Source organism: Comamonas sp. B21-038, from assembly GCF_022387135.1.
Classification (GTDB): Bacteria; Pseudomonadota; Gammaproteobacteria; order Burkholderiales; family Burkholderiaceae_C; genus Comamonas; species Comamonas sediminis.
This window is the reverse complement of record NZ_CP092462.1, coordinates 4,276,732-4,334,402: the sequence shown is the minus strand read 5'-3', so window position 1 is coordinate 4,334,402 and position 57,671 is coordinate 4,276,732. Positions and strand designations below refer to the sequence as shown.

At 62.8% G+C, this 57,671-nt stretch carries 48 protein-coding genes and 1 pseudogene (2 of these 49 only partly in view); 41 read left to right on the top strand and 8 right to left on the bottom strand.

Translation table 11 applies throughout. The annotated features are described in order from the left end of the window. Window positions 1–1,681, bottom strand: partial view of an LPS-assembly protein LptD gene (locus MJ205_RS19675; RefSeq protein WP_239809999.1) — the 5' portion only. The gene continues 785 nt to the left of window position 1, outside the view; 1,681 of the gene's 2,466 nt are visible here — the first part of the coding sequence; it begins with the start codon at window positions 1,679–1,681; the stop codon falls past the left edge of the window. Between the two features lie 123 nt (window positions 1,682–1,804). Between MJ205_RS19675 and MJ205_RS19670 the strand changes: the two genes are divergently transcribed. The 15 genes from MJ205_RS19670 to MJ205_RS19600 all read left to right on the top strand — a co-directional run bounded on the left by MJ205_RS19670 (window position 1,805) and on the right by MJ205_RS19600 (window position 16,094). After that, window positions 1,805–2,950 carry an aminoglycoside phosphotransferase family protein gene (locus MJ205_RS19670; protein ID WP_239809998.1) on the top strand — a complete coding sequence of 382 codons (1,146 nt, stop codon included), beginning with the start codon at window positions 1,805–1,807 and terminating at the stop codon, window positions 2,948–2,950. Window positions 2,951–3,004: 54 nt separating this feature from the next. Beyond that, window positions 3,005–3,739 (top strand): 16S rRNA (uracil(1498)-N(3))-methyltransferase, encoded by a 735-nt coding sequence (locus MJ205_RS19665; RefSeq protein ID WP_239809997.1) that lies wholly within the window; start codon window positions 3,005–3,007, stop codon window positions 3,737–3,739. A gap of 330 nt (window positions 3,740–4,069) precedes the next feature. Continuing rightward, window positions 4,070–4,849, top strand: coding sequence for an IclR family transcriptional regulator (locus MJ205_RS19660; RefSeq protein WP_239809996.1), 780 nt, complete (start codon window positions 4,070–4,072; stop codon window positions 4,847–4,849). Window positions 4,850–4,894: 45 nt separating this feature from the next. Next, entirely contained in the window at window positions 4,895–5,635 is a 741-nt protein-coding gene (locus MJ205_RS19655) for a transporter substrate-binding domain-containing protein (protein ID WP_239809995.1), read from the top strand. Window positions 5,636–5,698: 63 nt separating this feature from the next. Continuing rightward, a complete protein-coding gene (locus tag MJ205_RS19650; protein WP_239809994.1) occupies window positions 5,699–6,367 on the top strand; it encodes an amino acid ABC transporter permease in 669 nt (222 codons plus the stop codon). Window positions 6,368–6,393: 26 nt separating this feature from the next. After that, complete coding sequence (locus MJ205_RS19645; protein ID WP_239812803.1) at window positions 6,394–7,140, top strand: amino acid ABC transporter ATP-binding protein; 747 nt, start codon at window positions 6,394–6,396, stop codon at window positions 7,138–7,140. A 10-nt stretch (window positions 7,141–7,150) separates the two neighbouring features. After that, window positions 7,151–7,747, top strand: a complete 597-nt coding sequence (locus MJ205_RS19640) for a HutD/Ves family protein (protein WP_239809993.1) — start codon at window positions 7,151–7,153, stop codon at window positions 7,745–7,747. A 1-nt stretch (window position 7,748) separates the two neighbouring features. Next, window positions 7,749–9,146: a formimidoylglutamate deiminase gene (locus MJ205_RS19635; RefSeq protein WP_239809992.1), complete on the top strand. Its 1,398-nt coding sequence runs from the start codon at window positions 7,749–7,751 to the stop codon at window positions 9,144–9,146. Window positions 9,147–9,149: 3 nt separating this feature from the next. Further along, window positions 9,150–9,977, top strand: a complete 828-nt coding sequence (gene hutG, locus MJ205_RS19630; RefSeq protein WP_239809991.1) for an N-formylglutamate deformylase — start codon at window positions 9,150–9,152, stop codon at window positions 9,975–9,977. Between the two features lie 135 nt (window positions 9,978–10,112). Next, window positions 10,113–11,540 (top strand): FAD-binding oxidoreductase, encoded by a 1,428-nt coding sequence (locus MJ205_RS19625; RefSeq protein WP_239809990.1) that lies wholly within the window; start codon window positions 10,113–10,115, stop codon window positions 11,538–11,540. Window positions 11,541–11,779: 239 nt separating this feature from the next. After that, a complete protein-coding gene (locus tag MJ205_RS19620; protein WP_239809989.1) occupies window positions 11,780–13,012 on the top strand; it encodes an ammonium transporter in 1,233 nt (410 codons plus the stop codon). Between the two features lie 108 nt (window positions 13,013–13,120). After that, window positions 13,121–13,435 carry a hypothetical protein gene (locus MJ205_RS19615; protein WP_239809988.1) on the top strand — a complete coding sequence of 105 codons (315 nt, stop codon included), beginning with the start codon at window positions 13,121–13,123 and terminating at the stop codon, window positions 13,433–13,435. A 158-nt stretch (window positions 13,436–13,593) separates the two neighbouring features. Further along, on the top strand, window positions 13,594–14,934 hold the full coding sequence (locus MJ205_RS19610; RefSeq protein WP_239809987.1) for an aspartate aminotransferase family protein: 1,341 nt from the start codon (window positions 13,594–13,596) through the stop codon (window positions 14,932–14,934). 34 nt (window positions 14,935–14,968) lie between these two features. Further along, window positions 14,969–15,538, top strand: a complete 570-nt coding sequence (locus MJ205_RS19605) for a carboxymuconolactone decarboxylase family protein (protein WP_239809986.1) — start codon at window positions 14,969–14,971, stop codon at window positions 15,536–15,538. Window positions 15,539–15,566: 28 nt separating this feature from the next. Beyond that, on the top strand, window positions 15,567–16,094 hold the full coding sequence (locus MJ205_RS19600; RefSeq protein WP_239809985.1) for a GNAT family N-acetyltransferase: 528 nt from the start codon (window positions 15,567–15,569) through the stop codon (window positions 16,092–16,094). A gap of 66 nt (window positions 16,095–16,160) precedes the next feature. Here the strand turns inward: MJ205_RS19600 and MJ205_RS19595 are convergent, their stop codons facing one another. Beyond that, window positions 16,161–16,679, bottom strand: a complete 519-nt coding sequence (locus MJ205_RS19595; protein ID WP_239809984.1) for a PepSY domain-containing protein — start codon at window positions 16,677–16,679, stop codon at window positions 16,161–16,163. A 218-nt stretch (window positions 16,680–16,897) separates the two neighbouring features. Between MJ205_RS19595 and tkt the strand changes: the two genes are divergently transcribed. Next, entirely contained in the window at window positions 16,898–18,937 is a 2,040-nt protein-coding gene (tkt, locus tag MJ205_RS19590; RefSeq protein ID WP_239809983.1) for a transketolase, read from the top strand. A 118-nt stretch (window positions 18,938–19,055) separates the two neighbouring features. On the opposite strand, the gene MJ205_RS19585 is transcribed toward tkt, so the two are convergent. Next, entirely contained in the window at window positions 19,056–20,051 is a 996-nt protein-coding gene (locus MJ205_RS19585) for a glycosyltransferase family 2 protein (RefSeq protein ID WP_239809982.1), read from the bottom strand. Window positions 20,052–20,417: 366 nt separating this feature from the next. Between MJ205_RS19585 and gap the strand changes: the two genes are divergently transcribed. After that, window positions 20,418–21,419 (top strand): type I glyceraldehyde-3-phosphate dehydrogenase, encoded by a 1,002-nt coding sequence (gene gap / locus MJ205_RS19580; RefSeq protein ID WP_239809981.1) that lies wholly within the window; start codon window positions 20,418–20,420, stop codon window positions 21,417–21,419. Window positions 21,420–21,572: 153 nt separating this feature from the next. After that, a complete protein-coding gene (locus MJ205_RS19575) occupies window positions 21,573–21,980 on the top strand; it encodes an OsmC family protein (RefSeq protein WP_239809980.1) in 408 nt (135 codons plus the stop codon). A 162-nt stretch (window positions 21,981–22,142) separates the two neighbouring features. Here the strand turns inward: MJ205_RS19575 and MJ205_RS19570 are convergent, their stop codons facing one another. Next, window positions 22,143–22,385, bottom strand: a complete 243-nt coding sequence (locus MJ205_RS19570) for a hypothetical protein (RefSeq protein ID WP_239809979.1) — start codon at window positions 22,383–22,385, stop codon at window positions 22,143–22,145. Between the two features lie 312 nt (window positions 22,386–22,697). On the opposite strand from MJ205_RS19570, the gene MJ205_RS19565 reads away from it, so the two are divergent. Further along, window positions 22,698–23,609 (top strand): pirin family protein, encoded by a 912-nt coding sequence (locus tag MJ205_RS19565; protein WP_239809978.1) that lies wholly within the window; start codon window positions 22,698–22,700, stop codon window positions 23,607–23,609. On the opposite strand, the gene dinG is transcribed toward MJ205_RS19565, so the two are convergent. After that, window positions 23,606–25,786, bottom strand: coding sequence for an ATP-dependent DNA helicase DinG (gene dinG / locus MJ205_RS19560; protein WP_239809977.1), 2,181 nt, complete (start codon window positions 25,784–25,786; stop codon window positions 23,606–23,608). The two genes, MJ205_RS19565 and dinG, sit on opposite strands and share 4 nt — an antisense overlap. A 305-nt stretch (window positions 25,787–26,091) precedes the next feature. Between dinG and MJ205_RS19555 the strand changes: the two genes are divergently transcribed. From MJ205_RS19555 to MJ205_RS19510, 9 genes and pseudogenes are all read left to right on the top strand, one after another. Next, window positions 26,092–26,445, top strand: a complete 354-nt coding sequence (locus MJ205_RS19555; RefSeq protein ID WP_239809976.1) for a DUF2304 domain-containing protein — start codon at window positions 26,092–26,094, stop codon at window positions 26,443–26,445. A gap of 39 nt (window positions 26,446–26,484) precedes the next feature. Next, the gene (locus MJ205_RS19550; protein ID WP_239809975.1) at window positions 26,485–27,945 is read left to right on the top strand and encodes a mannose-1-phosphate guanylyltransferase/mannose-6-phosphate isomerase; all 1,461 of its coding nucleotides are present in this window, start codon (window positions 26,485–26,487) and stop codon (window positions 27,943–27,945) included. Continuing rightward, window positions 27,942–28,750, top strand: a pseudogene (locus MJ205_RS23800) (ABC transporter permease). Before MJ205_RS19550 ends, MJ205_RS23800 begins: the two are co-directional and overlap by 4 nt. Beyond that, complete coding sequence (locus MJ205_RS19535) at window positions 28,747–29,964, top strand: ABC transporter ATP-binding protein (protein WP_239809973.1); 1,218 nt, start codon at window positions 28,747–28,749, stop codon at window positions 29,962–29,964. The pseudogene MJ205_RS23800 and the gene MJ205_RS19535 overlap by 4 nt, the downstream one beginning before the upstream one ends. Then, window positions 29,961–31,238 carry a class I SAM-dependent methyltransferase gene (locus MJ205_RS19530; protein ID WP_239809972.1) on the top strand — a complete coding sequence of 426 codons (1,278 nt, stop codon included), beginning with the start codon at window positions 29,961–29,963 and terminating at the stop codon, window positions 31,236–31,238. The genes MJ205_RS19535 and MJ205_RS19530 overlap by 4 nt, the downstream gene beginning before the upstream one ends. Window positions 31,239–31,242: 4 nt before the next feature. Continuing rightward, a complete protein-coding gene (locus MJ205_RS19525) occupies window positions 31,243–33,735 on the top strand; it encodes a glycosyltransferase family 4 protein (protein WP_239809971.1) in 2,493 nt (830 codons plus the stop codon). Between the two features lie 193 nt (window positions 33,736–33,928). After that, window positions 33,929–34,963: a GDP-mannose 4,6-dehydratase gene (gmd, locus tag MJ205_RS19520; protein WP_239809970.1), complete on the top strand. Its 1,035-nt coding sequence runs from the start codon at window positions 33,929–33,931 to the stop codon at window positions 34,961–34,963. Next, window positions 34,963–35,910 (top strand): NAD-dependent epimerase/dehydratase family protein, encoded by a 948-nt coding sequence (locus MJ205_RS19515; protein WP_239809969.1) that lies wholly within the window; start codon window positions 34,963–34,965, stop codon window positions 35,908–35,910. Before gmd ends, MJ205_RS19515 begins: the two co-directional genes overlap by 1 nt. An 8-nt stretch (window positions 35,911–35,918) precedes the next feature. Further along, a complete protein-coding gene (locus tag MJ205_RS19510; RefSeq protein WP_239809968.1) occupies window positions 35,919–37,115 on the top strand; it encodes a glycosyltransferase family 4 protein in 1,197 nt (398 codons plus the stop codon). A gap of 33 nt (window positions 37,116–37,148) precedes the next feature. Here the strand turns inward: MJ205_RS19510 and zigA are convergent, their stop codons facing one another. Further along, a complete protein-coding gene (gene zigA, locus MJ205_RS19505) occupies window positions 37,149–38,390 on the bottom strand; it encodes a zinc metallochaperone GTPase ZigA (protein ID WP_239809967.1) in 1,242 nt (413 codons plus the stop codon). 175 nt (window positions 38,391–38,565) lie between these two features. Between zigA and MJ205_RS19500 the strand changes: the two genes are divergently transcribed. From MJ205_RS19500 to MJ205_RS19445, 12 genes are all read left to right on the top strand, one after another. Beyond that, entirely contained in the window at window positions 38,566–38,808 is a 243-nt protein-coding gene (locus MJ205_RS19500) for a hypothetical protein (RefSeq protein WP_239809966.1), read from the top strand. 39 nt (window positions 38,809–38,847) lie between these two features. Beyond that, window positions 38,848–39,276, top strand: coding sequence for a Fur family transcriptional regulator (locus tag MJ205_RS19495; protein ID WP_239809965.1), 429 nt, complete (start codon window positions 38,848–38,850; stop codon window positions 39,274–39,276). Window positions 39,277–39,477: 201 nt separating this feature from the next. Further along, window positions 39,478–39,606 carry a hypothetical protein gene (locus MJ205_RS23705; RefSeq protein ID WP_256460943.1) on the top strand — a complete coding sequence of 43 codons (129 nt, stop codon included), beginning with the start codon at window positions 39,478–39,480 and terminating at the stop codon, window positions 39,604–39,606. Continuing rightward, entirely contained in the window at window positions 39,606–40,337 is a 732-nt protein-coding gene (locus MJ205_RS19490; protein WP_239809964.1) for a metal ABC transporter ATP-binding protein, read from the top strand. The genes MJ205_RS23705 and MJ205_RS19490 overlap by 1 nt, the downstream gene beginning before the upstream one ends. Continuing rightward, the gene (locus MJ205_RS19485; protein WP_239809963.1) at window positions 40,337–41,227 is read left to right on the top strand and encodes a metal ABC transporter permease; all 891 of its coding nucleotides are present in this window, start codon (window positions 40,337–40,339) and stop codon (window positions 41,225–41,227) included. Before MJ205_RS19490 ends, MJ205_RS19485 begins: the two co-directional genes overlap by 1 nt. Beyond that, window positions 41,224–42,216 carry a metal ABC transporter substrate-binding protein gene (locus MJ205_RS19480; protein ID WP_239809962.1) on the top strand — a complete coding sequence of 331 codons (993 nt, stop codon included), beginning with the start codon at window positions 41,224–41,226 and terminating at the stop codon, window positions 42,214–42,216. Before MJ205_RS19485 ends, MJ205_RS19480 begins: the two co-directional genes overlap by 4 nt. 672 nt (window positions 42,217–42,888) lie before the next feature. Continuing rightward, window positions 42,889–43,383, top strand: a complete 495-nt coding sequence (locus MJ205_RS19470) for a type IV pilin protein (RefSeq protein WP_305852701.1) — start codon at window positions 42,889–42,891, stop codon at window positions 43,381–43,383. Continuing rightward, window positions 43,383–43,883, top strand: coding sequence for a GspH/FimT family pseudopilin (locus tag MJ205_RS19465; protein WP_239809961.1), 501 nt, complete (start codon window positions 43,383–43,385; stop codon window positions 43,881–43,883). The genes MJ205_RS19470 and MJ205_RS19465 overlap by 1 nt, the downstream gene beginning before the upstream one ends. Before the next feature lie 8 nt (window positions 43,884–43,891). Further along, the gene (locus tag MJ205_RS19460; protein ID WP_239809960.1) at window positions 43,892–44,401 is read left to right on the top strand and encodes a hypothetical protein; all 510 of its coding nucleotides are present in this window, start codon (window positions 43,892–43,894) and stop codon (window positions 44,399–44,401) included. Window positions 44,402–44,606: 205 nt separating this feature from the next. Continuing rightward, complete coding sequence (locus MJ205_RS19455; RefSeq protein WP_239809959.1) at window positions 44,607–45,602, top strand: PilW family protein; 996 nt, start codon at window positions 44,607–44,609, stop codon at window positions 45,600–45,602. After that, window positions 45,599–46,183 (top strand): pilus assembly PilX family protein, encoded by a 585-nt coding sequence (locus MJ205_RS19450; RefSeq protein WP_239809958.1) that lies wholly within the window; start codon window positions 45,599–45,601, stop codon window positions 46,181–46,183. The genes MJ205_RS19455 and MJ205_RS19450 overlap by 4 nt, the downstream gene beginning before the upstream one ends. An 81-nt stretch (window positions 46,184–46,264) precedes the next feature. Further along, window positions 46,265–52,141: a PilC/PilY family type IV pilus protein gene (locus tag MJ205_RS19445; RefSeq protein WP_239809957.1), complete on the top strand. Its 5,877-nt coding sequence runs from the start codon at window positions 46,265–46,267 to the stop codon at window positions 52,139–52,141. A 125-nt stretch (window positions 52,142–52,266) separates the two neighbouring features. On the opposite strand, the gene MJ205_RS19440 is transcribed toward MJ205_RS19445, so the two are convergent. Both MJ205_RS19440 and MJ205_RS19435 read right to left on the bottom strand, forming a co-directional pair. Continuing rightward, window positions 52,267–54,192 carry a sensor histidine kinase gene (locus tag MJ205_RS19440; protein ID WP_239809956.1) on the bottom strand — a complete coding sequence of 642 codons (1,926 nt, stop codon included), beginning with the start codon at window positions 54,190–54,192 and terminating at the stop codon, window positions 52,267–52,269. A gap of 86 nt (window positions 54,193–54,278) precedes the next feature. Then, on the bottom strand, window positions 54,279–54,989 hold the full coding sequence (locus MJ205_RS19435) for a response regulator (protein WP_239809955.1): 711 nt from the start codon (window positions 54,987–54,989) through the stop codon (window positions 54,279–54,281). A gap of 600 nt (window positions 54,990–55,589) precedes the next feature. Here MJ205_RS19435 and MJ205_RS19430 point away from each other — a divergent pair. Continuing rightward, window positions 55,590–57,671: the beginning of a putative Ig domain-containing protein gene (locus MJ205_RS19430; protein ID WP_239809954.1), read on the top strand. 8,370 nt of this gene lie beyond the right edge of the window; the window shows 2,082 of its 10,452 coding nt (coding positions 1–2,082); the start codon lies at window positions 55,590–55,592; the stop codon falls past the right edge of the window.

Sequence of the window (57,671 nt, the reverse complement as noted above, 5' to 3'; positions counted from 1 at the left end):
GGATCATGCTCTGATCGCGGTAGGGCGTGTAGGTGTAGAAGGCGCGCGGCTCCAGCGTCTGGATCAGGTTGCGGCCAAACAGCCGCGTGCTGCGCTCAAAGGTCAGGCCGCTGTCCAGGCTCACGGTGGGCACCGTGATGCTGGCGCTGCTGAAGGTGGCCAGGCCCGAGTTGTCAAAGTTGTAGTGCCGGGTATTGAGCATCAGCTTGGGCGTGATGTAGCCCTGCGGCGCAATGAAGGGGCGGCTCAGCTCGGCCTGCACATAGCCCCGGTCGGCATTGGGCTGGTTGAGCAGGCTGGTGTCGGCACGGAAGCGCGTGGCGTCGGCCTCGATCGAGCCTTCCAGACCCAGCGGCAGGTTTTGCGGCGTGTAGCGGTACTGCAGCTGGGGCATGCGGTCATACGGCGGCACGATCGGCGAGAGCGGGTCCTGCAAGGTCTGCCACTTTTGTGCACGCAGCAGCAGGCTGTGGTCGTCACGCGACCAGCTGGCCGACGCTTCGCTGTTGAGCAGGCGCTCGTTGAGCTTGTAGCTGTTGCCCTGGAAGTCGCGCCAGTAGTCGGAGTCGCTGACGCGTTTGGCGTTGATGTTCAGACCCACGCCGCCGATCGGCGTGTCGATGCTGCCGATGTGCTGCCACAGCCAGGACCAGCGGTCGCGGTCGCGCAGGCGGTCGCCGGGCATGTACAGGCCCGCCAGCGTGCCGTAGTAGGTGGGCTCGAGGTAGCGGAACTCGCCGCCCAGCGCCAGGCCGCGTTTGACCATCGCCGTCGGCGTGATCGTCGCGTCGCGGTTGGGGGCGATGTTCCAGTAATAGGGCTGGGCGTAGGTGAAGCCGCTGTCGCTGTCGAGCGACATCGTCGGCGGCAGCAGGCCCGATTTGCGCTTTTCCGACAGGGGAAAGCTCATCTTGGGGATGGGGATGATCGGCACGCCCTTGAATTCGAGCACGCCGTTCTCGGCAACACCGACTTCTTCGAGGTTGTCGATGCTGATTTTTTCAGCACGGATGATCCAGTCCGGCTGCCAGCTGGCTTCATCGTTGCGCTGGCAGGTGGTATAGGTGCCTTCATGCACGACCGAGCGTTCGCGGTCGATGAAATCCACACGCGAGGCCACGCCATAGCCGTTGTTGGGCAGCAGGCGGTAGTTGGCATCCTTGAAGAAGCCTTCGTTGGAATCGAGCTGCATCTGCAGCTCGGTGCCGTCAAACACGCTGCCTGCACGGTTGATGTGCACATTGCCATCGGCATAGGCGGTATTGCTGGGCTCGTAAAAGCGCAGACGGTCGGCGCGGATCATCGTGTCGGCGCGGCGCAGGCTGGCATTGCCGGTGACGGTGGTCATGTCCGCCGTCTGACCGGTGAGTTCATCGCCTTCGAGGTAGACCGGCATCTTGCCGCGCTGCTCGGAGCTCAGGTTCTCCTGCAGGCGCGGGCTGGCGCGCAGCACCAGGCCGGCCTCGTCGCTGTCAGCGGACGTCTGGGCCAGAACCAGCGCCGGCGAGGCCCAGAGCATAGCCATGCACAAGCCGGCAATGGCGGTCGGAGAAAAGCGGGGTGCGGAGAGGGACAAGGTGCGGGGCGATGGAGGCTTGCCTGCGCGCGCGCGCAGCCCTGCGGCGGCGCCAGCAGGGCGGGGCGAGGCTGGCGCCACATCGGTGAAAGCGTGAATATCCATGGGAAATAGCCACTGGCCTGTGCATCTGCGGTGCATACATGCACACGGATCGGGATCTGGGCCCCAGCCGGGCGGCAGGGCTTTGTAGAATCTGCATTATCCATGAGCCAATCTATTTCCCCCATGTCTGACCCTATTGCTGCACCTTCTGTAGCACCCCAGCCTGACAGCACCGTGCAATCTTTACAGGGCGTTACCCCAGTGGTTTGGGCAGACGCTGCCCGCGCCGCACAGTTTGGCCAGTGGCTTGCTGCGGTATCGGCCAGCCATGGTCTGCGCGCCGAGAGCGTTCGTCTGGCATCGGCGGATGCGAGCTTTCGCCGTTATCTGCGGGTGGACGACCGGCAGGGTGGCACGCGCATCATCATGGATGCGCCGCCGGACAAGGAGAACAGCGAACCTTTTGTGAAGGTGCAGGCCTTGCTGGCCCAGGCAGGGCTCAACGCCCCCGAGGTGCTGGACTGGGATGCCGCCCATGGTTTCATGCTGCTGTCCGATCTGGGCACGCAGACGGTGATCGAGAAGCTGCAGCCGCCCGATTCCCAGGCCGCCTACCAGTGGTACATGCAGGCGGTGGATATTCTGGTCGACTGGCAGAAGGCATCGCGCGAAGGCGTGCTGCCGGTCTATGACGAGGCCATTCTGCGCCGCGAGCTGCAGCTGTTCCCCGATTGGTACATCGCCCAGCACCGCCAGGTGCAGCTGAGCGACAAGCAGCAGGCGGTGCTCAACAACGCCTTTGACGCGATCGTTGCCCAGAACCTGTCGGTGCCTCGGGTGTTCGTGCACCGCGACTTCATGATGCGCAACCTGATGGTGCCGCCCACCGCCGGCGCGCCGCTGGGCGTGCTGGATTTCCAGGATGCCCTCTACGGCCCCATCACCTATGACATCGCCAGCCTGATGCGCGATGCCTTCATCAGCTGGGAAGAGGATTTTGTCGTCGATATCACGATCCGCTACTGGGAAAAGGCGCGCAAGGCGGGCCTGCTGGGCGCTGGCAGCCCGTCGGGCTTTGGCGCGGATTTTGGGGACTTCTACCGCGCGGTGGAATGGATGGGCATCCAGCGCCACCTCAAGGTGGCCGGCATCTTTGCCCGCCTGACCCTGCGCGACGGCAAGCCGCGCTACCTGGCCGATGCGCCCCGCTTTCTCCACTACATCCGCGCGACGGCATCGCGCTACCGCGAACTGGTGCCGCTGATGCGCCTGGTCCATGAGATTGAAGGCATCGAGGAGCAAGGCGGCTGGATGATGGGCCGGGGCTGAGCCTCTGACCTGACCCTCCTGCCCCCTTACCTCCGTCCACTTTGACCGATCCCCATGCCCCGTTTTTATTGCCCCGTTGAGCTGCGCGCCGGCGCCACCCTGGATCTGCCGCCTGAGGCTGCGCGCCATGTGCAGGTGTTTCGCATGCAGCCCGGCGAGCACATCACCTTGTTCAACGGCGAGGCGGGCAGCCCGGCGGGCGAGTACGACGCCAGCATCGTGCAAATGGGCCGCAGCCATGTGACCGTGCAGATAGAGGGCCACACGGCCATCGAGCGCGAAGCGGCCCGTGCCGTACACCTGCTCGCCGGCATTACCGCTGGCGAGCGCATGGAATGGCTGGTGGAGAAGGCGACCGAGCTGGGCGTGGCCAGCATCACGCCGCTGGAGGCCGAGCGCTCGGTCACCCGCCTCAAGGGCGACCGCGCCACCAAGCGCCAGGAGCGCTGGCAGGCGATTGCCGCCAGCGCCTGCGAGCAATGTGGCCGCAACCAGGTGCCACGCATCCATGCGCCGGTGGACTTGGCGCAATGGATCAAGGCCGGGAGCCTGGCCGATGCGCAGCGCCTGGTGCTGTCGCTGGCCGAGGGCACGCAGCCGCTGGCCCAGGCGGTGCAGCAAGCAGGCACGCAGCCCCTTGTCTTTCTGTCCGGCCCCGAAGGCGGCCTGTCGCCTGCTGAAGAAGCACTGGCACGCGGCCACGGCTTTGCGCCCGTCACGCTGGGCCCGCGTGTGCTGCGCGCCGAGACGGCGCCGCTGGCGGCTTTGGGTTATCTGGCGGCCCTTTGACCGCAGTCTGGGCGCTGGCCAGGTGCTGATCAAGCGCTGATCGAACGGCGGCCCTGCCACAGGCCTGCCACCCACTCCCCCACTCCCCCACTCCCCCGTTCCCCCAGTCCACCGCCCTGCAAGGCAGCGGTCGCGTTCGCCAGCGCGTCCAGCGCCGCACCATGCTGGGGCTTTTTACATCTCAAATTCCCATTAAATGGGAATTGAATTCTCCATTCAATTCCGACCTAGGGTTTGCGCTAGGTATTTATTCAGAGAGCAATTCGACAATTCTGGCATTGATCTTGCAAGATCATCTGTGTCACTAGTCCCGAGGAATGGGAATTGCAAATGGATGCTTCAGAGTTGTTGGTTGGCGAGCGTACGGCAGCGGATGCCCCGGGTTCCGAGGTGTCGGCGGCCGACCGTGTGCTGCAGGTGCTGGCGGTTCTGGCTTGCGCCGGGCGGCCGCTGTCGGCCAACGAGCTGATGCAGGGCACGGGTTTGCCCCGCAGCAGCCTGTACCGGCAGCTCGCGCGCCTCAAGCGCTTTGGCTTTGTGGCCGACAGCGGTGCGCTGTATGCGCCCGGGCCGCTGGGCCTGCAGCTGGCGCGTGGCTTCGATGACGGCTCCCATTTGGTGCATGTGGCCCGCCCTGTACTGGTGCAGCTGTCGCAGCAGACCCAGGAAAGCGCAGGTTTGCTGGTTGCCGCCAATGGCCAGGCCGTGTGCCTGGACATGGTGGAAAGCCCGCTGTCGCTGCGCTGCTCCTTCGACAAGGGCAGCAGCGTGCCGCTGAAGGTCGGGGCGTCTGCCAAATGCGTGCTGGCCTATCTGCCCGCCGTGCAACGCGAAGCGCTGCTGAACCAGCACTATGGCGAAGGCACCCCCGCCCGCGCCGAAGCTGCTGCCGAGCTGCAGGAGTTGCGCACGCAGGGCTACATCACCACGGTGGGCCAGGTCGATGCCGGTGTCTGGGGCTGCAGCGTGCCGGTATTTGCCAGCGGCCGCCGCGCCGTGGCGGCGCTCAGCCTGATGGCGCCCCACCAGCGTGTGCAGCACCAGCAGGCCCAGCTGGTGCAGGCCACGTTGGCCGCAGCGGCCCGCATCTCCCGCAGTCTGGCTGGATGACATTGAGATTTTTGCTTGGTACTTGAATTGAAAAAGGACTCTCCCATGAACTTCCGCCGCCTGGTCTTGAAGACCTCTTTGATCGCCCTGGCCTGTGGTGCAGGCGCTGCCTTTGCCCAGAACAATGTGCTGCGCGTGGCCACCGATGCCACCTTCCCGCCGATGGAATTTGTTGAAAACGGTAAGAAGACCGGCTTCGACGTCGAACTCGTCGAGGCCGTTGCGGCCAAGATGGGCAAGAAGGTCGAATGGATCGATATCGATTTCAAGGGCCTGGTACCCGGTCTGATCGCCCGCCGCTACGACATGGCCGTCTCGGCCATCTACATCACCGATGAGCGCAAGAAGGTGGTGGACTTCACCCAGCCTTACTACGCCGGTGGCCTGGTGGCGATGGTCAAGGAAGGCAGCCCCATCACCAAGCTGAGCGATCTGGACGGCAAGAAGGTGTCCGTGCAGGTGGGCACCAAGTCCGTGGGTTACCTGACCGAACACTTCCCCAAGGTGCAGCGCGTCGAGGTGGAAAAAAACCAGGAAATGTTCAACCTGGTGGATATCGGGCGCGCCGATGCCGCCGTGACCGGCAAGCCTGCTGCGTTCCAGTACAACCGCACCCGTGGCGGCATGAAGGTGCTGGCCGAGCAGATCACCACCGAGGAATACGGCATGGCCATCCGCAAGGACACGCCCGAGCTGACCGCCGCGGTGAACAGGGCGCTCGAGCAGCTCAAGGCTGATGGCGGCTACAAGGCCATCGTGGACAAGTGGTTCCCCGGCAGCAAGTAACCGGCATGGGTGCCGCAGCGCGCTGCCCGGGCAGTGCGCTGATCTGAGACGACAGGATTGACTATGGATTTGGATTTTTCGCCCGTCTGGGCAGGGTGGCCCGATCTGCTGCGCGGTGCAGCGGTGACGGTGGAGATCACGGCCGCAGCGCTGGTGCTGGGTTGCGTGATGGGTCTGCTGATCGGCATTGGCCGGCTCAACCCCAAAAACAGGATCATCTACAGCATCTGCACAGCCTATGTGGCCGTGATCCGGGGCACGCCGCTCCTGGTGCAGCTGTTCATCCTGTTCTTTGGTCTGCCGCAGTTCAACATCATGCTGCCGGCCTTTGCCTGCGGCGTGCTGGGCCTGGGCATCTACTCGGGTGCCTATGTGTCCGAAGTGGTGCGTGGCGCCATCCAGTCCATCGACCGCGGCCAGATGGAGGCAGCGCGCTCCATCGGCATGTCGTCCGGCCAGGCCATGCTGTCGGTGATCCTGCCCCAGGCCATCGTGCGGATGATTCCGCCGCTGGGCAACGAGTTCATTGCACTGATCAAGAACTCGGCGCTGGTCTCGCTGCTGACCATCCACGATGTGATGCACCAGGGCCAGAAGATCATCAGCGTGTCCTACCGCTCGCTGGAAGTGTATTTGGCGATTGCCGTGATTTATTTTGTGTTGACCGGCGTGACCACCCTGGCACTGCGCCATTTTGAGAAGCGCATGCGCGCTGGAGGCATGGTGCAATGACCGCAGCTCCGTTGAATTCCGAATCCATGATCCGCATCCGTGGCCTGCGCAAGGCCTATGGCTCGCATGTGGTGCTCGACGGCATCGACTTCGATGTCAAGCCCAAACAAGTGGTGGTCGTCATCGGCCCCAGCGGCTCGGGCAAGAGCACCTTTCTGCGCTGCTGCAATGGGCTGGAGGCGCCGCAAGGCGGCCGCATCGACATCTGTGGCCGCACGCTGGTGCAGGACGGCCAGATGCTGCCCGAGAAAGCCCTCAACGCGCTGCGCGAAGAGGTCGGCATGGTGTTCCAGTCCTTCAACCTGTTCCCGCACCTGTCGGTGCTGGACAACGTGACCCTGGGCCCGCGCAAGCTCCATGGCCTCAGCCGCAAGGATGCCGATGCGCTGGCGCATGACCTGCTGCAAAAGGTGGGCCTGGCCCACAAGGCCGATGCGATGCCCGGCAGCCTCTCGGGGGGGCAAAAGCAGCGCGTGGCGATTGCCCGTGCGCTGGCGATGCGCCCCAAGGTGATGCTGTTTGACGAGCCCACCTCGGCGCTCGACCCCGAACTGGTGGGCGAGGTGCTGCAGGTGATGAAGATGCTGGCCGCAGAAGGCATGACGATGATGGTGGTGACCCATGAAATGGGCTTTGCCAAGGAAGTGGCCGATGTGGTTGTCGTCATGGATGGCGGCGGCATCATCGAAGCCGGCGATCCGCAGACCATCTTCAGCAACCCGACCAAAGAGCGCACGCGCAGCTTTTTGCAGGCCGTGTTGACCAAGCAATAAACGGGTAGCTATGAGCATGCAATTTTTCAGCAGCAGCGCGCTGCCCGCTACGCCATGGAAGAACGGCGGCGGCACCACCCAGGAGGTGCTGTGCTGGCCGCCTGGCGCAAGTATCGACAGTTTTGCCTGGCGCATCAGCATTGCGCAAATTGCCAGCAGCGGGCCGTTCTCGGCCTTTGCCGGCGTCGACCGCATCATCACCTTGCTGGAAGGTGACGGCGTGCATTTGCAAGCAGCCGATGGCAGCGTGGACCACCTGCTGCAGCACTGCCTGCAGCCTTTTGCGTTTTCGGGCGATGTGGCGCTGGACTGCCAGCTGCTGGGCGGCGCCTCGCAGGATCTGAATGTGATGACCCGGCGTGGCCGGGTGCAGGCGCAGGTCACCATCCACCGGGGTGGCAGCCTGGCACTGACCAGTGCCCAGGGCCTGCTGCTGGCGCGGGCGGGCAGCTGGCGCTTGCCTGCGCAGTCGGCCGCCTTGACGGCCGGTGGCGAAGACGGCCTGTACTGGACCGCCGCGCTGGGCCAGCCATTGCAGCTGGAGGCGAGCAGCCACGATGCCTGGTTGATCGCCGTCGCGCTGCAGGAGGTAGCTGCCGGTGTCTGATGTGAATACCCATAACCAACTGTTTGCCGCCCAGGCCTTGCTGCCCCGCGGCTGGGCCCAGAACGTGCTGCTGCGCTGGGATGCACAGGGGCGTCTGACGTCGGTCGAGCCCGGCGTGGATGCCAGCTGCTGCAGCGGCGTGACGCAGGCCGCCGGCCCCTTGCTGCCGGGCATGCCCAACTTGCATTCGCATGCCTTCCAGCGCGGCTTTGCCGGGCTCTCGGAGTTCCGGGGCCAGGCGCAGGACAGCTTTTGGAGCTGGCGCAACCTGATGTACCGCTTTGCGGCCCGGCTGGGGCCCCAGCACCTGGAGGCGATTGCCACCTGGCTGTACATCGAGATGCTCGAAGCGGGCTACACCAGCGTCTGCGAGTTCCACTACCTGCACCACCGCCCCAATGGCCAGGCCTATGCGCCCGATGGCGAGTTGAGTCTGGCGCTGCTGCGGGCGGCGCAGACGGCGGGCATCGGCATCACCTTGCTGCCGGTGCTGTACCAGAACAGCGGTTTTGGCGGCCAGGCGCCCAATGAGGGACAAAAGCGCTTCATCCGCAGCACCGACAACATGCTGCGCCTGCTGGAAACCTTGGCACCGGCCTGCAGCGCCCAAGGCGCAGCGCTGGGCCTGGCACCGCATTCGCTGCGCGCCGTGGCACCCCAGGCCTTGCAGGAGGCCGTGCAAGGCCTGCATGCACTGAGCGCCCAGGCGCCGGTGCATATCCACATTGCCGAGCAGATGGCCGAGGTCAACGCCTGCGTCGCCTGGAGCGGCCAGCGCCCGGTGGCCTGGCTGCTGGACCATATGCCGGTGGACGCGCGCTGGTGCCTGGTGCATGCGACACACATGGACGAGGCTGAATACGCCGCCGCCGCTGCCTCGCAGGCGGTGGCCGGCCTGTGCCCGCTGACCGAAGCCAACCTGGGCGATGGCATCTTCGACCTGCCGCGCTGGCAGGCCGGCGCGGGCCGCTGGGGCATTGGCTCGGACAGCCATATCGGCGTGAACGCCGCCGAAGAGCTGATGATGCTGGAGTACAGCCAGCGCCTGCAATCGCAGCAGCGCAATGTGGCGGCCAGTGCGCAGCAGCCGCATGTGGGCAGCCATATGCTGCTGGCGGCCGTGCAGGGCGGCGCGCAGGCCAGCGGCCGCGCGGTGGCTGGCCTGGCCGTGGGCCAGCAGGCCGATTGGGTGGTGCTCGATGACCAGCACCTGGCGCTGGCCGGCTTGCCGGCGGCCGAGCAGCTCGATGCCCATGTGTTTGCCAGCAGCCGCAGCAGTGCGGTGGCCAGTGTCTGGGTGGGCGGCCAGTGCCGCGTGGCTGACGGCCGCCACCCGCTGCACCAGAGCGCGCAGCGCAGCTTTGTCGCCGCGCGTACCGAACTTCTTCAGGAGCCATGATCCATGCATTTTGAAACCGACCGCGCCGCCTTCGAGTTCCGCCAAGGCACGGCGCCGCTGCTGATCTCCTTCCCCCATGTGGGCATCTATGTGCCGCCGGCGCTGGCCGAGCGCTTTACGCCCGAGGCGCGCGAGGTCCATGACACCGACTGGCACCTGCCGCTGCTCTACGCCTTTGCGCAGGAGATCGGCGCCTCGACCCTGGTGGCCACGCATTCGCGCCTGGTCGTGGACATGAACCGTCCCCCCGATGGCGCCAGCCTCTACCCCGGCCAGAGCGTCACCGGCCTGTGCCCGGTGGACACCTTTGCCGACACCCCCGTCTACCAAAGCGCCGCGCTGCAGCCCGATGATGCCGAGATTGCCCAGCGCCGTGACCAGGTCTGGAAGCCCTACCACGACCAGCTGGCCGCCGAGCTGGCCCGCATCCAGGCCCAGCATGGCGCTGCGGGCCTGTGGGATGCGCATTCGATCCAGTCGGTACTGCCGCGCTTTTTTGAGGGCAAGCTGCCCGATCTGAACCTGGGCACCAACAAGGGCGCCAGCTGCGGCGAAGGCCTGGGCGAGGCGCTGCTGGCCGAGGCGCGCAAAGGCGAGGCCGACGGCTTCACCAGCGTGCTCAATGGCCGCTTCCAGGGCGGCTACATCACGCGCCACTATGGCCAGCCGGCACAGAACGTGCATGCCATCCAGCTGGAGATGACGCAGAGCAGCTATATGCAGGAGCACATGCCGTTTGACTACCTGCCGGCCGTAGCCGCCAAGGTGCAGCCCCATGTGCGCCGCATGGTGGAGACCTTGCTGGCCTACGTGCAGCAATCGGCACGCTGATCCCGGCGCCTCCAAAAGCGGTATCCAGCGCTTGCACGGCAGGCCAGGGATGCCGCTTTTTTGCTCTACCGGCCCAGCAGGTTTTGCTGCTGGCAGCGCGCGGCTGCCGGGCAAACCGCCCGACAATAGCGGGCTATGACTACCTCTCGCACCGACAACGCGGCAGCCGCTCCTGCGGCGGCTTTCTGGACCGACCTTGAGCAAGCGCTGGGCCCCAACGGCTTTTCGCGCGGCGCAGACGCCATTGCGCAGAAGTACTGGACCGACTGGAGCGGCACGCCGCCGGTGCCACCACTGGCGCTGCTGCGCCCGCGCAGCACCGAAGAGGTCAGCGCCTTGCTGCGCATCTGCCATGCCCACCGGGTGCCGGTGGTGCCGCAGGGCGGCCTGACCGGGTTGGCCGGCGCGGCGGTGCCAGTGGCCCATGGCGTGGCGGTGGCGATGGACCGCATGCAGCAGATCGAGGACGTGAATGCGCGCACCGGCCTGATGACCGTGCAGGCAGGGGTGAGCCTGCAGACGGTGCAGGAAGCGGCCGTGGCGGCCGGCTGGGTGTTTGGTGTGGACCTGGGCGCACGTGGCAGCTGCCAGATTGGCGGCAATGTCTCCACCAATGCGGGCGGCAATGGCGTGCTGCAAAACGGCATGATGCGCGAGCAGGTGCTGGGGCTGGAGGTGGTGCTGGCCGATGGAACGGTGCTGCCGATGCTGCGTCCGATGCTGAAGAACAACACCGGCTACGACCTCAAGCAGTTCTTTATCGGTGCCGAGGGGACCCTGGGCATCATCACCCGCGTGCTGCTGCGCCTGCGGCCCGCTCCGCAGGCCAAGGCCACCTGCATGGTGGCCCTGCCGGGCTTTGACGAGGCGCTGGCGGTGCTGGCGCGCATGCAAGGCCGCTTTGGCAACAGCGTGGCCGCGTTCGAGCTGATGTGGAGCGACTTTGTGCAGACCTCCATGCAGTGGCAAAAGCTCCAGCCCGCGTTTGCCCAGCAGCATCCGCTGCAGGCGCTGATCGATGTGGACGGCAAGGACGAGGCCGCGTTGCGCGCTGCGGTGGAAGAGGCCTTGGGCGAGGCCATGGAGGCCGGCGAGGTGGTGGACGCGGTGATTGCGCAATCGGGCGAGCAGGCCAGGAGCCTGTGGAAGCTGCGTGAGGCGCCGGCCGAGATGACGGCGCACATGCACCCGCCGGTGAACTTCGACGTCAGCCTGCCCCAGGTGGATATTGGCCGCTTTGCCGCTGCCTGCCGCGCTGCCTTTGATGCGCGCTGGCCCGGCCACCACAGCCTGTTCTTTGGCCATGTGGGCGACGGCAACCTGCACGTGACCACCGACAGCCAAACCATCAACGGCGAGGACGAGGCGCTGGAAGCCGTGCTGTACGGCCTGGTGCAGCAGTTCCAGGGCAGTGTCTCTGCCGAGCATGGCATTGGCCTGCACAAGATGCCCTACCTGGGCTTTAGCCGCACCCCGCAGGAGCTGGCTGCGATGCGCGCGATCAAGCAGGCGCTCGATCCGCTGGGGCTGATGAACCCGGGCAAGGTGTTCGCGGCGGACTGAATCCCGTTTTCGCCCCTGTTTTGGAGACCGGCGCCTGCAGCGATGCATGCGCCGGTTTTGTTTTGGGCGGCCGATGGCCCAGGGCACCGATGTGGTGCGATCTGGCCCCGGCCTCATGCGTTGCCATCGCTGCGCATGCCTGAAGACCCCGTATCCAGGGGCCTTACCGGCCCATGGCATAAAAACTGCTACCTTTTGAAACAAACCCGCAATGGATGACAACGTACAAAGGGGATGGCATGCAAATGGTGCAGATGGCTGCGATTGACAAGGCCGATACGGCCTGGCTCTTGGTCTCTACGGTGCTGGTGTTGCTGATGACACTGCCGGGCATTGCGCTCTTCTATGCCGGGCTGGTGCGGCGCAAGAACGTGGTCAATACCATGGTGGCGGTGTTTGCGGTGGCGGCCATGGTGGCGCTGACCTGGTTTGCGCTGGGCTATTCGCTGGCATTCAGCAAGTCGTCGGCCTGGCTGGGCGGGCTGGAGAGGGCCTGGTTCTCGCCCATGCGCCTGGATGCGGCGGCCGGCACCGTGTCCGTCAGCCACCTGGCGCCGCACCTGCCCGAATCGCTGTATGCGCTGTTCCAGATGGCGTTTGCCGTCATCACCACCACCTTGATCATTGGCGCCGTGGTCGAGCGCATGCGCTTTTCGGCACTGCTGCTGTTCTCTGCGCTGTGGAGTGTGCTGGTCTATGCACCGGTGGCCCATTGGGTGTGGGAGAGCGATGGCTGGCTCAACAAGCTGGGCGCGCTGGACTTTGCCGGCGGCGCGGTGGTGCACGTCAATGCGGGGGTGTCAGCGCTCGTCTGCGCGGCCATGCTGGGCCGTCGCCAGGGCTATGGCCGCCAGGCCTTTGAGCCGCACAGCCTGGGCTGGACCGCGATGGGCGCAGCACTGCTGCTGATTGGCTGGTTCGGCTTCAATGCCGGCTCGGCCCTGTCGGCCGATGGCCGGGCCGCGCTGGCCATGCTGGTGACCATGGTGGCCGCTGCGGCTGGTGCGCTGTCCTGGATGCTGGTCGAGTGGTGGGTGCGCGGCGCTCCGACCTTGCTGGGTGTGCTCTCGGGCCTGATTGGTGGCCTGGTGGCCATCACACCGGCTGCCGGTTTTGTGCAGGCAGGCGGTGCGGTCGCCATTGGCCTGATCGCGGGCGTGGCCTGCTTTTGGGGCGCCACCTGGCTCAAGCGCCGCCTGGGTGTGGATGACTCGCTCGATGTGTTTGGTGTGCATGGCGTGGGCGGCATTGCCGGCTCGCTGCTCACCGCGGTGTTTGCTGATCGCGCCATTGCCGGGGTGGATGCCACGGTGCTGAACCAGCTGGTGGCCGTGGCGGCGGTGGCCCTCTACAGCGCGGTGGGCAGCGCCATTTTGCTGACCTTGATTCGTGTGGTTCTGCCTTTGCGGGTGACGGCGCAGCAGGAGCTCGATGGGCTGGATGTCAGCCTGCACCAGGAAAGCCAAAACTGAGTTGAGTTGAATTGAGATGTGCGGCGCTGCGCTGCGCCGCCGCGCCACCGGGTTGCACCGCCTTGGGCGTGCAGCCTGCCCATCAGGTTCTGCCACGGAGGAGCTTGTATGAACGACAGTGAACGCCTGGCCATCGCCGCGCATTTGCATGTGGCGCTGCGCCGCAAGACGGGCCGGGTGACCGATACCGAGTGGATGGCCAGCGATACCGCCTATGGCCAGGCGATGGCCCAGTTTGCGCTGAACCATGCCCGCAGCCACCAGGATGCGGAGCTCGAGCGGCTGGCGCTGCGTTTTGCCGCCAGCTTGCCGGGCGCGCCCGCACCGGCGGCAGCCACCATGGGCACTGCGGGGGCGGCAGCGGATGCCGCTGAGCCGGGCCTGGTGGCGAGCGCCAAGCGCTATGTAGGCGGCTTGCGTTGAAGGGATAGCGAGAGGGAGGGAAGGGGAGGCCTGGGACCAGAAATACATCGATATGGAACAAATGATCCATTAATGTATTGAAAAAATACAAATGATCCTTATACTATGCGTATCGCTGCCGGCGCAGGGCTGGTGACGCATTGTGAAGGAGTGCTCGCATGAGCCATGTCATCCATCGTTCTCTGGCCCATGTGCCTCTTGTCGCAGTGGGCGGCAAAGGCGTGGAATTGTTTGACCAGGCCGGCAAGGCCTACCTGGATGCCAGCGGCGGGGCGGCGGTGTCCTGCCTGGGCCATGCGCACCCGGATGTGCTGGCGGCGATGCACCGCCAGCTCGACCAGCTGGCCTATGCCCACACCAGCTTTTTCACCACCGAGGCGCAAGAGGCGCTGGCCGACCACCTGGTCGCGCATGCCCCCGCAGGCATGACCGGTGTCTACTTTGTCTCCGGCGGATCCGAGGCGGTGGAAGCGGCGCTGAAAATGGCGCGCCAGTATTTTGTCGAGATCGGCCAGCCCCAGCGCACGCACTTTGTTGCGCGCCGCCAAAGCTACCACGGCAACACCTTGGGTGCCTTGGCCGTCGGCGGCAACGAATGGCGCCGCAAGCAGTTTGCCCCCATCCTGATGGACGTGGGCCGCGTGGCCCCGGCCTATGAGTACCGCGACCGCCTGGACGGCGAGAGCCAGCCCGCCTATGTGGCGCGGTTGCTGGCCGAGATCGATGCCAAGTTCCAGGCGCTGGGCCCGGACAACGTGATCGCCTTTGTGGCCGAGCCGGTGGTGGGCGCAACCCTGGGCGCGGTGGCGGCGCCACCGGGTTACTGGCAGGGACTGCGCGCGCTCTGCGACCGCTATGGCATCTTGCTGATTGCCGATGAAGTGATGTGCGGCATGGGCCGCACCGGTACCCTGCATGCGGTGGAGCAGGAGGGCATCAGCCCCGATCTGATGACCATTGCCAAGGGCCTGGGGGGCGGCTATCAGCCGATTGGCGCGGTGCTGGCACAGCGCAAGATCGTCGAAGCCATGCGCAGCGGCAGCGGCATGTTCCAGCATGGCCATACCTATATTGGCCATGCGATGGCGGCGGCGGCCGCACTGGCGGTGCAGCAGGTGATCCAGCGCGACCAGTTGCTGCCCCAGGTACTGGCGCGCGGCGCCTACCTGCAAAAACAGCTACATGCCCGCTTTGACGCGCACCCCCATGTCGGCGATATCCGGGGCCGGGGCCTGTTTTGGGGCGTGGAGCTGGTGCAGGACCGCAGCAACAAGTCCACGTTTGACCCGGCGTTCAAGCTGCATGCCAAGGTCAAGGCCCAGGCCATGGCCCATGGCTTGCTGTGCTACCCCATGGGTGGCACGATTGACGGTCTGCATGGCGACCATGTGCTGCTGGCACCGCCCTTCATCAGCAGCGAGGCGGAGCTCGACCAGGTGGTCGAGCGCCTAGGCGATGCCATTGACACCGTGCTAGCCACGCAAGCCATTGCTGCCTGAACCCCTTGCATTTCTCGATCGGAAAGACCTGCCCATGACGCCCTCCCAGGACCGCATGCCGCCCTTGCCCCCGGAGGCCTGGAGCGAAGAACAGCGCCGCTATGCCCAGCCCATCATTGATGGCCCGCGCGGCGCACTGATATCGCCCTTTGTGCCCTTGCTGCGCAGCCCCGAGCTGATGGACCACACCCAGCGCCTGGGCGAGTACCTGCGCTACCGCAGCGCCATCGGTGTGCGCCTGACGGAGCTGGCGATCCTGGTGACTGCCCGCCAGTGGACGCAGCAGGTGGAGTGGGCCATCCATGCGCCGATTGCGCTGCGCGAAGGAGTGAGCCAGGCGACCGTGGACGCCGTGGCCCAAGGCCGCCGCCCCGATGCGATGCCCGAAGACGAGGCCGTTGTGCATGACTTTTGCATTGAGCTGCACCAGCAGCGCCAGGTGAGCGACGCCACCTGGGCACGGGCCCAGCAGCGGTTTGGCGACAAGGGCGTGATGGACCTGATCGGCATCAATGGCTACTACAGCCTGCTGTCGATGGTGATGAATGCCGCGCGCACCACGGTGCCGGCATCTACGTCGCAGCCGCTGGCGCCTTTGGGCTGATCGCTGCGGCATCGCCGACAATCGGGCGATGCGTTTTTCTTCCCCCGACCAGCCCCGCTGGTCTCTTGAACCCCTGACCGCGCAGCACTTGGATGGCCTGATGCAGGTGCAACTGGCCTGCTATGGCGCGGACTTCATGGAGAGCGCCGCGCTGTATGCCGAGCGCTTGGCCAGCCCTGGGCAGTGCTCGCTGGTGATCGTGCAGGGCCGTGAAGTGCTGGCCTATCTGGCCGCCTACCGGTCCGTGCTGGGCAAGGTGACGCCGCTGCATGGCGGCTTTGCCTGTGCCTCCCCCGCCGATACCTTGTACCTGCATGACATGGCCGTGGCCCCTGCGCGCGCGGGCGAAGGCCTGGCCTCTGCGCTGCTGCAGGCCTTGCTGCAACAGGCGCAGGGCGATGGGCTGCGCTACTCGGCGCTGGTCTCTGTGATGGGCTCGCAGCCCTATTGGCAGCGCAAGGGCTATGCGCCGCTGCTGCCCTGGTTGGCCCAAGAGCGGGATGCGCTGTACAGCTATGGCGACGATGCGCAGTACATGGCGCAAACATTGGGCTGAGACCGGTCATCGGGCACAAAAAAGGCCAGCGCTGGGCTGGCCTTGGCGGCTTGCTGCTCGGCCCAATTACTGGTGGATGTTGCCGTTGATGGCATGCACGCGCACTTCCACCTCGGTGTTGGCCGCATTGATGATCTTCACGTCATAGGTCAGCACGCCCAGGTGGTCGTCCAGGTCCACCTCGATGGCCTTGCCGGGGGTGTGCTTCAAGGCGGTGGCGATGGCGTCGCTGATGCTGATCTTGGCAGCGGCCAGACGGTCGCTGTCCTTTTTCTCGGCGGCGCCGTCGTCCTTGTTTTCCAGCACCTGGGCGGCGTCCAGCGCGCTGAACTTGAGCTTGATCTCACGGCCTTGTGCGTTGATGCCGCTGACTTCGTAGATGGGCTGCTTTTTCTTGGTGTCGATCTCGGCTTGCAAGACCTGAAGGCCATGCTGGCTCTGTGCGCTTTGGATGGCCTGCGTCAGATCGAAACGGGCCGCTTGCACGGCGGCGATCTTTTCTGCAGTGCTGGCAAAGGCGCTGCCGCTCAGCGACGCCAGCGCGAGCGTCAAGGCCAGGGCGGTGGTGGACAGGGTGCGTTGCATGGTCAATCCTTTCAAGCTGGAATTCATTAACGATAGTATGTATTAATAATATTAATAGATTTTTAAAGGCAATAGCTTACGCATTGTCAGTGTTTGCGCCAGCTGTTGCAGTAGGTGGAGGCCCTGCACCGCCGTAGGCCAAGACTGCCATGCCGGGCGCCTGAAGCGGCAGCCCGCTAAAATGCGGCCTTTGTCGCTTTTTTTCCCCCTCCACTCCCATGGTCAACAATCAGAATATGGCGAATGCGATCCGCGCACTCGCAATGGATGCCGTTCAACAAGCCAATTCGGGCCATCCCGGCGCCCCCATGGGCATGGCCGATATGGCAGTGGCCTTGTGGAGCAAGCACCTCAAGCACAACCCGCTCAACCCCCAGTGGATCAACCGCGACCGCTTCATTCTGTCGAATGGCCACGGCTCCATGCTGATCTATGCGCTGCTGCACCTGACCGGCTACGACCTGCCGATCAGCGAGCTGAAGAACTTCCGCCAGCTGCACAGCAAGACCCCCGGCCACCCCGAAGTGGACATCACCCCCGGCATCGAGACGACCACCGGCCCGCTGGGCCAGGGCATCACCAATGCGGTGGGCTTTGCGCTGGCAGAAAAGCTGCTGGCGGCTGAATTCAACCGCCCCGGCCACGATGTGGTGGACCACCACACCTATGTGTTCCTGGGCGATGGCTGCCTGATGGAAGGCATCAGCCACGAAGCCTGCGCGCTGGCTGGCGCCTGGAAGCTGAACAAGCTGATCGCGCTGTACGACGACAACGGCATCTCGATCGACGGCAAGGTGCAGCCCTGGTTTGTGGACAACAGCGCCCAGCGTTTCGAAGCCTACGGCTGGAACGTGATCGGCCCGATCGACGGCCACGACCCCAAGGCCGTGAGCGATGCGATTGCCAAGGCCAAGAAGGTTGCGGACAAGCCGACTTTCATCATCTGCAAGACCTCCATCGGCAAGGGCAGCCCCAACCGCCAGGACACCAGCAAGGCCCACGGCGAGCCGCTGGGTGCCGAAGAAATCGGCCTGACCCGCGCTGCGCTGGGCTGGAGCTCGGCCCCGTTCGAAATCCCTGCCGATGTCTACGAAGCCTGGGACCACAAGACCTTTGGCGCCAAGGCCGAATCCACCTGGGATGCGCAGTTTGCTGAATACGCGAAGGCCTTCCCCGAGCTGGCCGCTGAGCTGAAGCGCCGCATGGCCGGTGACCTGCCCAAGCAGTTCGCCCAAGTGGCCGTGGAAGCCGTGGCCCAGGCCCACACCAAGGGCGAGACCGTGGCCAGCCGCAAGGCCAGCCAGCTGGCGCTGGAAGACTTCACCGCTGCGCTGCCAGAGCTACTGGGCGGCTCGGCCGACCTGACCGGCTCCAACCTGACCAACACCAAGTCGACCCCCGCCTTCCGCGTGGACGACAGCGGCGCTGTGGTCAAGACCGAAGACGGCAAGATCGGCCGCCACATCAACTACGGTGTGCGCGAGTTCGGCATGGCCGCCATCATGAACGGTGTGGCGCTGCATGGCGGCTTCATCCCCTACGGCGGCACCTTCCTGACCTTCAGCGACTACAGCCGCAATGCCATCCGCATGGCTGCGCTGATGAAGCGCCGCGTGGTGCATGTGTTCACCCATGACTCCATCGGTCTGGGCGAAGACGGCCCCACCCACCAGTCGATCGAGCACGCTGCCAGCCTGCGCCTGATCCCCAACCTGGATGTGTGGCGCCCTGCCGATACCGCCGAAACCACCGTGGCCTGGAGCGTGGCACTGAGCAACCGCAACAAGCCTACGGCGCTGCTGCTGTCGCGCCAGAACCTGCCTTACGCGCCCAAGAATGGTGATGCCATCGGCAACATCAGCCGTGGTGCCTATGTGCTGTCCGAGCCATCGGACATCGGCCTGAACAAGAAGGCGCAAGCGGTGATCATCGCCACCGGCTCTGAAGTGCAGCTGGCCTTGAAGGCCCAGCGCCTGTTGGCCGAGCGCAAGATTGCCGTGCGCGTGGTCTCCATGCCCAGCACGACCACGTTCGACCGCGAAGACGTGGCCTACAAGCGCAGCGTGCTGCCCGCTGGCCTGCCGCGCGTGGCCGTCGAGATGGGTGTGACCGACTTCTGGTGGAAGTATGGCTGCGCTGCGGTCGTGGGTATCGATACCTTTGGCGAATCGGCCCCCGCCGGCGTGCTGTTCGAGCACTTTGGCTTTACCGCCGACAACGTGGCCAACACGGTGCAAGTGGCGTTGCAAAAGGCGTAAACGCGCACTGCCTCAGCCACCCATAACGCAGGGATGCGGGCCGCAGGGCCTGCACCCTGCGTTTTTTCATGGGCGCCTGTGAGGTGTGGGTGGGTGGGTGCCGGTGACGGGACAGCGCCTATCGAGGCAGACCCTCGCCGTCATGGCGGTGCGATTGTGTGGGCTCGGAGGCCACATCGAACGCGATAAAGGCCAGCACCAGCTGCACGCCCAGGATGATGGGCAGCGCGCTGACCATGACGGTACCGGCCGTGGTGGCGACGTTGGAGACGATGGACTGCACCCAGTGGAACAGGCCAAACACGGTGCCCCAGCTGATCAGCGCCAGGCCCAGTGGCAGCTCCAGCGAGGCCACCGACATGCCGCGCAGATAGTAGTTGTAGAAAATGCGCTTGCAGAAATTGCGCAGGTGACCGGCCATGAATTCGGTCAGCACCTTGTGGATCTTGAGGTTGCTGACCTCGTCCTCGTAGCGCGAATCGATGGGGATGTCCAGGACCACTGCGCGCACCGTGTTCAGCCGGAACAGCATGTCGGTCTCGAAAAAATAGCGCTGGCTGATCTTGTGCAGCGGCAACTGTGCGGCCGTGCTGGCGGCAATGGCGGTAAAGCCATTGGTGGGGTCAAAGCTGCTCCAGTAGCCGGTGGAGAACTTGGTCATGAACGACAGCACCGCATTGCCAAAGATGCGGATGCGCGGCATGCGGGTGATCTTTTCCAGGTTGAAAAACCGGTTGCCCTTGGTGTAGTCGGCGCGGCCGCTGGCAATCGGGGCGACAAAGCGCGGCACCAGGGTCGGGTCCATCTGCCCGTCGCCATCGATCTTGACGAGCACGCCATAGCCGTCGGCAATCGCTGCGCGGTAGCCCGCCATCACCGCGCCGCCCACGCCCAGGTTGACCTCGTTGAACAGCACGCGCACGCGGGGGTCCTGGCAGTGTTCCTGCACAAAGCGGCCGCTGCCGTCGGGGCAGCAGTCGTCGACGATGTAGATGCCATCGACCTCCGGGCCAATCTCGGCAACCACCGCCAGGATGTGGCGCGTGACCTTGTAGCAGGGAATGATGACTGCCGTGCGCAGGCTGGAGGGCGAAGAGGGGTGCGACAGACTCATGGCGTTTGTGAGGCGGCCCACCATCTGGGGCGGTGTTGCTGCAGGCTATGGATGACGGTGACGGGAGGCCCCCGTGCTGCCCAGGATTGTTGCACAGCCTGAGCCATGGGCTGCCCACGGCTGCTGCGCGCTGGCAGTCACGCCGGCGATAGCTGGCCGGGGGCGGGCAATGGCCCACTATTCCATGGCCCAGCCAGTGTTCTCTACAATACGCGGCAAAATCAGACCGCCCCGTCCCTGCACCGCCATCCTGGGTGCCCGGGGCCGCGGGCTTGCGGGTCTGGCCAGTCCGGTAAAGCGGCGCTTGCGGCAGCAAGCGTGACCCAGGCCGGAGGGCATGCGGCATTTCATTACTTGGAGATCACTATGGCAATCAAGGTAGGCATCAACGGCTTTGGCCGTATCGGCCGCAATGTGCTGCGCTCTGCGGTGCAGAATTTTTCCGATATCGAGATCGTTGCGATCAACGACCTGCTCGAGCCTGACTACCTGGCCTACATGCTGCAATACGACAGCGTGCACGGCCGCTTCCAGGGCACGATTGCTGTCGAAGGCAACACCTTGATCGTCAACGGCAAGAAGATCCGCCTGACGCAAGAGCGCGACCCTGCCAACCTGAAGTGGAACGAAGTCGGCGCCGATGTGGTGATCGAGTCCACCGGTCTGTTCCTGACCAAGGAAACGGCACAAAAGCACATCGATGCGGGCGCCAAGAAGGTGATTCTGTCGGCCCCATCGAAGGACGACACCCCCATGTTCGTGTTTGGCGTGAACTGCAAGACCTATGCCGGTCAAGCCATCATCTCCAACGCATCCTGCACCACCAACTGCCTGGCACCTGTGGCCAAGGTGCTGAACGACAAGTGGGGCATCAAGCGCGGCCTGATGACCACGGTGCACGCAGCGACTGCGACGCAAAAGACCGTGGACGGCCCGTCGAACAAGGACTGGCGCGGCGGCCGTGGCATTCTGGAAAACATCATCCCCTCGAGCACCGGCGCTGCCAAGGCCGTGGGCGTGGTCATTCCCGAGCTGAACAAGAAGCTGACCGGCATGTCCTTCCGCGTGCCCACCTCGGACGTGTCCGTGGTCGACCTGACCGTGGAGCTGAACAGCGAAGCGACCTACGAAGAGATCTGCGCCGAGATGAAGGCCCAGTCGCAAGGCGCGCTCAAGGGCGTGCTGGGTTACACCGAAGACAAGGTGGTGGCCACCGACTTCCGTGGCGAGACCTGCACCTCGGTGTTCGACGCCGAAGCCGGTATTGCACTGGACAAAACCTTTGTGAAGGTCGTCTCCTGGTACGACAACGAGTGGGGCTATTCGAACAAGTGCCTGGAGATGGTGCGCGTCGTTACCTCCAAGTAAGCGCTTTGCGCGGTCTGTGCCCGGGCCGTGGCCCAGGGCATGCGACACACAGAACCAGCACCGGCAACGGCGCTGGTTTTTTTGTGCCCGTTTGCAACCGTGGTTTGGCAGAAAAGCCTATATTGCCGTATCGAACCAAGGAGATATAGCGATATGGCGCAGCAGGCACAAGCCCAGGCACAGAGCACGACCAGCAACTACCGCGTGGATCTGCACAACCCCCAAGGCCATGCATGGCATGGTGATGAGCCGCAGGCCGTTGGCGGCGGGGATACGGCGCCCAGCCCCATGCAGCTGCTGCTGTCGGCCCTGGGTGCCTGCACCACGATCACGGTGCAGATGTATGCACAGCGCAAGGCCTGGCCGCTGACGGGCGTGAAGGTGGAGCTGGCGCTGAACCCCGATGGCAGTGCCGCTTTGGGCAACGACATCGTGCGCAGCATTCAGCTGGAAGGTGATTTGAGCGAGGAGCAGCGCAGCCGGCTCAAGCAGATTGCAGAAGCCTGCCCGGTGCACAAGTTGCTGGTGGGGGAGGTGAGGGTGGTCACGGCGCTGGCTTGAGCGTGCCAATGCATGCGCGGGCGGGCCGGACACCCGGAATAAAGCAGGCCCTTGCAGGCATGCGGGGAACGCACTTCACAGTGCCATGACAGCCGTCAACCGTTGAAACGGCGCATGGCTCCAACAGGAGGCGTGGCGGCGTGTCAACAGCGTCAAGGCGGTTTACTGCACCACAATGTTGCGGTGGTCCACGTGGTAGTCAAAGTCCGGCTTGGCCAGCGAGACGGTCACGGGTTGGCCTTCGATGGTCCAGGACAGCACAAAGCTGGCAATGGCCGTCGAGACATCCACTTCCATGGGGGTGGGAATGGTTTCCAGCTGACCGTCTCCGATACGGTGCTGAACAATGCCTACCACGCGAGCCTTGAAGTTCTCGGGGTAGTTGTGGGAGTGTTGAGTCGTCATTGGTTGTCTCCTTTCCATGAGGGGGCACCGAATTCCAGCTTTGCAGCCGGGGCTGCAAAGCCGCAATGATGAAAACCGCCAGCACGACCTGGCAAATCTGAGAGTTACACCGGCTGCCAGAGCGAATCTCTGAGAGCCTGTCGTCGCGCCACGCAATCTTGGCGCTAACACGTTGAATGTGGCAGCCATGCCCTCTCTGGTCACAACTGCCTCACCACTTGTTTGTACCATACTGCCAAGGCAATCATGTGTAGGCGTGTTTCGGCGGAATCTGCGCGAGCCGGCAGCAGGCGCTGATCAAGGAGATGGAAGATGGATAACAAGGCATTGCGTCACTACCCTGGACGGGTGGCCGATGTAGGTGGTGTTCCGGTGTTGCGTGCACTGCCGCAGCGCGGGCGGCGCATGGTGGGCGCCTGGTGTTTTCTGGACCACGCGGGCCCTTCGCACTTTGAGAGCGGGCCCGGCATGCAGGTGGGGCCGCACCCGCACACCTGTCTGCAGACCTTCACCTGGATGATCGAGGGCGAGATCCTGCACCGCGACAGTCTGGGCAGCGAGCAGCCGATTCGCCCCGGCCAGGTCAACCTGATGACCGCTGGCAAGGGCATTGCGCATTCGGAAGAGAGCCTGGGCAAGCCGGACTTTCATGCGGTGCAGCTGTGGATTGCGCTGCCCAAGGACCAGCGCTTTATGCCGCCGCGCTTCCAGCATTACCCGCAGTTGCCCCGGCTGCAGCAGCAGGGCATCCAGATGACGGTGCTGGCCGGTGACTGGCTGGGCCAGCAGGCGCCGACCGAGGTGCACAGCCCGCTGGTGGCCGTCGATATGGAGGCGGCGCAGGCCACGAGCGCTACCTTGGCACTGCGGCCCGATTTTGAGTATGCGGTGCTCTGCCTGTACGGCGATCTGCAGGTCAATGGCGAGCCGGCCCCCGGCAATGAGCTGGTCTACCTGCCCGATGGGCAGACGAGCCTGGATCTGCAATGCGGCGCCGGCAGCCGCTGCATTCTGCTGGGCGGCACGCCCTATGAAGGCGGCGTGATGATCTGGTGGAACTTTGTCGGCCAGAGCCAGGAAGAGATCGAAGGCTTTTTGCGCGACTGGCAGAACGGCGAAGGCTTCGGGGCGCCCGTCGCCTCGCCCTTGCCAGCGCTGGTGCCCCCTTCGCTGGAGGGCGTGCATTTGCGCAGCCCGGGCGAGGCACCTGCCAAGCAGGGTTAGGCGTTGGCCATGCGCCGGTGCAGGGTAAAGGGCGGCAGGCTGGCCAGAAGCCGCTGGCCATAGCCGGTACGCACCAGGCGCTTGTCGTAGCAGTAGACATGGGCCTGGTCCACCTCGGTGCGGATCGCGCGGCCCACCCACTGGGCCAGGCGGATGGCGGTGGCGGGCACCACGATCTCGCTGAACGGATCGCGGCCCGAGTTCTTCAGCCACTCGGCGCGGGCCTCGTCGACGGGGTCATCGGGCGGCGCAAACGGCAGCTTGGTGATGAACAGCGATTCGCACAGCGCGCCAGGCAGGTCCAGCCCCTCGCCAAAGCTTTGCATGCCAAAGATGATGCTGGGCAGGCCGGCGGCCACGCGCTCGCGGTGCTGGTGCAGCAGCTGGCTGCGCGGCAAGGTGTTTTGCACCAGCACGTGCTGGCGCATCGCGGTGGGCAGCGCATCGACCGCCAGGCGCATCTGCTCGCGCGAGGTGAACAGCACCAGGCCGCCTGATTGCACCTGGGCCAGGTCTTCGAGCAGCGCATCCACCATCTCGCTGGTGAACTGCTGGGGCGTGCGCGGGTCGGCCTGGGTCTCGGTGACGACCAGGCTGCCTTGCTCGGCGTAGTTGAAGGGGCTGGCGACTTCCAGGGTGGAGACGGCCGTATCGTTGTACAGGCCCGATTCGCGCAAGAAGAAATCGAACTGGCCGCCGCTGGTGAGCGTGGCCGACGTGAGCACGGCGCCGCGCACCTGGCTCCAGAGATGGTGGCGCAGGGTGGAGCCGGGGATCACCGGGCTGGCATAGGCCTTGATGGCGACAAAATCGCCCACGACGTCCAAGGTGAACCACTTGGCTGCCGGCACGCTGCCCTGGGGCGCATCCTGCAGCAGCAGCTGGGTGGTGTCGTGCACGGCTTCCAGGCGCGGGGCCAGGCTGCCTACCTGGGCATACAGGGTGGACAGGCGCTTGGCCTCATCGGGCCGGTCGCGCATCTGCGAGCGCAAGGCCTTGGAGATGGCCTGCAGCACATCCAGAAAGGCGCTGGCGTGGTGCGCGGCCTGGGCCAGCGGCTCGACCAGCGCAGGGGGCAGCTCGCCACGCGGCAGGCGCACGCGGGCAGGGCCCCGGCCGCCCGATTGCAGCTGCTGGCGCATGCCTTCGCCATACTCGTCCATCAGCAGCCTTGCGCAATCCTGCAAATGCTGGCGCAGTTGGGCGGAATGGCGCGGGATGTCGGCAATCTCGCTGACCTCCACCAACCCGCCTACGCGCTGCGCGCGGCTGGCGAGCTTGTCGATCCAGGTCAGCTGGCTCAGGTTCATCTCACAGGCAAACTGCGACAGCGCGGTGCCGGGGAGGTGGTGGGCCTCGTCGAGGATCAGCAGGCAGTTGTCCAGCTCGGGCAGCAGGCGTGCGCCCAAGGTGGACAGCAGCAGATCATGGTTGGCCACCAGCACCTGGGCCTGGACCAGGTCCTTGCGCTTTTCGTAATAGGTGCAGCTGCCAAACACCGGGCAGTGCTTGCCGGTGCAGGAACTGCCTTCGGCAGCGACCGGGCTCCAGACCTCGGGCTCGGGCGGGGTATCCAGGCTGTCGCGGTCGCCATCCCAGCCCCGCGTGGTCAGCGCATCGGCCATGCTGGTGTAGAACTGCAGGCGCGCGGCATTCTCTTGCGGGCTGCGTTGCGATTGGCGTGCCTGCGCGGCTTCTTCAGGAAAGAAATCGTGGTCGATGGGCTCGCCGCCGTCCGTGCCATCGCCCTGGGCCACACTGGCCAGGCGCTCCAGCTTGAGCTTGCAGACATAGCGGCCCCGGCCCTTGGCCAGCGCGTATTTGAAAGGCTGGTCCATCTGCTGGGCCAGTGCCGGCAAATCCTTGTTCACCAGCTGCTCCTGCAGCGCCACGGTGGCCGTCGAGATCAGCACCCGGGTGCCGCGCTCCAGCGCCATCGCAATCGCCGGCACCGCATAGGCCAGCGATTTGCCGACCCCCGTGCCGGCCTGGATCACCGCAATGGCGCGTTGCGGCTCCTCGTCTTCTTCGAGCTTACCCAGCTGCGCTGCAGCAAAGGTCTCCGCTACTTTTTCGGCCATCAGCCGCTGGCCGGGGCGCGAGCGAAAGCCGCCCTCGACATTGACCATGCGATCGAAGGCAGAAACAGCGTTGCGGGCCCATTCGGAATTAGACATAGGCGGGAAGTGTGGCATGGATTGGCCGTGGCGGCAGGTACTGGGGTTTTATGCGGTAGTCACCGAAACCCAGGTGGCAGTCAGGGGAAGGTGGAGGTGTTTGTCCACTGTGTAAAGGGCTTGTAGTGACATTTGGCAGCAATCCGTTGCGGCCATGCACAGTAGAATCATGCGGCTGTTCAAATAAGCTATTTGAACGGGGTAAAAGAATTTTCTGTTTCTGGCAGTAAACACGCCGCAAAGGGACATGCTTCGCTTTGGCCTTATCTTGGCCTTGTGCCATGTCCCTGTGAATCAAGGTTGGAATGGCCAATTATCAAATTACAACCACAGTCCTGGGCGTGCTTTTTGCCGCTGTGATTCTGTTTCTGATCCGGGGTGACAGGCTGTATTTGCGCCTGGGCCTTTTCTGGATGGCCGTCGCGCTGCTGGCCGTGCTGCTGGGCGTGTGGCCGCGCATGCTGGACCACTTTGCCGATGGCCTGGGCATCCGTTATTCACCGACCTTGCTGCTGGTCTGCGCCGTTGGCGTCTTGTTCATCAAGGCGTTGCATGCGGACATGGTCAACACCCGCATCGAGCGGCAGGTGCGGCGCCTCAACCAAAGTTTGGCGCTGCTGCAGCTGAAGAACCAGCAGGTTTCCAACGACAAGCGCTAAAGCGCCGCTGCAACTCCTTATTTATCGAGATTGATTCGAATGCCAAAACTAACGCCCGTCATTCTGTGTGGTGGCAGTGGAACCCGCCTGTGGCCTTTGTCGCGCGAGCACTATCCCAAGCAATTTTTGAGCTTGCAGGACGATGGCCAGTCCATGCTGCAGAACACGGCGGTGCGCCTGCATGGCGTACACCCCAGCATCGCGCAAACCAGCCCCGTGCTGGTCTGCAATGCGGACCACCGTTTTTTGGCCGCGCAGCAACTGCAGGAACAAGGCATTGCCGATGCCAAGCTGGTGCTGGAGCCCGCGGGTAGAAACACCGCCCCCGCGCTGACCTTGGCCGCCTTGGCGGCTGAAGCCGATGCGGTATTGCTGGCCATGCCTGCCGACCATGTGATGACGCGCCCCGAGCAATTGCACCGTGCTGTGGAAGCGGCCTGGCCGCTGGCCAGCGAAGGCGCGATGGTCACCTTTGGCATTGTGGCCGACCGCCCCGAGACGGGCTATGGCTATATCCAAAAGGGCGCTGCTGATAGCCACGGCGCGTTTGCGATCGAGAGCTTCGCAGAAAAACCTTCGCTGGAGGTCGCTGAGCAGTATCTGCGCAGCGGTCAGTACCTGTGGAACAGTGGTTTGTTCATGGTGCGTGCCGACCAGTGGCTCAAGGCCATGGCCGCCCTGCAGCCTGCGATGCTGCAAGCCTGTGAGCAGGCCATGGCGCAGAGCAGCCGGGATATGGACTTTATCCGCCCCCATGGCGAGCTGTTTGGCGCCTGCCCCGCAGATTCCATCGACTACGCAGTGATGGAGAAATTGCCGGTTCGCCCTGAGTTGGGCGTGCCTGCACGCGTGGTGCCGCTCGATGCCGGCTGGTCTGATCTGGGTGCCTGGGATGCCCTGTGGGATGTGCTGCCACGTGACGGACAAGGCAATGCCGGCACTGGCGAAACCCTGGCCATTGATACCAGAAACAGCCTGCTGTTCTCGGAAAGCCGCTTGATCGCAGCGGTAGGCCTGGACAACGTGGTGGTGGTGGAAACGGCCGATGCGGTCCTCGTGGCCGACAAATCGCGCACCCAGGATGTGAAGAAAGTGGTGGCCCAGCTCAAGGCCCAGAACCGCAGCATGGCCTCAGCCCACCGCAAGGTGCACCGCCCATGGGGTTGGTACGACAGCATCGACAGCGGCAGCCGCTTCCAGGTCAAGCGCATCGTCGTCAATCCGGGTGCACAGCTGAGCCTGCAGATGCACCACCACCGTGCCGAGCACTGGATTGTGGTCAAGGGAACAGCCGAAGTAACGAACGGGGATCAGATCTTCCTGCTCGGTGAAAACGAATCCACGTTTATTCCGCTGGGCCATGTCCACCGCCTGGCCAACCCTGGCAAGGTGCCGCTGGAGATTATCGAGGTGCAGTCGGGTAGCTATCTGGGTGAGGACGACATCGTGCGTTTTGAAGACACCTACGGACGCGCGCCAGACACTGTGAGTGGCAAATGAGTTTGCCGGGTTTCACGATGATGCGCTCGTTGTGGGCGTACCGGGGCTTTGTTTGGAGCAGCGTCATGCGCGAGTTCCATGGCAAGTACCGCGAGTCACTGTTTGGCGCGTTCTGGGCAGTGGCCAATCCCTTGGCCATGATCCTGATCTACACCTTGGTGATGGGCCAACTGATGCGTCCCACCTTGCCTGGTTATGAAAAGACCCCTTTTGCATTCCCCATCTATCTGTGTGCGGGGGTCATCAGCTGGAATTTCTTCTCTGAGGTGGTGTCGCGGCTGAACGGGGTGTTCATCGACAACGGCAATCTCATCAAAAAGTCGAACTTTCCTCGTGTTTGCCTACCGATTATTGTGGTGGTCTCGGCCTTCCTTAACTTTGCCATCGTGATGGCTATCTATCTGGTCTTTCTGGCATTGATAGGCCATTGGCCAGGACTGCCCTTGCTGGCCATGCTGCCACTGCTGTTGTTGCAAACCTGTTTTGCGGTTGGTCTTGGCGTATTGCTGGGGACTCTGAACGTTTTTTTAGAGACGTGGGGCAGCTCACTGGTGTGGTGTTGCAGTTCTGGTTCTGGCTGACGCCCATCGTCTACACGTTGGGGGCCTTGCCAGAAAAGGCGCGCCCCATCATGCAAATGAACCCCATGACGCCCCTGGTGCAGAACTACCAGCAAATATTCCTGACCCAAAATTGGCCTACTTGGGCACCATTGCTCAATCTCTTGCTGATTTCCTTGGGGCTGCTGGCCTTGGCTGCGTGGTTTTTCAGTGCTCGCGTGGGTGAGCTGGTAGATGAACTATGACGAATGTCTTGACTGTCAGCCATGTGGGCAAGGCCTATAAGCGCTACCCCAATAAATGGGTACGTGCATGGGAGTGGGCGTCAGGCCGAACCACCCATGAGAAAACCTGGGTTCTGAAAGATATTGACTTCAGCGTCAAACCTGGCGAAGCCGTTGGCATTATCGGCGTCAATGGTGCCGGCAAAAGCACGCTTCTCAAGATCATCACTGGCACCACCCAGCCCACCACTGGTGGGGTGCAGCGCAGTGGCCGCGTGGCTGCGCTGCTTGAGCTTGGCATGGGTTTCCACCCGGATTTCACGGGGCGGCAGAATGTCTTCATGGCTGGCCAGTTACTAGGCCTGAGCCAGGCTGAGATCGACGAGCACATGCCTGCGATTGAGGCATTTGCAGAAATTGGTGAATACATTGACCGGCCTGTCCGCCTCTACTCCAGCGGCATGCAGATGCGGCTGGCGTTCAGTGTGGCGACGGCTGTGCGTCCAGATTTGCTGATTGTGGATGAAGCCCTCTCGGTAGGGGATGCCTATTTTCAGCACAAGAGCTTTGACCGTATCCGCGCGTTTCGGGACCAGGGCAGTGCACTGTTGATTGTGTCGCACGACCGTGCAGCTATACAGGGTTTATGCAGCCGAGCCTTGCTGCTCGAACGAGGCGTTGTCGTGAAGGACGACAATCCCGAGGCGGTGATGGATTTTTACAATGCATTGATAGCTGAGCGTGAGAACCAAACTGTGCAGGTCGTCCAGTTGGCTGATGGGAGAAGCCAAACCACATCAGGTACAGGTGAAGCGAAGGTCAAGAATATTGCCTTGGTCAATGAGGCAGGAGAAGCCGTTGAAATCATCAACGTTGGCCAGCAAGTTCATCTGCAGATAGATATTGAGTTGGGTGCAATCCTTCCGGGCCTCGTACTTGGTTACTCCATCAAAGACCGGCTTGGTCAAACTATCTTTGGTACCAACACGTACCACCTGGGTTTAAATTTGGATGCCCATGTGAGAGATGGCTGTGTTCGTGTGCAGTTCACATTTCCCGCAAATCTTGGCCCTGGATCATATTCCATTGCAACCGCCTTGCATAAGTCAGACACCCATTTGGCCGCCAACTATGAATGGCGTGATCTTGCACTAGTGTTCAATGTGCTGAATATCAATCGGACTCCATTCGAGGGTAATTGCTGGATACCTCCAGAAGCAAAGTGTATTGCATGAGCTCCGATAATTTTTACCGCGCCTTCGAAGATCGCCACAGGGGTTCTCGCGAACTCATTCTGGAGCGGTTGAAGGTATATATTCCATACATTAGTCCGCTGCTGGCTTTGTATACACCCGCCAGGGTGCTAGACCTTGGATGCGGTCGAGGCGAATGGCTGCAGCTTTCTCAATCACATGGCTTTGAAGCCCGTGGGGTAGATCTGGATGAGGGCATGCTACAGGCATGCATTGAGCGCGGCTTGTCGGTCACTCAAAGCGATGCCATCGATTACCTGAGTGCGCAGCCTGACTCGTCATTGGCCGTCGTGTCGGGGTTTCATGTTGCTGAACATATTCCTTTTGAATTGCTCGATAAACTGGTTGGAGAGGCACTGCGCGTTCTTAAGCCAGGAGGTTTGCTCATCCTTGAAACCCCTAATCCTGAAAATGTTGTGGTAGGGACGGCCAATTTCTATCTGGATCCGACGCACCAACGCCCCATCCCTCCGCTGCTGCTGGAATTTCTACCCAGCCACCACGGTTTTGCGCGTGTGAGTACGCTGAGATTGCAAGAGCCCGATGACATACACTCGCGCTCTGATATTTCACTGATGGATGTGCTCAACCATGTCAGTCCAGACTATGGGGTGGTGGCGCAGAAATCAGCGACCCCGGAGGTCATGGCATCATTCGATAGCATTTTCAACGTGCAAAGGGGCGTGGATTTGCCCAGCCTAGCCCATCGCTTCGACCAGCGTCAGAACGAGTTAATGGCGGCACACCACGAAACGCGTTTGAAGAGTCTTGCCACAGAGGCAGCGTTGGCAAGCACGCGCGGTGACATTCAGCTGTTCCAAGGCAATGTGCGAGTATTGCAGCGTGACTTGCAACTGCTGCGAGGTGAGTTATCGGCCTTTCGTAGTGAGCTGCAGTCCTTGCACGCTGAATTGGCTGCGACCCAAGCGGCGCGGGACGCCATGCTCCATAGCGCGTCTTGGAAGGTGACAGCGCCGTTGCGAGGCATGGGCGCCTTTGTTGCTTCGCCTATGACTTTCATGATGGACAAAGTCTTGCAATATCCTCGTCTCAGCGACTGGATAAACCGAGCCATCAGCCAGTTGCCTTGGCTACATGCGCATTTGCGTCACAAGGCTATCTCAAGAGGTCTGCTGTGCGAACCTGTGTCTGTCAGCGAGATGAGTGCCGATCACCCCACCATTGCCGATCTCTCACCCCGCGCAAAGCAAGTGCACACTGCATTGGAGCAAGAAATTGCTCGTTTGAGAGGCTAAGACCATGAGAATCTTGATTGATCTTCAAGGAGCGCAGTCTGCGAGTCGGCACAGAGGGATAGGCCGGTACACGCTTGCGCTGGCCTTGGCGATGGCTAAAAACAAGGGTGAACATGAGATTCATCTGTTGCTCAATGGCATGCTGGCTGAAACGATTCGGCCGATACGTGATGCGTTTAAGCCATGGATACCAGCCAATCACATCCATGTCTGGCATGCGCTCGCGCCGGTAAATAGCAGCGAGCCAGAAAATGCGGTGCGCCGAGGTATTGCAGCCATCATCAGAGAAGAGGCCATTTGCCAGATTCAGCCTGATGCGGTGCACATCAGCAGTCTCTACGACGGCTTCGGCGACAACTCGGTGCACAGTGTCCATGAGCGGGCGGGGTGCCCGGTAGCGGTCACGTTTTACGATGCGATCCCGTTGATCCAGGCATCCACCTATCTGGACAACGACACGGTCTATCGTGATCACTACTTAGCCTGTACTGCGCAAGCGAAAAAGGCAGATTTGCTGTTGGCCATATCTGAATCAGCAAGGCAAGAAGCCATCACGCACCTTCAGGTGGATTCACATAGCGTCGTCAACATTTCCTCGGCGATAGACCCCTGCTTCAGGCCGGTGAGCTATTCAGCCGAGCAAACACGTGATTTGCAAAGGCGCTTGGGTATTCGCAAGCCCTTTGTGATGTATTCCGGTGCAACGGATGAGCGTAAGAACCATAGAGGCCTCATCAGCGCATTTGCGCAGCTCTCAACTGATTTGCGCCATGCCCATCAATTGGTACTGGCCGGTGGGTTGCCACCAGATCACCGTGAGCAGCTAGAGGCCCATATACGCGACTGCGGATTGGGCCAGGCTGAGGTGGTGATTACGGGACGCATCAGCGATGACGACATGGTGCAGTTGTACTGCCAATGTGCCCTCTATGTGTTTCCGTCCTGGCATGAAGGCTTTGGCTTGCCGGCACTGGAGGCCATGTCCTGTGGTGCAGCCACCATTGGGGCCAACACTACCAGTGTTCCCGAGGTCATAGGATGGGAGCGAGCGCTCTTTGATCCGTATGATCCCGCAGACATAGCGCAAAAGATGGCCGAAGCGTTGACCGATGCAGACTTCCACCAAGAGCTTCGGGCGCACGCTTTAAGGCAGGCAACCCAGTTTTCCTGGGAGAACTCGGCGCTCCGAACCATTGCAGCGCTGGAGGACTTGGTCTCAAAGACGACCGTGACAGAGGCATCTGTTCGGTCGGATCTGCTGCCCGCCATTGCGCAGATGGCGGCGGAAGATGCAAGCCTGGACTTGATGGGCCTGTCGCAGGCCATTGCGCGTAACCACAGAGCTGCCAAACCGCAGTTATTGGTCGATATCTCAGAGCTGGTGCAGCGCGACGCCCGAACCGGGATTCAACGTGTAGTACGCAGCATTCTCCATGAATGGCTTTCACACCCGCCGGATGCCTATGAAGTCCGAGCCGTTTACGCGACGACAGAAAAACTCGGTTATCGCTACGCTGATCAATTTGTTCAGAATTTTTTGGGCAAGCCAGGCGCGTACGCGGCTGATCCGGATGCCGCCATTGATTACGCTTCCGGCGATATATTTTTGGCGCTAGATATGCAGCCGCAAGTGCAGATCTACCAGTCGCCCTTTTATCAGACTTTACGTAATCACGGCGTCGATGTGCGATTTGTGCTGTATGACTTGCTGCCCATCACGATGCCGCAGTTCTTTCCCGAAGGTGCTCAAGCTAACCATTCCCGTTGGGTAAGCGTGGCTGCGCAGACTGATGGGGTCATTTGTATATCGCAGTCTGTCGCGGATGAGTTCAAAGCATGGTGTCGAAAACAAGGATCAACAAACCTGCCGCAGATTGACTGGTTTCACATGGGGGCGGACATTGAAAGTTCTACTCCCAGCCAAGGACTGCCGGCCGATTCATCGGAAACACTCGATAAACTTTCCATGCGTCCGACCTTCCTGATGGTGGGGACAGTGGAGCCACGTAAAGGGCACGCTCAAGTCTTGGATGCGGCCAACGCCTTATGGAACTCTTCTACCGATTTCAACCTGGTGTTTGTTGGAAAGCAGGGGTGGAAGGTAGACAGACTGGTGGATGACTTACAAGGGCATCCCCAGCTCGGTGAGAGGCTCTTTTGGTTGCAAGGAATAAGTGATGAATATCTTGCAAAAGTATATGCGCAATCGGATTGTTTGATTGCCGCCTCTTATGGTGAGGGGTTTGGATTGCCCTTGATTGAGGCTGCTCAAATTGATCTCCCAATTATTGCTCGCGATATTCCGGTGTTTCGTGAGGTGGCCGGTGATTACGCTATATATTTTAATTCTGCAGCTGGGCTGGAAGCAGTGATCAGCAGTTATGTAGCTTCATTTGACAATCGCCAGGAAAGAAATTCTAAGCACATGCCGTGGCAGACTTGGGGGCAAAGCGCAGCGCAGCTACTTCAGCGTATTGCTACCAAGGTTGAAGTTTGAGAATATTTAACTGGTTATCTCCAGTGGCAGGTTTTGACATACTGAGAATGAGTAATGGTTATGTTTTAATTTAGTTGATAGTATGCCGCTGCAGCACGAAGATATGAAGGCTGCTGCAATGATTGAGATTTCCGAAATCTTGCCATCCTGATGTATGCTTTCGCGTCGTCAGAATATTATTTATGTACATCCAATGAAAAAAGCCATCATCACCGGTATCACCGGCCAAGACGGGGCCTACCTGGCCGAACTCCTCCTCTCCAAGGGCTACACCGTTTACGCCACCTTCCGCCGTACCAGCTCGGTCAATTTCTGGCGCATCGAAGAGCTGGGCATCCAGAACCATCCCAACCTGCACCTGGTCGAGTACGACCTGACCGATCTGTCGTCCAGCATTCGCCTGTTGCAGACCACAGAAGCCACCGAGGTGTACAACCTGGCGGCGCAGAGCTTTGTCGGTGTGTCGTTCGAGCAACCAGTGACCACGGCAGAAATCACCGGTCTGGGGGCCGTGAACCTGTTGGAAGCCATTCGTATCGTCAATCCCAAGGTGCGCTTTTACCAGGCCAGCACCTCGGAGATGTTTGGCAAGGTGCAAGCGGTGCCCCAGAAGGAAGACACGCCTTTCTATCCGCGCAGCCCCTATGGCGTCGCCAAGCTGTATGCGCACTGGATGACGGTGAACTACCGTGAGAGCTATGGCATCTTTGGCGCCAGCGGCATTTTGTTCAACCACGAAAGCCCGCTGCGCGGCCGCGAGTTCGTCACCCGCAAGATCACCGACAGCGTCGCCAAGATCAAGCTGGGCAAGCTCGATGTGATGGAGCTGGGCAATATCGACGCCAAGCGCGACTGGGGTTTTGCCAAGGAATATGTGGAAGGCATGTGGCGCATGCTCCAGGCCGATGAGCCCGACACCTTTGTGCTGGCCACCAACCGCACCGAGACCGTGCGCGACTTCGTGCGCATGGCCTTCAAGGGCGCCGGCATGGATGTGGATTTCCAAGGCAAGGCTGAGGATGAGACCGCCATTGATACTGCCACCGGCAAGACGGTGATGCGCGTCAATCCCAAGTTCTACCGCCCAGCTGAGGTGGAGCTGCTGATTGGCGACCCCGCCAAGGCCAAGGCCAAGCTGGGCTGGGAGCCGCATACCTCCCTGGAGCAGCTCTGCCAGATGATGGTCGAGGCCGATATGCGCCGCAACCAAGCCGGGTTCTCGTTCTGATGAACGCCGCTGCCAATGCCGTGGGTGCAGCAGCCCAAAAGCGGGTACTGCTGACAGGTGCGCAGGGGTTTACCGGTCAGCATCTGGTGCCCTTGCTGCGCGCTGCTGGCTGGGATGTCTGGTCGCTCGATCGCTCCGCGTCCGGTGGCGCTGGGCTGATTCCAGCAGCGCAGTGCCTGCAGGCGGATTTGCTCGACGAGGCAGCGCTGAAAAGCGCTGTTCACCAGATCAGTCCGCAGGCGGTGGTGCATTTGGCAGCGATTGCGTTTGTGGGCCACGGCTCGGCGGATGATTTCTACCGCGTCAATGTCGTGGGCACCCGCCACCTGCTGCAGGCATTGAGTACTTTGCCTGTCAAGCCGCAGTGCGTGTTGCTGGCCAGCAGTGCCAACATCTACGGCAACAGCCATGAAGGTGCCTTGCCCGAGAGCACCACCGCCAACCCTGCCAATGACTACGCCGTGAGTAAGCTCGCGATGGAATACATGGCGCGGCTGTGGCTGCCGCAGTTGCCGGTGGTGCTGGTGCGGCCGTTCAACTACACCGGCCTGGGCCAGTCGCCGCAGTTTCTGATCCCCAAGATCGTGGACCATGCGCTGCGCAAGGCCGACGTGATCGAGCTGGGCAACCTGGATGTGGACCGCGATTTTTCTGACGTACGCGATGTGGCGGCCGCCTATGTGCGCTTGCTGGATAGCGCCGCGCAGGGCACTGCAGTGGGTGGGGTGTTCAATGTCGGCTCGGGCCGCACCTGGTCGCTGCGCGACGTATTGGAACAGGTGCAGCAGATCAGCGGTCACACCATGGAGGTACGGGTGAATCCGGCCTTTGTACGTGCCAACGAGGTGCGCATCTTGCGTGCTGACACCACAGCGCTGGAGCAGGCCATCGGTGAGTGGCGCAGCTACCAACTGGAAGACACCCTGCGCTGGATGCTGCGGGCTTGAAGGACCTTATGGGTTTAGACATCATCTTGGGCGCTGATGCGCTCCATGCGCCGTTGACCGGCATTGGGCGTTACAGCTACGAGCTGGCCAGCCAACTGCGCCAGCATCCTGATGTAGACCGTTTGCGCTACTTTTCACATGGCCATTGGGTGGCAGATCCGTTGGCGGCGCTCGGTGGACAGAGTCCAAGCCCCACCGCTGCGGCGCCGGGTGTGCAAACCACCCCTCATACTGCGCCCACGTTGTTCACGCGTCTGCGTAGCACCTTGTCGGCCAACCGCGCAGCAGTGCGGGTGTACCAATCGCTGATGCCTGCCATTTCGCGTTGGCGAGTACGCGGGGAAGGGCAGGCCATCTTCCACTCCCCTAATTACCTGGTTCCGCCTTTCCCAGGCCGCACGGTCAATACCGTGCATGACCTCTCGCATGTGTTCTACCCCGAGTTCCACCCGCAGGCGCGTGTGGAATTCATGAACCTGGCTTTCGGCAGCAGCCTCAGGCACACCGAGCATGTGATCACCGATACGGAAACGGTGCGCCAGGAATTCATCCAGCACTTTGGCTGGTCGGCGGACAAGGTCACAGCCATTGGCCTGGGCATGGATGCCGCCTACCATCCGCGCAGCGATGCTGAACTGGCCCCTGTGCTGGCCAAGCATGGCCTGCAGCCGCGCAGCTACGCGCTGTATGTGGGCACGATCGAGCCACGCAAGAATATCGGCCGCTTGCTGCAGGCCTACGCGCAGCTGGACCCAGCCTTGCGCAAGGCTTGTCCGCTGGTGCTGGCAGGCGGCAAGGGCTGGAAATCCGAAGACATACACCGCCGCATGGAGCAGGCGGCCAACGAGGGCTGGCTGCACTACCTGTCCTATGTCGACCAGGCCGACCTGCCCATGCTCTATGCGGGCGCGCGCCTGTTCGCCTACCCTTCGCTCTATGAAGGCTTTGGCCTGCCGATCGTGGAGGCGATGGCCAGCGGCACGCCGGTGCTGACCTCGGACGCCTCCTGCATGCCCGAGGTGGCGGGCGGTGCAGCGGCGCTGGTCAACCCGCTGGACGTGGACGACATTCTGCGCGGTCTGCAACGCCATCTTGGAGACGAGGCATGGCTGCGCGATGCCAGTGCCAAGGGCTTGGAGCGGGCGGCCAACTACTCCTGGCAGCGCTGCGCAGCGGAGACCCTGGCGGTTTACAAGGCGCTGTAAGGCTGCATGGGTCTTCGCGCTTGTGGGTGCCTGTTAGATCTTGCTGTCGGGCCAATCCACAAACGAATGCCGCCACCCCGTCCACACCGCGGGCCCCTGCGCCATCTCCGCATCGCTCAGCAGGCAGCTGTCCAGCTGCGCGCGCAGCGCCGGCTCGTCCATGTCCATGCCGATCAACACCAGCTCCTGGCGGGCGTCGCCTACGCGGTCGTCCCAGGCTTGGCGTATCAAGGCCAGCGCCTCTGCGTCCTGCGGCCAGCGCTCTTCGGGCACGGCGGCCCACCAGTAGCCGGCGGCGCTGTGGCGCGCCACGGCACCGGCTTGTGACCACTGGCCGGCCAACGTCGGGTGGCTGGCCAGCCAGAAAAAGCCTTTGGAGCGCACCACCCCCGGCCATTCCTGGTTGATCAGCGCAAAAAAGCGCTCGGGGTGGAAGGGGCGGCGGGCGCGGTAGACAAAGCTGCCAATGCCATAGGCCTCCGTCTCGGGCTGGTGGCTGCCACGCAGCTCCTGCAGCCAGCCGGGGGCCTGGGAGGCCTGCTCAAAATCGAACAGGCCCGTTTGCAGCACCTTGTGCAGCGGCACCTGGCCAAACACGGCCAGCTCAATGCGGGCGCGGCGGTTCAGGCCCCGCAAGATGCCCATCAGCTGCTCGCGCTCGGCGTCAGACACCAGGTCGGCCTTGTTGAGCACAATCACATCGCAGAACTCGATCTGCTCGACCAGCAGGTCGACCACGGTGCGCTGGTCCTCATCCCCCAGCGATTGGCCACGGGCTCGCAGATGGTCGCGCGAGCTGTAGTCACGCAGAAAGTTGAAGGCATCGACCACCGTGACCATCGTGTCCAGCTGCGCCACATCGCCCAGGCTGCGGCCGTCCTCGCCGGCAAAAGTAAAGGTCTCGGCCACCGGCAATGGCTCGGAGATGCCGGTGGACTCGATCACCAGCTGGTCAAAGCGGCCTTCGCGGGCCAGGCGGCTGACTTCTACCAGCAGGTCCTCGCGCAGGGTGCAGCAGATGCAGCCATTGCTCATCTCCACCAGCTTCTCATCGGTGCGCGACAGCTCAGCCCCGCCCTGGCGCACCAGGGCGGCGTCGATATTGACTTCGGACATGTCATTGACGATGACCGCCACGCGCCGGCCTTCGCGGTTGTTCAGGATGTGATTGAGGAGCGTGGTTTTGCCGGCCCCCAGAAAACCGGAGAGCACGGTGACGGGGAGCTTGGTTGGGCGTGCTGTTGCCAGTGGGGAGAAGAGGGTGGTGGAAGTCATCGTGGAATGCGGGGTTGGCGCTGGCTCGGGCGGCTTGCTGCATGCCCAGGTCAGCGCTGGGTGGTGCATGTGTTCGTGATGCGATATGTTATAACATAACACAATCAAGCTGAATTTTCTCAAGCGTTCACTGGGAACCGGGGTTGGCAGCTGTTGAGATGTGGAAAGGACAGCGATGATTCCCCGAACCTACGCGCAGTGGCGGCACTGCATCACCGTCGAATGCGGCATCCCCTTGAGCGCGGACTACATTGCGCAGCGGCTGGCGGTCTGGCGCAATGCGGAGTTGGAGGAGACGCAGCGCTTCAGGCGCCTGTACGGCGATGCGCATTGGCAGGCGGTGCAGCGCTGGTTGCTGCAAGCCGCCCAAGAGCAGGAGCGCGCCGCTGCGGAGCCCCCGCTGGCGGCGTCCGCATAGCAGAGCGGCTAAACTCGGGCCTCTGCCTTTGTTGTCACCATGTCCACAGCCGCCAAAACGCCCCCGCCCGAGTTGACCAAGCACCAAGCGCTGGTGCTGCAAGCGCTTGCGCGTGAGGCCAATCCAGCCAGTGCCTATGCCTTGCTGGACCAGCTGCGTGACGAGGGCCTGCGTGCGCCCCAGCAGGTCTACCGCGCGCTGGACAAGCTGATCGAATACGGCCTGGTGCACCGGGTCGAGAGCCTCAACTCTTTTGTGGTCTGCGCGCATGCCCATGCCGAAGGCCATGACCATGGCCTCGTGGTGTTCGCTATCTGCGATAGCTGCGGCCAGGTCGATGAGTTCCTGGAGCCTGCGGTAGAGCGGCGCCTCAAGACCTGGTCCAAGGCCAACGGCTTCCGGCCCAGCAGCACCCATGTCGAGATGCATGGCACCTGCAGCCGCTGCGCTGCTGCGCCCGCCGCTTAGCGCGCCGGATCGCTGTTTCTCTCCCTTTCCTGTACCGCGTTTCTTCCCGCACCGCTAGGCCGCCGTGGTCAGGCAGAGCCGCGCTTTTTTCGCCAGTCTGGTGTTTTGATGTTATAACATCACATTTTTGAAATGTGCCAGGTGTTTAGCCGGTGCCGCCCAGCGCAATCTGGGTGCGCGGCACCTGCGAATGGGCGAGCTATGAGATCAATACACACAACCAGGCGCCGCAGCGCCTTGCAGGCCTCGGCGCTGGCGCGTTGCCTGCTGGCACTGGGCCTGAGCGCGCTGCTATGGGGCGTGGTGGCATGGGCGGTACAACAGCCATGATGCAGTCCGTTCCCCCTTTGCCAGTGCCGGGCTGCAGCGTGGACTTTGAACTCTCCAACCTGGGCCTGGGCTATGGCGGCAGGCTGGCACTGCGCGGTGTCAGCGGGCAGTTTGCCGCCGGATCGATGACGGCCATCGTCGGCCCTAACGGGGGCGGTAAATCGACCCTGCTCAAGGGCTTGCTGGGGCTGCTTGCGCCCATGCAAGGGTCGCTGCGCTGCCGCTATCCGCGTGCGGCACTGGGCTATCTGGCGCAGGCCTGCGAGGTGGAGCGTGACTTTCCCATCAGTGTGGAAGACTTCGTCAGCCTGGGCCTGTGGGCGCAAACCGGCGCGCTGGGGCCGGTCAGTGATGCGCAGCGTGCGCAGATCGGTGCAGCGCTGGCCACGGTAGGCCTGCAAGGCTGGCAGCCGCGCTGGATTGCCGAGCTCTCGGGCGGGCAGTTTCAGCGCATGCGCTTTGCCCGGCTCTGGGTACAGAACCCGCCGGTGATCTTGCTGGACGAGCCATTTACCGGCGTTGATGAGCCCTCCGTCGATGTGCTGCTGCAGCTGTTGCAGCAGTGGCATGCGCGGGGCAGAACGGTGCTGGCCGTGCTGCATGACCGCGAGATGGTGCAGCGGTATTTCCCGCAGGCATTGGCACTGGCGGGGACGCAGCTGGCCTGGGGCGACACCGCCGATGTGCTGCCGAACCTGACAGCGCGCGCTACCGCCAGGAGGCGTGCATGATGGCCGAGCTGTTGTGGCATCCCTTTGTGGACTACGGCTTCATGCGCCGCGCGCTGGCCGGCTGCCTGGCCTTGAGTGCGGGCGCTGCGCCCTTGGGCACCATCTTGCTGCTGCGCCGCATGAGCCTGGTGGGCGACGCCATGTCACATGCCATCTTGCCGGGCGCGGCCCTGGGCTATTTGCTGTTTGGCCTGTCCCTGCCGGCGATGACGATCGGCGGCCTGGCCGCGGGCCTGGTCGTGGCCATGCTCTCGGGTGTGGTGACCCGCTACACCGCCTTGCGCGAAGACGCAAGTTTTGCCGGTTTCTACCTGATCTCGCTGGCGCTGGGCGTGTTGCTGGTCTCGCTGCGCGGCTCCAATGTGGATCTGCTGCATGTGCTGTTCGGCTCGGTGCTGGCGCTGGACGATCCCACCCTGTACCTGACCGCCACCATCGCCAGCCTGTCGATGCTGGGCCTGGCGCTGATGTACCGGCCCTTGCTGATGGAATGCCTGGACCCCGGCTTTTTGCGCCTGCAGGGGCGCATGGGCAGCATCAGCCATGCGCTGTTCATGCTGCTGCTCGTGCTCAACCTGGTGGGGGGCTTCCATTCGCTGGGCACCTTGATGGCCGTGGCCCTGGTGGTGTTGCCCGCCGCCAGTGCGCGGTTTTGGCTGCGCGGCGTGGGCCTGCAGATGGCGCTGTCCACCGGTATCGCGATGGCCGGCAGCGTGCTGGGCCTGCTGCTGTCCTACCACGCGGGCATTGCGGCATCGGCCGCCATCACCTTGAGCCTTGGCGGCCTGTACCTGCTGTCGCTCTGCCTGGGCCGGCTGGGCAGCGTGCGCGCGCAGCGCCACAGGCCGGGCAACGATTCTGTGTCTGAACCAATGGGAGTATCCGAATGAGCAACTTTTACCTGAACCGCCGCGCGATGCTGGGGCTGGCGCTGACCAGCGCCTTGCCGGCCAGCGCCGTCTGGGCTGCGGGCCAGCCGCTGCCCGTCGTGGCCAGTTTTTCCATCTTGCAGGATCTGACGCGCCAGGTGGGCGGTGACTTGGTGACCGTCTCTGCGCTCGTCGGCGCCGACGGCGATGCCCATGTGTTTGAGCCCACGCCGCAGCAGGCGCGCCAGCTGCAGCAGGCCAAGGTGCTGGTGGCCAATGGCCTGGATTTTGAGGGTTGGTTGCCGCGCCTCAAGAAGGCCGCAGGCTTCCAAGGCCAGGAGATCATCGCATCGCAGGGCATTGCGGTACGCGCCTTGCCCAAGGGCCAAGGACACGATCACAAACAGGACCCCGGGCATGACCACGGCGCTAACAAGGCGGGGCATGACCACGACCATGGGCACGGCCACCACCATGGCCCCAATGACCCCCATGCCTGGCAGGACGTGAAAAACGCCATCGTCTATGTGCGCAATATCGCCAAGGGCCTGGCCACGGCAGACCCGGCCAACGCGGCCCGCTACGACCAGCAGGCCACCCAGTACATTGCCCGCCTGACTGCGCTGGATGCCAGCCTGCGCCAGCGCTTTGCCGCCGTGCCCGCAGCGCGGCGCACCGTCGTCAGCACCCACGATGCCTTTGGCTACTTTGCCCAGGCCTATGGCCTGCGCTTTGTGCCGGTGCGCGGCCTGTCGACTGAATCCGAGCCCTCCGCCCGCGACATGGCGGCGCTGGTCAAGCAGGTGCGCGAAGAGCGCATCGGCGCCATTTTCCTGGAGAACATCTCCGACCCGCGCCTGCTCGAGCAGCTGTCGCGCGAGACGGGTGCTGCCATTGGTGGCCGGCTCTACTCCGATGCGCTGTCGCCTGCAGGTGGCCCCGCTGCCACCTATATCGACATGGTCGAGACCAACGCTGCCACCTTGCTCAAGGCCTTGCAAGCGGGCTGACCAACGCTGGTTGCAGAGCACGCTGCCTGTCCCTGCGCCAACGCAGGCAGCGTGTATGCTGCACCCGGCTTCTTAGCGGCTGCGCCAAAGCCGACCGGCTGCGTTACCTCCTCGGTTTGCACCGGCGGTCCTTTGCACTGCCGCTGTGGTCGGGGCTGTCCTCGTGGTCTTCCACCGCAGCGCATCTGTAAGCTTGATCTTTCTCAAGATGCACATTTGCAACGGCATTTTGGATTTTGTGAGCAGATACATGAAATTGAATGTATCAACATTGCGCCGCGACGCCACGCAAAGCCGGGCTACGGGCTGGGCGCGGCTCTCTGCCGGTGTGGACGCCAGCGTCTGATGATTTGTTGCCTGCGTTGCTATCAAAACTTCCTTGCCTGCAGATGTCGGTGCGGCCAAGCGCCGAGCCGCTGGCCCGTGACTCAGCGCTGATCTTCAGCGTAGTTATTGAATCTTGGTATATCTATTGACGTAAGTTATTGGTAAGAAACCACCGGGCATCCCCTATGATGCGGCCTTGTTAGAAATAATATGAATTTCTAAATATCAATAAATTCTATTGATGATTGGGTCGGTGGCTGCTCATCTCCATGCCTCAATGCGATCTCTTCATCCAATGGACTAGAGGATTGCAGCGCCACGCGCAAGCGGGTGAGGGAGGGTGTCATGATGGTGTTTCAAGCAGTAGGCCAACGGCTGCCGGCTCAACCTGCAAGCCGCCGTGCCGTGCGTCTGGCAATCGCGCCCGCGCGGCGCGGCTTCACGCTGATCGAGGTCATGATTGTGGTCGCCATTGTGGCGATTCTGTCGGCGATTGCCTTGCCCAGCTACAGCGAGTACATCAAGCGGGGCCAGATTGTGGAAGGCATCACTCCGTTGGCCGATATGGGCGCCAAGATGGAGCAGTTCTACCAGGATAACCGGACGTACCGAAATGCTTGTGAAAGCAAGATAGCTGCCCAGCCATCGGATACCAAACGCTGGGGCTACAGGTGCGATCCGCGGGGGAGCAGCTACACCGTCAGGGCAACCGGCAAGGGATCTATGTTGGGCTTCGAATTTGTCCTGACCCACGAAGGTGCCCGCAATACCGCCAGCGTGCCACCTGGCTGGACCAAAGGCACGGGCTGCTGGTCCATCCGAAGAGACGGGAGCTGCTGATGGCTACGTTTCGCTATAGCCAAGGCGTTACCCTGATCGAGCTGATGGTGGGCTTGGCCCTCACCGTCTTTTTGCTGTTGTTGGCGATTCCATCGGTCTCCGTTTACATCCTCGATTCCAAAATCCGCGCGGCCGCCCAAGCCTACTACGATGGTGCGCAACTGGCGCGGGCCGAAGCGCTGCGCCGCAATGCCTATGTGGCCCTTGGCATGACTGACAGCAACCTGGGCTGGACAGTCACGGTAGGCAACTCACAAATCGCCAGCAAAACCGTGGAAAGTGCAACCGGCCTGACTGTGGAGGCGGAACAAAGCACCGTCACCTTTGACAGCGTGGGCCGGACCCCGCAAGCCAATGCGGTGAACTTCAAGCCCACCAATGCGACCTGTCTCGAAGACAGTGGCGCCCAGCGCTGTCTGCGCGTGCTTATCTCGCCCGGTGGCCAGGTGCGCATGTGTGACCCAGCGGTCAGTGCCGACGGAGACAACCGGAAATGCTGATGCCTCGTATGACCGCGCCTGCATATGCGGCGGCAAGTGGCCAGCGGGGCATGATGCTGATCGAGTCATTGGTCGCCATCATGATCATCGTGTTTGGCATTCTGGGCATTGCCGGGCTTACTGCGCGATCGGTCAACTGGTCGGGCCAGGCGCATTACCGCACTGAGGCAGGCATGTATGCAGCCCAGATTGTGCAGGCCATCTCGCTTCGGGTGGATCGCAGCTCGCCTGAGGCGCTGGCTGCATCTCTGCAAAATATGCAGCACCAGCCGGATGGCAGCCTGGAGCTTTGCAGTTTCAGCGGGAAGCAGGCAGAAAACGTCGACGTCCTCAATTTGCTGTCTGCCGCGCGAGGTGGCCCACAACATGTGCAGGGCCTCCCAGGTGGAGTGCCGACAAGGCAGCAGATTTTGGTGAATACCAGCAATGGGTTGAACCAAGTGACGGTCACGCTGTGCTGGCTGTCTCCGCAGGACGCGGCATTGCGCAATTACCAGATTCAGGCCTATGTGCACTAGCCTCCATCCTATGGACACAGGCAGCATGGCCTGGTTGCAACGGATCCGGCTTGCAGGATGCCGCCATCCGCAACGCTCGCTACAAGGCCAAGCTGGTTTTTCCATCATCGAAATCCTGATTGGCCTAGCTATTGGCCTGGCCAGCATGCTTGTCATCTACCAGCTCTATGGCGTGTCAGAGAAGCAGCGCCGTACGGTCTCCTCTGTGAGCAACGCCCAAACCGCTGGCGCATTGGCGCTATTCAGCATCGAGCGTGATATTCGCTCCGCCGGCCTGGGCTTTGCTTCGATGGAGCCTCGGCATTTGGGCTGCTCGGTGCAGGCGCATAACAATGGCCGCGCCTTTACGTTCCCGCTAGTGCCTGTGCGTATCACAGCCACCAGTGGAAATACGCAGTTGTGGGTGCTCACCGGCTCGTCCGCCAACATGGTGATGGGCTCACGCTACGAGGCCAGTGCCAACGGCGTCTTCAGCATGGAGAAATCCAATGCCGGCTTGCATGCCGGCGATGTGGCCGTGGGTACCTCAGACACCAATACCCAAGAGTGCTTGCTGATGGAAATCACCGCTGGCGCCCGCTCCACGGTGGCTACGGATTCGGGCAGCGAACCCTATCCCGACAAGCGCGTGAGCCAGGGTGCCGGAAGCTATAGCAACTTCTACACCGGAACGAGCGTAACCCCTCGTTTTAACGGCGGCAGCCGCCGCAACATGCTAGATGGCGGCACCACCAGCCCGGGTGAAGGGGCGCTTTACAACCTGGGTCCCGAGCCGCAGTTGCACGTCTGGAGCCTGCAGGGCAATGAGCTGGTCTATTACAACTTTCTGAACGAGACCAGCGAGAGCAGTGTGTCTGTCGCACACGATGTGCTCAGGTTTCAGGCGGAGTATGGCTATGACATCAACGGAGATGGCCAGATTGACAACCGGGCTGAGTGGACAGCTTCGCCGTCGTCGACCGGCTCCAACACCGAACCGGACTGGGAGAAGGTGCTTGCCGTACGCATAGCGGTGGTAGTACGCAGCTCACAATACGAGCGTGACGAGGTCACCCAAAGCCCACCACGCTGGGCCAGTGGCAGCAAGCAGTTCTGGACAGATGACGACGCGCCCGACTCGGACTGGAAGCACTACCGCTACCGCGTCTACGAAAGCGTGATCCCGCTGCGCAACACCCTGTGGGGGCAACTAGCACCATGACGATCCGATACCGCCAACCATTTCCCGCCACGCGTCCACACAGCGCACGCGGCGTCGTGCTGCTGGTCGCACTGGTCGTGCTTTTGGTAATGACGCTCACCAGCCTGGCGCTGGTGCGTACCACCACGACGGGCTCTTCCATCGCGGGCAGCCTGGCACTCAAACAAACAGCCACTACCGGTGCCGACCTGGGCCTGGAGTATGGGCTGGCACAACTCGATCAGCTGTCGCAAAACGGCGCGGCGCTGGACGGTGACAACGCCGGCGCAGGCTACTTTGCCAGCTTCGACCCCAGGGTCGCGGCCAAGGAGCTGCTATGGGATGCCAGTGGCAAACAAGCCACCGCCGATGACGGCTTGGGCAATGAAGTGCGCTACATGATCCATCGCCTGTGCAGCGCAGCGGGCCCACTGAATGCCGCAGGCCAATCGTGCGTGGCACCCGAAGGCACCGGCTGCCCCGGCTCATCCGACAGCCCTGGCAGCGTAGTGCCCTGCAATGACCGGCCCATGTACCGCATCAGCGCGCGTGCAGTGGGCCCGCGCGCCACCGTGAGCTATGTGCAGATGACCGTGTATTGATGACGGCAGCGCGCAGGCGCGCCCCCTGGCATGGCCCTTACTCCCGGGCAGCAGCCAACGACGAGAACCAAGGAGAGGGAAATGCTTCAAAAATTCAAACCCCCGCTGCGATGGCCCCGGGCCGCAAGCCTGTGGGCCATGCTCGCTGCTGCCACCGTAGTGGCTGGCTTGTTTGCCAGTAACGCAGCCGCCGACTCCACATCCAGCGATGCGGTCGATATTGCCGATGTCCCGCTGGGCATTCTGGGCGACCAGACCAAGCCCAATGTGATGCTGCTGCTCGACACCTCGGATTCGATGAAATGGAGCCACATGCCCGATGGCTGGGAGCGGCGTGAAACCAAGTACTTCCCGGTGGGCTACAAAAGCGCGCTGTGCAACGCGCTTTACTACAACCCCGATACCAGCTACCCGCTGCCCAAGCAGGCCGATGGCACCACCGACATGCCCGTGCCCACTTTCTCCGCAGCTTGGAAGGACGGCTACGACCAGTCGCAGGGCGTCGTCAATCTCGCCACCTCATTTCAGGCATACGACGCTAATACGCGCAGCCGTGACCTCTACGTCGATCCACCGCAGCGTGCCTATCACTTCGTTTGGACGCCTCGCGACAGCCGCTTCCCCACCATGCCCAGCTGGGAACGCGAAGAAACCTGTACCTGGCCCGCAGAGCCCAAACTGTTTGACGATGACGGCAGCGTGCAAGTCAGCGACTTGGTCAACATGTTTGTCAGCGGGGTGCCCAATGGTCGTGTGACGGGGCGCTGGTCGCGCGTGAGGATCACGGCGGCAAAAGAGCGCAACTTTGCCATCTGGTACAGCTACTACCGCACGCGCATCAACATGGCCAAGTCCTCCGTCAGCCTGGCCTTTGGCACGCTGAACGACAACTTCCGCATCGGCTTCATGACGGTGGCCAAGCCCGGCTCGGGCGCGCACAGCCACTTCCTGCCGGTGAAGGATTTCTGGGGCACCGACAAGCAGACCTGGTTCCAGACCATCCAGAGCGCCAAAACCGGGGGCACCTCCCCCACGCGCGAGGCCCTGGCCCGTGTGGGCCGCTACTACGCCGGCAAAAGCGACAGCATCAACGACACGATGCTGCCCTTTGTCGACCCCGTCATCTCCGCCTGCCAGCGCCACTACACCATCGTCACCACCGACGGCTACTGGAACACCGGCCAGGAGACCAAGGGCAGAGGCCCGGTGCAGATCGATGGCGTGACCCTGGTCGGCCAGCAAGACGGCCCGCCGCTGGGTCTGACGCCGCCAGAGGGCTTGATTCCGCGTCCTATTTACGATGGTTCGGTCAGTGGCTACCGCCTGGCGCACGATGCCGATGTCGATTACGCACTGGCCAGCTGCAGGCTTGGCTGGAGAGTGACGGTGCCTGGGGGAGGCACCAAGACCGAGACGATCTATAAGCGAGTCGCTAAAAAGGACAACTTTTATCAACAATGGTATTACGGCAATCTAATCTGGTGGCGCAAGGAAGTCAGCCAGAGCATGCAGATCTTCCGCAAAGCGCCGGCCTCGATCGGCAATGACCTGATGAGCACCCGCCAGTACTGGACTGCCCAGGGCAGGCACACGGTTACCAAGAACCTGCACCAGCAGCGCCTGAGTTGGAACTACATCAATAAAAAGCAGTACCGTAACAAGCTCACCACCACTTGGAGTACCGAAACCCAGACGCCTTGGGCGCGGGCCACAGCCACTCAAGTGCGCGAGAAGCGCTACTTCTACTGGTACAAAGACCCGGCGCAGGGCGAAGTGGAGTTGAAGACCACGGACAAGTCGGTCTGCGAAGCCTTTCCCAGCGGCTGTACGGTGGAGCCGCGCGGCGGGGACAGCTGGAAAGTGGTACAGGCTTGTACCCCCGGCATGGCTGGTGATTACAACGTGGAGTGCGATGGCCCCCGCCAAGAAGATGTCGGCATCTCGATGTGCAGCCGCAATGGCCAGTTTGTACCGGGCGTGGGCACCATTGCTTGCGAAGGCGTCGCCGTTCCCGCCTATAGCGGCCCGGTACTGACCTGCAATAACCTGCATCCCCAACTGGCTGCCGCTATCCGGGCCGCTGGGGGCAACACGGCTTTGGTGCAATACAGCAATTGCGACAGCAGCCACCGCCAGGAAAGCTATGTGTCAGAAGAGCAGTGCATCAGCGAAGCTGGCACCCAGGCCAACGGCTTTCGCCATACCAGTTGTGCGCGCGAAGCAGTCAATGGGTTTGAAGGAGAGACCGACAACAGCTGCCAAGTGACCAGCACGCCGGCATGGGACGCTGCGAGCAACACCTACACCGAATGCACGCAGCAAAGTGCTTCGGAAATGGTCGCGTCCTGCCAACCCGGTTCACTGCCTGACCAGCCGGGCCGCATCGACGTGCGGTGCGCAGGCCGAGGCATACCGCAGAGCAGTACGGTTGCGTCGCGCAACTGTCAGGCAGGCATCGAGGGTGACTATGCCGTCAGTTGCACCGATGCCCAGAGCGTCTGGGGCCCGCCGACGAACACTTGTAGTGAGGGGATCGGTCCTGACTATGACTTGAGTTGTGAGCGGCGCACCACCCCCTGGCGCGGCGTGGCCTCCTGCACGCCAGTGGCACCCAGTTTTTCTAATGGCTGGGTCGGCACAGAGTGCCAAAACACCCCGGTTCAACCACCGGAATCGGGTTTTTGCACGCCGGCCCGTGGCAAGGAAGGCCTGCTGCCGCCGTCGCCCACACCCGCCAACCCTGCCACTTGCACCCCGCAGGTCGCGACGCCAGAAAACGGTTGTATCTACAGCGTGTGCCAACAGGTGAGTAGCGAGCCCGAACTGGTTTCTGCCTGTGTCGTCAATGCACCCAGGGCCCCCGATTGGGTGCGGACCTCCTGCGAGGGACAATCGGATCCGGAACGAAATGTTCCCAACTGCACAGATCCGATTGTGGACGGGTATAAAAAACTGGGTCTGTGCGTTTTTAGAAATTCTGGAGAAGACATGCGCTATGGCACCTGCGCAGCCCGGTTGGCAAATCTGCCCTTCGGACCGCAGCCAAGGCCAGAAAACGACTATGTCACAAGCGCTTGTTATTCCTTCGACGGAAGCACCTCCGATGGTGTGACTTACCTGCAGTCTGAAGCTGAATTCGCTGCCTGCGAAGAGAGCACCGATGCCAATGGCGTGGAGTACCTGTGCGTGAAGGAAGGCCCTGTAACGATTGACGTGCCCCAAGGTGAGTTGTGCGTGCCTGGCTATAACCGCTATACCCGCAAGGTGACCGACTGCAGTGGTGTGGGTGTGGGTTCCACGGAGATTTATCCCACCAGACCAGCCCGCTGCCCGGCAGAGACCTGCGAAGAGGTCACCGGCAGAAAGAAGGTCTACAGCGGCCACCGCTGGACCGACCATGTGACCCTGACAGGTACCGCCGAAACGGGCCGTACCCTGGTCAGCCCTCCAGGACGGGTCGCGTTCAATGGCGACCTGGAATCGCCTGCGATCTGCTATCCGCTTGAACCCGCGCAGCAACTGCCGCCCGCCGGAAGACCCCAGCCCGGCACAGCCCCCTGGGCCGCGTTGCCAGCAACGCACACCCGCTGCGGCAGCCTGCCCTGCAACGAGGACCACCTGAACCCGGCTACGGGCGGCAGCAGCAATTCGCTGGCCGATGTGGCGCAGTACTACTACGCCACCGATCTGCGCCCCGGTGACGAGAACAGTACCCCACGCGGCTGGCCCAACCAGGTGCGGCCGGTGGGCACAGGGGCCGAGGATGACAAGGCCACCTGGCAGCACATGAGCACCTATGTGATCGGCATGGGGGTATCGGGCACGTTGAAGTACCACAAGGACTACAAGGCTGGCGCGGGCGACTTTGCCGATCTGCGCAGCGGCCTCAAAACCTGGCCCATCTGGCCGCGTGAAGGGGCCAATGAGGAGAGCCCGGAATCCATCGATGACTTCTGGCACACGGCCGTCAATGGCCGGGGCCTGTATTTCAGCGCCAATGATCCATCAGCCATCCAGTCCGGCCTGGCAGAGGTGTTTGCCGATATCCGCGCGGCGCTGGGCTCTGGCGGCAGCGTGGGCGTGACCTCGCCGATCACCGAAGCGGGCAACAACTTTGCCTATGCCGCCACCTACCGCACTGGCCGCTGGTCGGGCGATCTGCAGGCTTTTGAGATTGGCCTCAGCTCCGGCAAACGCACGCAAATCGAAGGCTGGTCGGCCAAGGATGCGCTGGACAGGCGCGACCTGGCAACTGACAACCGACGCATTCTGTTCATGAACGGGGGCAGGCTGGCCGAATTTACCTACGCCAACCTGGGCAGCCTGCGCAGCCATTTCGAAGCGTCCGCCATCAGCACCCGCCTGGCCCAGTACGCGCAGATGAACGATGCGCAAAAGGAGGCCGCCCAAGGCGCCAATCTGGTGAACTACCTGCGCGGTGACCGCAGCCTGGAAGACTTTGCGCTGGGCGATGTGCGCAAGCTTTACCGCCCGCGTGAAAGCCGCCTGGGCGACATCATTAGCTCGCAACCCCTGTACGTGGGCAAGCCCACGCGCCGCTACCGCGATGCCGGGTATGCCGCCTACCGCCTGAGCCAGCAAAACCGCAGGCCCATGGTGTATGTGGGCGGCAATGACGGCATGCTGCATGCCTTCCATGCCGAAACCGATCTGCGCAAGACAGAAACCATTGGCGGCCGAACGGTACCCGTGGCCGCGCGCGAAGCCTGGGCCTTTGTCCCCACCGCCGTGATGCCCGAAATGGCACGCCTGGCCAGTGTGGACTACGACAGTGCCCACCGCTACTTTGTCGATGGCTCGCCCGTCGTGGCCGATATCCACGACGGCAGCGCCTGGAAGACCATCCTTGTCGGCGGCTTCAACAAGGGGGGCAAGGGCTACTACGCGCTCGACATCACCAACCCGCTGCAACCCCAGCCGCTGTGGGAAGCCAGCCTGCCCGAGATGGGCCTGAGCTTTGGCCGGCCTATGGTCTCCAAACACCCCAATGGCACCTGGGCGGTGTTCCTCACCTCGGGCTACAACAATGCCGATGGCAAGAACCATGTGTTTGTGCTCAATGCCAGCACCGGCGCGACCATCGCGCAAATGACCACCCCCAGCGGCACCGGCCTGCGTGAGATCAACAACTACTTGCGCGACCCTGCCGGCGACAACACCACCCGCTTGCTCTATGGCGGCGATCTGGACGGCAATGTCTGGCGTTTCCAGTGGGATGTGGCCGCGAGCCAGTTCCAAGTGCAGCGCGTGGTACGGTTGACCGACGACGGCGGGCAGCCACAACCCGTCACCACACGGGTAGAGCTGGTACAAGGCGGCACGCAGCTGCCGCGCATTCTGGTCGCCACCGGCCGCTTGTTTGGCCCAGCGGATATGACGGACGACAAGCGGCAATCGATTTACGGCTTTGATGACAAGCCGGAAGGCTATGCCATGAGCGGTCCCGCCTTCCGGGCAGACCTCAAGAAATCCGAGCTCAGGGCGACCACCGATGTGACCGGCAAGATTGTCCGTACGCTGCGCTGCGCAAGCCGTGACCATGCCGTCTGCAATGACCGCCGCAAAGGCTGGTATGTCGATCTGCCCATCGATCGTGAACGGGTGAACGTCAATATGCTGTTGGCCGGCACCACCTTGGTGGTGGCCAGCAATGTGCCATCCGACGAGCCTTGCCTGGCAGGCGGCTATGGCTGGCTCAACTACCTCAACTTTGAGACAGGGTTGGCGGTAAACGGCAACCCGGAAGGCGGCCCCGCTGGCGAGCAGGTACCCGATACGATGATCGTCGGCAATGCGCTGACGGCTAACCGGGATGGCACCGTGACCAGCCACATCCAGACCGGTGTCGTGGGAACGCCGATTGATATCGTCATCCCCGTGGCGACCCCCAAGCCACAGGGTAAACGCATCAGCTGGCGCGAGGCGGTGACCAACTAAGCACTGAGCCGCTCACACGTAAAATCAAAGGCCACCACAGAGTTTTATCTGTGGTGGCCTTTTTTACCGTTCAGCGTACGGTAGGCGCTGTGGCTGGTCAGGCGTTCGGGGATGGGGCCCAGCACTCACCGGGGCTCCGCCCCCGGCGCCGCCGCCGGCAAACCGGTGCCCAGCTGCAGTACCGCCGTCACCATTGTCCCGGCAGGGCTCGATTGCACGCTGAAGCTGGCGCCCAGGCGCTGGGCGCGTGCGGCCATGCTGCGCATGCCCACCGATTGGCCAGCGCGCTGCACCGCCTGCACATCAAAGCCCACGCCATCGTCCTCGACCCGCACCAGCAGCTGGTTGGGCTTGGGCTGTGAATACTCCACCCGCACCTTGCTGGCATGGCTGTGCTTGATGACGTTGGACAGCGCCTCCTCCACCAGCCGGGTCAGCAGCAGGCACTGCAGCGCATTGGGGCGCTTGCCTTCTTCGACCGTGCCCTGCCATTGCGCGGCAATGCTCCAGTGCGTCTGCACACCAATCTCATCGAGGATGCGGGTGATGCGGTGGCGCAGCGGTGCGGCCCATTGCACAGGGGTCTCAGGCACTGCCGCGCCAGCGCTGGAGCCGTAGTCGATCAGCTGGTTGAGGTCGTCGCGCATGCCTTTGAGCAGCGACAGCACGCGCGCGCTGCTGATGGTGTCGGGCGACTGCTCCACCAGCGCCATGCTGCGCACCAGGCTGCCGCCCAGGCCATCATGCAGGTCATGGGCCAGGGCCATGCGCTCCTGCAACTTCGCGTTCTCCAGCGCCTGCAGATGCTCGCGCTGCAGGGCCTGGGCCAGCTCGCTGCGGGCCGATTCCACGCCCACCTTCAGCTCGCGGTTGAAGCGCCGCACCTCGTGCATCTGCCGTACCAGCTGGCCGCCCAGCAGCAGCATCAGCAGGCCGATCACCAGCACGCCGCTGAGCGCCGCCCAGTCGCGCGCCACCTGCCAGCGGTCCAATACCGAATAGAGGTTGTTCAGCGCCACCAAGGTCAGCAGCAGCCAGATGCAGGCGAGCAGGATATGCGCCAGATTGCGCGGCCGTTTGCGCGGAAACCAGGCATGGACCTGGAACTGCAGCCCATTGACCAGGAACACCGCCGTCGCGCCCTGCCACACCAGGCTGAAGCCCTGGCGTGCATGCTCGGGCGGCACCAGGCAGGTGATGGCAGCGCCGATGAAGGCCAGCAGCCACAAAAAGCGCTCCACCCAGGGCAGCTTCTGCGCACCAAAGCGGAATGTGAAAATGCACACGCTCAGCACATAGCCGAGCAAGGCAATAAGGCTGAAGCGGCTGCGGGTCAGCGAATCGGGCCAGGGCCACTGGGTGCCCGCCAGGTAGGTGCTCAGGTACAGCATCCAGCACAGGGCCATCAGCGCAAACCAGCCATAGGTGCGGGCCTTGCGCTGCAGCAGCCAGATGCTGAAAAACAGCACACCCGCCATGGCACAGAGCACGGCATTGACAAAGTAGACCGTGCGCTGGCGCCATTGCTTGCCCGCTTGTACATCGGCTACTTCCTGCGGCGTGCCCAGGCGCAGCTGGCCCAGGCCGGGGCTCAGCGCCCGGTGGCCGACCGCGTAGACATAGATGGTATTGGTGCCTGGCTGCAGCGTCGATTCCGGCAGCAGCCACCAGCGCGGCACATTCCAGCTGCGCGACAGCGGCTCGACCAGCGAGGCATCGCTCCACAGCAGGTCATGGTTCACATAGACCGCTCCCGCCACGCTGATGCCATCGATGCCCAGCGCAACCGCCGTCGGTGCCACGGCAGACTCGGCATCGAGCACCTGCGGTGGGCCATCACAGGCGCGTTCCCAGGCAATGCGGTACCAGACGGCGCCATCGTGCGTGGGCCAGCGGCTGGTCCACAGATCGGGCAGCGTGACCGGCTCCCAGCCATCGGCCGGGGCGGGCAGGGCGGGGTTGAGCGTGCTGGCGCGGGCGGCATCGGTCTGCAGAATCCGCACGCTGCAGCTGGCCACGTTGCTGGTGCCCGATGGCGGCTGTTGGGCCATGGCCGGCCCTGCCCACAGCCAAAACCACAGTGCGAGCAGATACGCCCCGGCTTGCAGCAGCCGGGGAAGGGGGTTCCAGCGCCGGCTCACTCAATCATTCCCCGGGCACGCGCTTCGCGCACGGCCATCATGCGCGACGAGACCGCGAGCTTGCGGTAAATGCGCTTGACATGGCTCTCCACAGTGTGGCGCGACAGATGCACTTCGTTGGCGATTTCCCGGTTGCTCATGCCATCGGCGACCAGGCGCAAAATCTCGGCCTCACGGGGTGTCAGGCCCACGTCCAGCTCGCCACTGTGGGCTGCGGGGGTGGCGCTGCCCGCCGGCTTGGGCGCACGCATGGGCAGCAGCTGCAAGATGCGCCGCGCGATGAAGGGGTCTATCGGTGCACCACCCCGCAGTACGCTGCGGATGGACAGCATCACCTCAAAATCATCGCGCTGCTTGAGCACATAGCCGGTGGCCCCGGCGCGCAGCGCGCTCAGGATCAGCTCTTCGGAGCTCCAGGCCGACACCACCAGAATGCCCAGGCCCGGGTCTTCGGCCCGCAGCTCTTCGATCAGCGACTGGCCATTGCCGTCGGGCAGGCGCAGATCCACCAAGGCCAGGCCCACCGGCTCTTCGGCCACCACGGCACGGGCTTCGGCCAAGGTGCCGGTAAAAATCAGCGCATCGTCCTCATAGCCCAGCTGCCTGAGCACCTGGCGCAAGCGTTGCTGCAAAAGCGGCTCGTCCTCCACGACCAACACCGGGACCGGCAAAAGGGCATCTTCAACAAGCAACGAGGGTTCAAGCATGGGCAACCAGACAAACGCGGGGGTGGACCCCCGCGATGGTATGCGAGTGAACAAAAAATGCCATCCCTGAAACTGGGGAATTTGTCGGGAATGGTGTTGTAACGGCGCTGCGTTGTTTTGGCGTCTATCTCGCCGTGGTAGCCCGGAAACCGATAAAGGCCTGTGTTCCATAAATGGGGGCTGTGCCCTCTGAGGAAATGCGGGCGTGGCATCCCAAGATGCCCCAAAAATACCCGCAGGTTATGGGTGTAAGAAATAAATAAGTTAAGAAACCATAAGTAACTATAGTGTTTTTTAAAAACAGTGATAGTTGAAAACAAAGGTTTCAAGCGAGAATCTCGCCCATTTCTATAATCAGCGATCGGGTGGGGTATGACAGGTCAGCAGGCGCCGCAGCGACAAAAAACAAAGCTGCAACGAAAAATAATTCAAGTAAGCAGTTTTTGGTTAGGTGTATGGTTTTTGCTAGTGGCCGGCATGGCCGCCGCACAGACGGCCAGTTTCACTGTGGAACGGGTAAGCCTTTTTCTCAGCGATGGAGCCGCTGCTGAAGAAATACGCCAGATTCCGGCTGAAAGCCTGGCGCCGCTTCAAAATGGCTTGACCCTCGTCAATACCGAGAAGTCCAGCTTTGGCAAGGAGGGGGTGCAGTGGAAGTGGTTACTTCGCAATAACTCCGCATTGCCGCTGGAAAATGTCCGTATTACCGGCTTTGTGGATATAGACCAGGACGCCGCCCAAAATACCTTCTTCAACGAAGCGGTGGTGGCCCCGTCGCTGACAGCGCCTGCCGGCCATATCGCTGCAGACCGCTGGGAAGCGGGGGAGATGGGTTATTGGAATGGCTCCCTGCTCGCGCGTGCGGCAACCGGCGATCTCAGTAACAGTACCTTGCCGAATGCCGGCGGTGAGGATATGGCCATTGCGATGTCCGCAGTACCAGGGGCCATCGCACCCGGGCAGGATGTCCGTGTCTGGCTGGTGGTCGGCGACGAAGAAAATGCCGGTGCCACGCAAAATGACCTGGCATCGGCGCGCAGGCATTTTGCGCAGTTTTATCTGTTCAAAGGTGCCGCTCCCGATACCCGGGCGCAGGTGGATTACGCGGTCACGCAGACAGTGGCACAGGCCCACTACCAGGTGGGCGAGCGGGTGCAGTACCGCCTGGTGGTCAGCAACGCCGGTCTGGCTGCCGGTACGGGCGTGACGCTGAGCAGCGCCGTGCCCGCGTCGCTGGCCGATGTGCAGTGGTCGTGCAGTGCCCAGGGACTGGCCGCCTGCGATGCGAGCCCTCGCACAGGCCACCAGCTGCGGGTCGATGCCCAGGTGCCTGCGGGCACGGGCAACCAGGTGGTGGTCACGGTCACCGGCACAGCGACCGTAGACGGCGTGTTGACGCACCGCGCCACGGTGGCGCCAACGCACACCGATACGGTGGACACCGATGCAGCCAATAACGACAGCCTGGTGCAGGTCAGCGTCGGCTCGGCAGGCGCTGCGCAGGCCGATCTGGCCGTATCCAAGACCACCAGTACGCCCCATGTGTTGCCTGGTGGCCCAGTGGCCTTCCAGCTGGTGGCGGTCAACCATGGCCCGGCAGCAGTCACCGCTGCGCAACTGGAAGACCTGGTGCCCTCGGGCGTGGAAGCGGTGCGCTGGACCTGCAGCGCCCGGGGCGGCGCTGTATGCCGCGCAGCATCTGGCCAGGGCAGCGATATCCGCGTGCGCGCCGAGATGCCGGTGGGCGCCTCCATCACCATCGATGTGACCGGCGTGATGGCGCAGGCGGATGGCCCGCTGGTCAACACCGTGACCTTGGCTTCAGAGCTGCCCGATCCGGTGCTGTCGAACAACCGCGCCTCGGCCTCCGTCAATGCACCTGCCGGTGCGCTCAAGGCCATTCCTGCGATGGGATGGCTGGCGCTGAGCGTGCTGTCGGTCAGTACCCTGGTGTTGGGCGCCCTGTGGCTGCAGCGTAGAGACGCGCTGCGCAGCCGGCGCGGCTGGACCCTGGCCTTGCTGCTGGTGCTGGGCCTGGGTGCGGGCGGCGATTCGCACGCGATCTTTGTCAATGGCGATTTTGAAAGCCAGACCCTGACAGGCTGGACCAAGCGCTTTGGCCTGAACCCGGGCTTGACCGGTGCGCCTCCGTTCCAGGTGGGTGATGTGCGCTTCAATGGCGGAGGTGTTGAAAAAGTCACCGTGGTGGACGGCCGTTTTGACCCGCGCGCACCGCAACTGGTGCTGCCGCGCCAGGGCAATTTCTCGGCCAAGGTCAATGACGATGACAACGGCGCACACATCAACGAGATCAGCCAAAAAGGCGTGATCACCGAGACCGACCGCGACCCGGGCGACGGCAAGCTCCACGTGCGATTCAGCTACGCAGCGGTGCTGGAGGACCCCAGTCACGAGCCCACGAACCAGCCCTACTTCTTTGTCGAGATCAAGGATTTGACCAAGGGCGAGACGCTGTATTACGACTTTGCGTTTGCCAACCAGCCTGGCCGCGTCTTCTACACCACGGTCTACAAGGGCAGCAAATGGGTGTCCACGCCGTTCATCGATGTGGACCTGGAGGTGCCCGACAGCAGCCTGGGCCATGAGCTGCAAATCCGCGTCGTGGGTGCCGATTGCTCCCAGAGCGGTCATGGCGGCTATGTCTATGTCGATGCCTTTGGC

Excerpts from the sequence above, each read along its gene's own strand:
- MJ205_RS19515 (WP_239809969.1), top strand. The coding sequence starts at position 34,963 with ATGAACGCCGCTGCCAATGCCGTGGGTGCAGCAGCCCAAAAGCGGGTA.
- MJ205_RS19440 (WP_239809956.1), bottom strand. The coding sequence starts at position 54,192 with ATGGCCCAACAGCCGCCATCGGGCACCAGCAACGTGGCCAGCTGCAGC.
- MJ205_RS19450 (WP_239809958.1), top strand. The coding sequence starts at position 45,599 with ATGACGATCCGATACCGCCAACCATTTCCCGCCACGCGTCCACACAGC.
- MJ205_RS19465 (WP_239809961.1), top strand. The coding sequence starts at position 43,383 with ATGGCTACGTTTCGCTATAGCCAAGGCGTTACCCTGATCGAGCTGATG.
- MJ205_RS19435 (WP_239809955.1), bottom strand. The coding sequence starts at position 54,989 with ATGCTTGAACCCTCGTTGCTTGTTGAAGATGCCCTTTTGCCGGTCCCG.
- MJ205_RS19525 (WP_239809971.1), top strand. The coding sequence starts at position 31,243 with ATGAGAATCTTGATTGATCTTCAAGGAGCGCAGTCTGCGAGTCGGCAC.
- MJ205_RS19535 (WP_239809973.1), top strand. The coding sequence starts at position 28,747 with ATGACGAATGTCTTGACTGTCAGCCATGTGGGCAAGGCCTATAAGCGC.
- tkt (WP_239809983.1), top strand. The coding sequence starts at position 16,898 with ATGGTCAACAATCAGAATATGGCGAATGCGATCCGCGCACTCGCAATG.
- MJ205_RS19445 (WP_239809957.1), top strand. The coding sequence starts at position 46,265 with ATGCTTCAAAAATTCAAACCCCCGCTGCGATGGCCCCGGGCCGCAAGC.
- MJ205_RS19650 (WP_239809994.1), top strand. The coding sequence starts at position 5,699 with ATGGATTTGGATTTTTCGCCCGTCTGGGCAGGGTGGCCCGATCTGCTG.
- gmd (WP_239809970.1), top strand. The coding sequence starts at position 33,929 with ATGAAAAAAGCCATCATCACCGGTATCACCGGCCAAGACGGGGCCTAC.
- dinG (WP_239809977.1), bottom strand. The coding sequence starts at position 25,786 with ATGTCTAATTCCGAATGGGCCCGCAACGCTGTTTCTGCCTTCGATCGC.
- MJ205_RS19495 (WP_239809965.1), top strand. The coding sequence starts at position 38,848 with ATGTCCACAGCCGCCAAAACGCCCCCGCCCGAGTTGACCAAGCACCAA.
- MJ205_RS19645 (WP_239812803.1), top strand. The coding sequence starts at position 6,394 with ATGATCCGCATCCGTGGCCTGCGCAAGGCCTATGGCTCGCATGTGGTG.
- MJ205_RS19600 (WP_239809985.1), top strand. The coding sequence starts at position 15,567 with ATGCGTTTTTCTTCCCCCGACCAGCCCCGCTGGTCTCTTGAACCCCTG.
- MJ205_RS19660 (WP_239809996.1), top strand. The coding sequence starts at position 4,070 with ATGGATGCTTCAGAGTTGTTGGTTGGCGAGCGTACGGCAGCGGATGCC.
- hutG (WP_239809991.1), top strand. The coding sequence starts at position 9,150 with ATGCATTTTGAAACCGACCGCGCCGCCTTCGAGTTCCGCCAAGGCACG.
- MJ205_RS19570 (WP_239809979.1), bottom strand. The coding sequence starts at position 22,385 with ATGACGACTCAACACTCCCACAACTACCCCGAGAACTTCAAGGCTCGC.
- MJ205_RS19550 (WP_239809975.1), top strand. The coding sequence starts at position 26,485 with ATGCCAAAACTAACGCCCGTCATTCTGTGTGGTGGCAGTGGAACCCGC.
- MJ205_RS19640 (WP_239809993.1), top strand. The coding sequence starts at position 7,151 with ATGAGCATGCAATTTTTCAGCAGCAGCGCGCTGCCCGCTACGCCATGG.
- gap (WP_239809981.1), top strand. The coding sequence starts at position 20,418 with ATGGCAATCAAGGTAGGCATCAACGGCTTTGGCCGTATCGGCCGCAAT.
- MJ205_RS19565 (WP_239809978.1), top strand. The coding sequence starts at position 22,698 with ATGGATAACAAGGCATTGCGTCACTACCCTGGACGGGTGGCCGATGTA.
- MJ205_RS19480 (WP_239809962.1), top strand. The coding sequence starts at position 41,224 with ATGAGCAACTTTTACCTGAACCGCCGCGCGATGCTGGGGCTGGCGCTG.
- MJ205_RS19655 (WP_239809995.1), top strand. The coding sequence starts at position 4,895 with ATGAACTTCCGCCGCCTGGTCTTGAAGACCTCTTTGATCGCCCTGGCC.
- MJ205_RS19585 (WP_239809982.1), bottom strand. The coding sequence starts at position 20,051 with ATGAGTCTGTCGCACCCCTCTTCGCCCTCCAGCCTGCGCACGGCAGTC.
- MJ205_RS19670 (WP_239809998.1), top strand. The coding sequence starts at position 1,805 with ATGTCTGACCCTATTGCTGCACCTTCTGTAGCACCCCAGCCTGACAGC.
- MJ205_RS19610 (WP_239809987.1), top strand. The coding sequence starts at position 13,594 with ATGAGCCATGTCATCCATCGTTCTCTGGCCCATGTGCCTCTTGTCGCA.
- MJ205_RS19620 (WP_239809989.1), top strand. The coding sequence starts at position 11,780 with ATGCAAATGGTGCAGATGGCTGCGATTGACAAGGCCGATACGGCCTGG.
- MJ205_RS19485 (WP_239809963.1), top strand. The coding sequence starts at position 40,337 with ATGGCCGAGCTGTTGTGGCATCCCTTTGTGGACTACGGCTTCATGCGC.
- MJ205_RS19555 (WP_239809976.1), top strand. The coding sequence starts at position 26,092 with ATGGCCAATTATCAAATTACAACCACAGTCCTGGGCGTGCTTTTTGCC.
- MJ205_RS19625 (WP_239809990.1), top strand. The coding sequence starts at position 10,113 with ATGACTACCTCTCGCACCGACAACGCGGCAGCCGCTCCTGCGGCGGCT.
- MJ205_RS19510 (WP_239809968.1), top strand. The coding sequence starts at position 35,919 with ATGGGTTTAGACATCATCTTGGGCGCTGATGCGCTCCATGCGCCGTTG.
- MJ205_RS19460 (WP_239809960.1), top strand. The coding sequence starts at position 43,892 with ATGACCGCGCCTGCATATGCGGCGGCAAGTGGCCAGCGGGGCATGATG.
- MJ205_RS19665 (WP_239809997.1), top strand. The coding sequence starts at position 3,005 with ATGCCCCGTTTTTATTGCCCCGTTGAGCTGCGCGCCGGCGCCACCCTG.
- MJ205_RS19470 (WP_305852701.1), top strand. The coding sequence starts at position 42,889 with ATGATGGTGTTTCAAGCAGTAGGCCAACGGCTGCCGGCTCAACCTGCA.
- MJ205_RS19595 (WP_239809984.1), bottom strand. The coding sequence starts at position 16,679 with ATGCAACGCACCCTGTCCACCACCGCCCTGGCCTTGACGCTCGCGCTG.
- MJ205_RS19615 (WP_239809988.1), top strand. The coding sequence starts at position 13,121 with ATGAACGACAGTGAACGCCTGGCCATCGCCGCGCATTTGCATGTGGCG.
- MJ205_RS19605 (WP_239809986.1), top strand. The coding sequence starts at position 14,969 with ATGACGCCCTCCCAGGACCGCATGCCGCCCTTGCCCCCGGAGGCCTGG.
- MJ205_RS23705 (WP_256460943.1), top strand. The coding sequence starts at position 39,478 with ATGAGATCAATACACACAACCAGGCGCCGCAGCGCCTTGCAGGCCTCG.
- MJ205_RS19490 (WP_239809964.1), top strand. The coding sequence starts at position 39,606 with ATGCAGTCCGTTCCCCCTTTGCCAGTGCCGGGCTGCAGCGTGGACTTT.
- MJ205_RS19500 (WP_239809966.1), top strand. The coding sequence starts at position 38,566 with ATGATTCCCCGAACCTACGCGCAGTGGCGGCACTGCATCACCGTCGAA.
- MJ205_RS19530 (WP_239809972.1), top strand. The coding sequence starts at position 29,961 with ATGAGCTCCGATAATTTTTACCGCGCCTTCGAAGATCGCCACAGGGGT.
- zigA (WP_239809967.1), bottom strand. The coding sequence starts at position 38,390 with ATGACTTCCACCACCCTCTTCTCCCCACTGGCAACAGCACGCCCAACC.
- MJ205_RS19575 (WP_239809980.1), top strand. The coding sequence starts at position 21,573 with ATGGCGCAGCAGGCACAAGCCCAGGCACAGAGCACGACCAGCAACTAC.